Here is a 57,671-nt window from a genome sequence, read left to right as displayed (position 1 = left end):
ATGTTTACGAATACCCAGAAAGTAACACGTTTTGTTTTTACACCTGAAAGACTTGCAGCTTTTTCGCTTCCACCAATAGCGTATACATGTCTACCGATAATCGTTTTCTTCATTACGAATGAGTAAGCTACAACAAGTACAAATAGAATAATTAATACAGTAGGAATACCTTCATACTGCGCTAAAATGAATGTAAATACATTTATAATCGCAATCATAGCAACGATTTTAGCTAAAAAGATACCTTTTGATGATACTTCAAAATCGTATTTTAGTTGGTTGTTTCGATTGCGCAGTTCTAGTAATACATAAATGATTGAAAAGACAACACCAATGATGATTGTGAACCATTGTAGTCCGCTGTCGCCACTAAATATGTCAGGAATAAATCCGGAGCTCATTGATTGGAAAGCCTTTGGATATGGTGCGATAGATTGACCTTCTAGTACTAGCATCGTTAACCCTCTGAATAGGAGCATCCCGGCGAGTGTTACGATAAAGGCTGGAATTTTCACATATGCAATCCAGAACCCTTGCCATGCCCCAATTAGTGCACCTAATAACAAGGAAAGTAGAATTGCTAGATACGTAGGAACGTTCATATTAATGATTAAGATACCTGAAATGGCACCTACGAACGCTGCAACAGATCCAACCGATAAGTCAATATGACCCGTGATAATAACAAGGACCATGCCAATCGCCAGGACTAAAATATAGCTGTTTTGCAAAATAATATTGGTAATATTTAAGGGTCTTAAAAGAATACCATCCGTTAGTACTTGGAAAAGTAGCATAATAAATACGAGGGCAATGAACATGCCGTATTGTCGCATATTATTTCGTATGAGATTAACAAACGGATTTCCACCTGAAGGCTGAGGATTTATATTAGTTGGTGTATTTGGCGTACTCACTTTACTTCCTCCTTACTCTTGGTCATGAATTTCATTACATTTTCTTGATTCGCCTCTGCTTTGTCCAGCTCCCCAGTAATTCTACCTTCACTCATCACATAGATTCGGTCACACATACCTAGTAATTCTGGTAGCTCCGATGAAATCATAAGGATCCCTTTTCCTTCAGATGCTAACTGGTTTATGATTGTGTAGATTTCGTATTTAGCTCCAACATCAATTCCCCTTGTCGGTTCATCAAGGATTAAGATGTCAGGATCCGTGAATATCCACTTACTTAGGACGACTTTTTGCTGATTACCACCGCTTAGGTTATTCGTTAACTGCCTGATGCTTGGGGTCTTTATGTTAATTTTTTTACGGAATTCCTCTGACTCAATGATTTCCTTTTGTTCATTGATTACTAGATTATTAGATATCTTTTTAAGATTTGCCAGTGTAATATTAGATTTTATATCATCGATTAATACTAAACCGTAATTTTTGCGGTCTTCAGTAACATATGCCAGTCCCTGTTTGATTGCACTTGATACGTCACTTACTTTAAGTTCTGAACCATTTTTATGGAGGCTGCCATTCGTATGCTTACCGTATGACTTACCAAAAATGCTCATTGCAAGCTCTGTCCGACCCGCTCCCATTAGTCCAGCAATACCAACTATTTCACCTTTTTTAATAGATAGATTTACATTATCAATTACTTTTCGATCGCTATGTAGAGGGTGATAGACCTCCCAGTCCTTCACTTCAAAAATGACTTCACCAATATTTGGAGTTCTTGTAGGATATCGATTGGTTAACTCCCTGCCAACCATTCCTTTAATAATTCGGTCCTCTGAAACTTTACCGTCTTGTACTTCAATTGTTTCAATAGATTGCCCATCTCGTAAAATGGTAATCGAATCCGCAACCTTTGAAATCTCGTTTAATTTATGTGAAATGATAATTGATGATATTCCTTGTGCTTTAAACTCTAGTAATAACTTCAGGAGATTTTCACTGTCAGCCTCATTCAATGCAGCAGTTGGCTCATCAAGAATAAGAAGCTTAACTTCTTTTGAAAGTGCTTTTGCAATTTCAACCAGCTGTTGTTTACCTACACCAAGGTTTGTGATGTGAGTGTTTGGATCTTCCTGCAAGCCTACCTTTTTTAATAATTCTCTTGTTTTGACGATTGTTTTGTTCCAGTTGATGATTCCGCGAGTAGCCTGTTCATTTCCTAAAAAGATATTTTCAGCAATAGACAAGTCAGGGATTAACGCAAGCTCTTGGTGAATAATAACGATTCCAAGCTCTTCACTTTGCTTGATATCTTTAAATTCACAAATCTGTCCTTTGTATAAAATATCCCCTGTATACGTTCCGTGCGGGTAAACACCACTTAACACCTTCATCAGGGTAGACTTTCCAGCTCCATTTTCACCACAAAGCGCATGAATCTCCCCTTCTTTCACCTGTAAATTTACGTTACTTAACGCTTTTACACCGGGGAATTCCTTCGTAATGTTTTTCATTTCTAATATATTAGTAGACATTGTTTCACCACGCCTTCGAATGTAATAGATGATTTAGTGATTGATTTTCACCAGCCACTAAATCATCTAAATGAATTGAGATTATTTTACTTCATCAGCAGTGTAGTATCCGCCGTTAACTAGAATTTCTTCATAGTTTGAAGCATCTACACTTACAGGCTCTAATAGATATGAAGGAACAACTTTTACACCATTATCATATGTTTCAGTGTCATTCACTTCAGCTTCTTTACCTTCTAATACAGCTTCCGCCATTTCTACTGCTTTTTTAGCAAGTTCACGAGTATCCTTGAATACTGTTTGAGTTTGTTCACCAGCGATGATTGATTTTACTGATGCTAATTCAGCATCTTGACCAGTGATAACAGGTAGTGGCTTATCAGCTGAACCGTATCCAACACCTTTTAATGAAGATAGAATACCAATACTGATACCATCATATGGTGAAAGAACAGCGTCAACATTTTCAGTTGTGTAGTTCGCACTTAACAAGTTATCCATTCTCGCTTGAGCAGTAGCTCCATCCCAACGTAATGTAGCAACCTGATCAAAGTCTGTTTGTCCGCTTCCTACAACCAATTTACCTGAATCTATGTAAGGTTGTAGAACTGACATTGCACCATCAAAGAAGAAATATGCATTGTTATCATCTGGTGACCCAGCGAATAATTCGATATTAAATGGACCCTTGCCATCCTTTAATCCAAGCTTTTCTTCAATATAAGAAGCTTGTAAAACTCCAACTTTAAAGTTATCAAATGTTGCGTAATAGCTTACATGCTCACTTTTTCTAATTAAACGGTCGTAAGCGATCACAGGAATATCCTGACTAGCAGCTTTATCTAATACATTTGTTAATGCTTCACCATCGATAGAAGCGATTACTAAAACATCAACACCCTTTGTGATCATGTTCTCGATTTGTGACACTTGGTTTTCAACTACGTCCTCTGCATATTGTAAATCTACTTTATAACCAAGCTTTTCAAACTCTGCCTTCATGTTGTTGCCATCGTCTACCCATCTTTCAGATGATTTTGTAGGCATCGCAATCCCCACAAACCCCTTGTCTCCATCTCCAGATGAACCGCTTGAACATGCCGCCAGTGTTAGCGCAAGCAGTAAAACAACAAAAACACCTAAAAACTTTCTCATTGAACTTCCCCTTTCTTTCTTCTCATTTATACCTAATACCCAGTGTGAAGGGTATGTAAGGCCATCCCATACGAAATCGCTTTCATAAGTAAAGAAAAAATTAGTAGTCTTCGAGTTTTTCTAGGTGTCGTATATTCATATTAGTGTTGTACGTACAAATAAGTGATTTACCCTGCAAAAAAGAGGAATCAAAACTCATTATTGTACGTACAACCATTATAATTCACTTGCTATTTATTGGCAATAATAAAATTTTATGAAAAATGTAAATTTTCTATTTATCCTGCTCCTAGCGCAATTTCCAAGCTATATCCATCATTTTTAATTCATTTCGTAACTGTAATAGATTCGTATCTTTATTGATTAACACGTATTCTATTCCTACCATTTCAGCCCAATCTATTAATTGTTCAGTCGTAACTTGTGTTGAGAAACATGTATGGTGAGCTCCACCTGCGTGGATCCATGCTTCAGCCGCTTCACTAACAGACGGAAGTGACTTCCAGAGTACACGTGCAACTGGAAGGTTCGGCATGTCTTTGCTCGGCGTAACTGCCTCTACTTCGTTAATCAACAGTCGGAAACGATTGCCCATATCAATGATAGATGCGTTTACAGCATTACCACTTACTCCATCAAATACAAGACGAGCCGGGTCCTCTTTTCCACCGATTGAAAGTGGGTGAACTTCTAGCTTTGGTTTATTGCTTGCCACAGTTGGACAGATTTCAAGCATATGTGCACCAAGAACAAGCTCATTGCCCGGTTCGAAATGATACGTGTAATCCTCCATAAAGGACGTTTCTTTACCATTGGAAATAATCTTCATCAATCTCACTAATGCAGCCGTTTTCCAGTCTCCTTCGCCACCGAAGCCATAACCTTGAGCCATTAATCGTTGAACTGCAAGACCTGGAAGCTGTTTCATGCCATGTAGATCTTCAAAGGTAGTAGTGAATGCTTCATAGCCACCTTCAGTTAAAAATGCTTTTAATCCTAGTTCAATTCGAGCCTGCTCACGTATAGAATCTCTCACATGACCAGCTGTTCTACTTTCTGGCGTAATATCGTAAAGATCTTCATATTCATCTAAAAGTGCATCCACATCTGCTTCAGGAATTTCATTCATTTTAGCGACTAGATCACCGATTCCATAGCCATCAACAGTCCAGCCAAATTTAATTTGCGCTTCTACCTTATCGCCTTCAGTCACAGCCACATTGCGCATGTTGTCACCAAAACGAGCAATCTTTAACTGTTTACTTGCAACAAAAGCAACCGCTGTAGTCATCCATTTTTCTATACGTTCACGAACTTCAGAGCTTTCCCAATACCCGACAACCACTTTACGCGGGATATTCATTCTCGCTCCAATAAAACCAAATTCACGGTCACCATGTGCAGATTGATTTAGATTCATAAAATCCATATCAATACTATCCCATGGGATGTCACGGTTAAATTGAGTGTGTAAATGAAGTAGTGGTTTTTTCAATTCAGATAAGCCGGCGATCCACATTTTTGCAGGCGAAAAAGTATGCATCCATGTAATAAGTCCTGCACAGTTTTCATCTGAATTCGCTTGAATTACTAGATCCCTGATTTCACCTGATGTTTTTACAACAGGCTTAAAAACTACTTCAAAGGGTAATCCATCGTTTAGTCCGTTTGCGATTTGGATTGAATGTCCCTCTACTTCTTTTAAAGGTTCAGGTCCATATAAGTGCTGACTGCCTGTTACAAACCAAAATTGATATGTTTTCGTTTCCATGAGCTGTTCCCCCTATTAGTTTACAATTTCTACTTTGTTTGCCTGTTCTTTTATAGTTTTCAGACGCTTCATCACATCATTCCGACCACGACCAAAATAGTCATGCAGAATGCTGTATTCTCTATATAATTTCTCATAAACCGCAACATTTTCAGGAATAGGCTTAAACGTTTCATCCTTAATACGGGCCATTTTTTCAGCAGCCTCTACAATGGTTGAATACCCGCCGTTTTCTTTTCCTGCTGCTACAGCAGCGAACATTGCTGCACCTAGGGCAGGAGTTTGTTTAGAAGCTGCTACTTTGATTTCAAGATTAGTTACATCTGCGTAGATTTGCATCAGTAATTTATTTTTCTGTGGCAAGCCTCCACAAGCATAAAGTTCAGTAACCGGAACATCATTTTCATTGAATGCGTCGACAATTTTCCGAGTCCCAAATGCTGTTGCTTCAAGCAATGCACGGTAGATTTCTTCAGGCTTTGTTAATAATGTTAAACCAACTATCATTCCAGTTAAATCTGTATCAACGAGTGTAGAGCGGTTTCCATTCCACCAATCAAGTGCTAAAATTCCTGATTCACCTGGTTTACTTTTTGCTGCTTGTTCTTCAAGAAATTGATGAATGTTTACCCCTGACTTTTCAGCAGCTTCTTTTACATAAGAAGGAATTCCTTCGTCAACATACCATGCAAAAATATCTCCAACCGCTGATTGACCAGCTTCATAGCCGTAAAATCCTGGAATTATCCCGTCTTCAACAACTCCACACATACCTTCTACTTCTTTTTCCTCAGTTCCAAGTAGCATGTGGCAAATTGATGTTCCCATTGCCATAACCATTTTCCCTGAAGAAACAACTCCGACCGCTGGAACAGCCGCATGCGCATCTACATTACCAACTGCTACTGCAATACCTGGCAGCAATCCAGTTAACATAGCCATTTCGTTTGTTAAAAGTCCAGCTTGAGAACCGATCGGGTAAATGTCACCACGTAACTTTGTTTCTGTTAGGGTTTCAAGTTGTGGATCAAGTGATTTAAAGAAATCCTTTGAAGGATATCCATCCTGTTTATGCCAGATTGATTTATAACCAGCCGTACAGCTGTTACGCTTGATTTCTCCCGTCATTTTGAAAATGACCCAATCTGTTGCTTCAAGGAATAAATCAGTTTGATTGTAAATATGAGGTGCCTCATTTAAAATTTGCCAGATTTTCGCAATCATCCATTCAGATGAAATTTTGCCACCGTATCTTTTTAGAAACGCTTCTCCACGTTGCTCGGCGATCTCATTTAATTGATTCGCTTCATCCTGTGCCGCATGATGTTTCCAAAGCTTAACCCAGCTGTGAGGATCATTGGCGAGTTCTTCATGCAGACATAGTGGTGTCCCCTTTTCATCAACCGGAAGCATTGTACATGCTGTAAAATCAATTCCGATTCCAATTACTTGCTTTGGGCTTATACCTGATTGCTCTAATACAGCAGGAATTGAAGTAGATAACACTTCTATATAGTCAAGTGGATGCTGCAGGGCCCAATCATGCTCAAGTCGCAGACCTGAAACGGGGAGTTTTTCATCTATTACTGAATGTCGGTACGGTGTTACGTGATCCGCTACTTCTGTGCCATCTGTTAAATCAATGAGTACTGCTCGACCTGACTCAGTTCCATAATCAACGCCAATTGTGTATTTTTTCTCCAATTGATTCACCTCATTTTTGTCCGTAATAGGCATTTACACCATGTTTTCTAAGAAAATGTTTATCTAGTAATCTTTGTTCAATCGGATGTACTTGTTGATTCAAACTAAACGTAGTAGTAGCCATTTTTGCCACTTCCTCAAGAACGACTGCATTATGAACTGCATTATTAGGGTCTTTTCCCCATACAAACGGTGCATGGTTATTCACGAGAACACCCGGCATTTGAAGCGGCTCTATATGCTGATTTCGAAACGTTTCAACAATGACCTCACCTGTTTCCCATTCATAGTTTCCTAGAATCTCAGAATCAGTCATTCTTCTCGTACAAGGAATCTCCCCGTAAAAATAATCCGCATGTGTTGTACCTAATGCCGGAATCCCACGGCCAGCCTGTGCCCAGCTTGTTGCCCACGGAGAATGTGTATGGACTATGCCACCAATTTCCGGAAACTCTTTATACAACACGATGTGGGTTGGAGTATCAGTAGAAGGGTTTAAATCACCTTCAATTACATTTCCATTAAAATCTACGACTACCATATCTTCTGCTTTTAATTCCTCATAAGGAACTCCACTTGGTTTAATAACCACAAGGTTATGCTCACGGTCAACGCCACTCACATTCCCCCATGTAAACGTTACCAAATTATGTCGTGGTAATTGCATATTTGCTTCGTAGACCTTCTGCTTTAAACCTTCGAGCATACAATTTCCTCCTTTTGGTATTTATGTGTGATTCTGATGCTATTATATAATTGTACGTACAAGTTTACCACTACTTTTTTAGAATTCTATGGATTTTTAAGTAAAATATGAAGTTTTTATGGTTTAGGGAATGTGAATTGTTCGTACAACTGAGAGAGGGGTGACTGAGAATTAAAAAAAGCCTGATAACATATAAGTTACCAGACCATTTTTTTAGTTTAATGATCTTGTAGAATTTCGAATAACCAGTTCCGGTTTATACACTACCTCATCAGCTATTCTAAGTTCTTTTTGGTTTTCAATGGCATCAACAACCATCTTCGCTGCAAGCAGACCCATTTCCATTTTCGGATGAGTTATAGTTGTCAATTTCACTTCAGATGCTAACGCCAGTTGTGAATCATCAAACCCTACAATTGAAATATCCTCTGGGACTCTTAGCAACTTCTCTCTTATTACATCTAGTAACATCAGCGCAATTTGGTCGTTGTAACAAAAGACTGCCGTAGGTCGGGTAGAATCTGCTACTAATTCTCTAATAGATGATTGGAGATTCGCATTTTGATCTTCGGTCATAAATGTAATAATGGTGCCCGGCTGTATAGGAACATTGAACTCTCTGCATGCCCTCATGAACCCTTTCATCCGATTGACACCTTGTAAGTCATCGATCTTAAAAATACCACCGATTTTGGTATGACCTAGCTTTATAAGATGCTCTGCCGCTAGGAATCCGCCTTGTTCATCATCCACAGTTATACTAGCTGGCTCAAGCCCAGAATACGAAGCGTTAATCATCACATACGGAATCTTATTCTTTTCAATATTTAAATAGGTATTTAAATTTGGATTATAAATTGCACTCTTGGTTGGTTCGACAATAAGTCCATCAAGTTGCTGTCCCAACATATTTTCAAGACATTTACGCTCTCGATTAATATCATGATTCGTACTTGCCAACAGGAGATTATACCCCTTTTCACTTAGATACGATTCTATCCCGCGGATAATCGATGGAAAAATATAATCTGTAATCGAGGTCGTAATTATACCAATCGTTCGATCAATGTGATTAACTGTCTTCTCACTGCGCTCTTTACAAAAAGTACCCCGACCTTGCTGCCTGTACAACCAGCCCTCATTCACAAGCTCATTTAACGCCTGGCGAATGGTATGCCGACTAACCTCAAAGATTTCAACAAGCTCATTTTCAGATTGAATCTTCTCATCAGGTTGAATTTTACCTTCCGTGATCCACGTTTTTATTTGATTTTTTACATGTTTATATTTAGTCATGAAGGTGCCTCCATTGGTACGGAAAAAGTTTCATCTATTCTTACGTGTTTTAGTAGAAATAGTATTGCTTACATCTATCATACTACATATTATTTATAAATTGTACGTACAACGTTGAAAATATTTGTATGGTTGTATGGGGATGGGAGGAGGTGGAGGTGGATAGTAGAGGCTTTTAGAAGCTAATTCGGTTGTGAAACGGTAGTTTTAGGTCTGTTTTGGACGAAGTGGTTCTGTTCACCTCTGTAATTGATTCAAATACATAGATTTGGAGGTTGCCAGGGTGATGGATTTTTGATTTATGATTTTTAATTTGGATTTACGGTTTTTATTTTCGATTTATGGTTTTTAATTGTGATTTACGGTTTTTAATCTGGATTTACGATTTTTAATCCAAAAATACGATTTTTAGCAAAAACAATCGGTCTTGTCTGCAAAGTCATTTTTAAACAAATATATAATTTCGTTAGTTCCTAGGGTAGAATCTTCAATTTATGATTTTCGGTTTGGATTTTCGAGTTTTTGATTTTAAAATACGTTTTTTAGCAAAAAAAATGCCTAAACAATGTCCATTTTTAAGCAAATACATAGATTTGGAGGTTGCCAGGGTGATGGATTTTTGATTTATGATTTTTAATTTGGATTTACGGTTTTTATTTTCGATTTTTGGTTTTTAATTGTGATTTACGGTTTTTAATCTGGATTTACGATTTTTAATCCAAAAATACGATTTTTAGGAGAAACAGACCAAGCTTGAACTTATCTTTCTAAACAAATACATAGATTCACAGGTTCCCAAAGTGGTCAATAATTGGTTTGTGCATTTTAATTAAGATTTATGCACTTTAAATTCGACATGTGCACAATAATTGAGATTTATGCACTTTAATCGTTATTTGTGCAGTTTAATTTTAAAATATGCATTTTAGCAAAAAAACACCGTCCCTAACACCCACCCAAAAATCCACCATTTACAAATCCACCACAAACCCCTATAATACCAACATATGAATATCGGCATTCACTCATATAATCGCGGGGATATGGCTCGCAAGTTTCTACCGGTGTACCGTAAATATACCGACTATGAGTGAGCAATGGGGATGCACCTTTTTACAGGTGTTTATTCCTTTTCCTTCGCTTAGAAAACCTGAAGGTCATTGGCTCACTCATTTTTGAGGAGTGCAATGATGTTCAGGTTTTTTCATTTTAAAGGAGGAGAACAATGGAGCTTTTAAAACAAAAAATCATCAACGAAGGTACTGTGCTGTCAGAACACGTTTTAAAGGTTGATTCATTTATTAATCACCAGATTGATCCAACTCTTATGGTTGAGATAGGGAAAGAGTTTGCTGAGAGATTCAAAGATGACGAGATTACAAAGGTACTCACAATTGAATCCTCTGGTATTGCACCTGGATTGATGGCAGCGCTCGAACTGAATGTTCCTGTCATTTTTGCACGAAAAAGAAAGTCACTCACACTGGTGAATGACTTATTAACGGCAACTGTTCATTCTTTTACAAAAAATGAAACGAATGAAATCTCTGTTTCTAGCAAATATATTGGCCCCAACGACAAAGTACTCATTATTGACGACTTCTTAGCCAACGGCCAGGCTGCACTTGGGTTAGCAGAGCTTGTCTCAAAAGCTGGTGCTGAGGTTTCTGGAATCGGAATTGTGATTGAAAAGTCGTTCCAAGAAGGCGGACGTTTGCTTCGTGAAAAAGGATTCAAGGTTGAATCATTAGCACGAATTCAATCACTACAAAACCAGACAGTGACTTTTTTAGAAGAAGTGGGGGCGGCTAACTAATGAAACAGAACGCATTTAAAACGGCATCACTTGGAATTCAGCATGTACTTGCAATGTATGCGGGGGCTGTTATTGTTCCACTCATCGTTGGTGGTTCGCTTGGATTAACAGCAGAGCAGTTAACATATCTAGTTTCTATTGACATTTTAATGTGCGGTGTCGCTACAATTCTACAAGTTTGGAAAAATAAATTCTTTGGGATTGGGCTACCGGTTGTCCTTGGTTGTACGTTTACCGCAGTAGGACCAATGATTGCGATTGGCAGCCAATATGGAATATCCGCAGTCTACGGGTCTATTTTAGTATCTGGTGTTGTGGTTTTACTGATTTCAACTGCGTTTGGGAAGCTTGTAAAATTCTTTCCGCCGGTTGTTACCGGGTCAGTGGTTACAATCATCGGGATTACATTAATCCCAGTAGCAATGAACGACATGGCTGGCGGTCAAGGAAGTGCAGACTTCGGTTCGATTTCCAACCTTCTATTTGCGTTCGGAACCCTATTATTCATTTTAGCTTTATATCGTTTTGCAAAAGGGTTTGTACGTTCAATTGCAATTTTACTAGGTTTATTAGTGGGAACTGCAGTATCAGCTTTCATGGGTCATGTTGATTTCTCAGCAGTATCAGATGCATCATGGTTCCACATGGCTACGCCGTTCTACTTCGGAAAGCCAACCTTTGAAATCTCAGCGATCCTTACAATGACACTTGTTGCGATTGTAAGTTTAGTAGAATCATCCGGAGTTTATTTTGCCTTGGGAGACATTACTGGACGAAAAATTACTGAAAAAGATCTATCAAACGGGTATCGTGCGGAAGGTCTTGCGATTCTTTTAGGAGGATTGTTTAATGCTTTCCCGTACACAACGTATTCTCAGAACGTTGGACTTGTTCAATTATCAGGTGTAAAACGAAACAGTGTAATTTATGTAGCTGGGGCATTTCTTATTTTAATTGGGTTTGTACCTAAGATTGGTGCGTTTACAACGGTTATTCCAACACCAGTACTTGGTGGAGCGTCGCTAGCTATGTTCGGTATGGTTATCTCTTACGGAATCAAAATGCTAAGTAAAGTTGATTTTTCATCACAAGAAAACCTGCTTATCATGGCATGTGCGATTGGAATGGGGCTTGGTGTTACAACAGTTCCAACTCTATTTGCAAATCTGCCAAAAGGTCTTCAAATATTAACAAGCAACGGGATTGTGATTGGGAGTTTGACAGCCATCTTATTGAATATTGTGTTTAACATCGTTCCGCAACGCAAAAAAGAGACGCGGGTTTTTGTTGAGAAACAAGCGTCTTAATAAACCTATTTTCAAGGAGCTATTTTAAAAAAATAGCTCTTTTTTTATTCACATTTTTTCATTGAAAACACTTGTGCACAACCTATTATCCTATTACAATACAAGAATAGTAGTTTATACCTATAAACGAGGTCTTTTTTACTATACATATTCAAATGTAGGTTGGTGAGAAAAGAGACGATTAAACTATAATATAACAAATACTAACAACATTGATTATTAACACTTGGAGGAAAAAATGTGAAAATCCATACTACTATTTCAAATCGCTATCTATCAGTCTTTCTAGCTACTTTATTAATTTTAGCTTTATCTCCTCTCCATACAACGAACGCAATGACAGCCGACTTTACCCAACCTATTACCTTTGATTCAATTATTGAAGACCATGGTGCATATAATGGACAACCTTTATCTGATATTGAGCCAGATAGTAGCTTTATTGCTATAAAAAGCGTTGACGATTCTAACGGTCAATGGCAATGGTTTAATGGAACACAATGGCTAAATATATCTGATAGACTTTCACCTGACTCAATGCTTGTATTGACAAGTGATACACTAATCAGATTTTCTGCAATTCCGGATTGGAACGGAACTACGACAATTGACTATTCCCTTTATATTGAGGGTTCAGGGGACCCGGATAATGTAAATAGTTTTGAGCAGGAAATTAGGACTGCTAGTCTTACAGTTACACCTGTCGGAGATGCACCTTATCTGACAGAAGTTGGAGGTAATAATTATCTTGGGTTTAATGAATTTGGTGCCTATGCAACATATCCAAGCATGGATATCTACACAGATTCATTTACATTTGAAAGCTGGGTAAAGATTCCGTTTAGATTTAATGCATGGGAAAGAATTTTTGACACTTCTTACGGAATGGATAACTTTAACCTGCACTTAGCATTTGAAGGCGGAACCGGAAGAATGGTTTTTGAGGCGCTCCCTCAACAGGGCTATCGTACTAATACGTATCAGTCTAGAACTCAGGATTCTTTTCCTTTAAATCAATGGGTACACGTTGCTGTTGTCTACAACCATTCTTTGAAGCAATCATTTATCTATTGGAACGGCGTGCTAAAAGGGCAAGGTTTTATGGACTTAACCAATATGGCTAATGCAAGTCTTCAGAATGGTGGTATTTCTAGACCTATTAATTACCTAGGTAAGAGCACCTGGAACCAAGATGGTTACTTTAAAGGTGGATTGAGAGACGTTAGATTCTGGAACAAAGCAAAGTTGCAATCTGAAGTCATTAACCAGATGAATATACAAGTGGGGTCAACTGAAGCAAATCTTCTTGTTGAGTACCCTTTTAATGAAGGAAATGGCCAGTTGGCTTCTAGTTTAGGAACCATCACAGAACCCTCTTCATTACACAATACAGATTGGCTAACAGAAGATGGTTTTATATATGGGGTTACTGGGACCAAGGGCTCTACTAGAATAAAGGAATATACAATTCATGATGCAGATATGGGTGATGTAGAAAAAATTACTACAACGGCTGTATCATCTAATCAAACAGTTTTACCAGACAGTGCGATACAATTAGCTGGAACAGGTGAAAACCAAAAGATCATTATGAAGCCTATTGAGGAAGGCAGTACAACTATCACCGTTACATTAAATGATGGTAATCTAACTTATCAAAGCAGTTATATACTGAATGTCACTTCTTTACCTACTGGGGAACAACTACCTGAACCCCCATTGGAAGAGGAACCAGGTGAAGACCAACCTGGTGATGGCCAACCTGATGATGAGCAGCCTAGTGATGAGCAGCCTGAGCAGCCTAGTGATGAAGAACAAGGTGAACAACCAAATACTCCAGAAACACCGGTAGAAGAGCAGAATGAAAATCAGCAACCTACTGATCAACTGGAAGAAAAAAATGCAGATGATAAAATCCTCGTAGAAGATAACAAAGAAAGTGTAGACCAAAATAAAGTAGTTGAACAACAAGAAGAAGGTTCCAAGTCTGCTCCTCTCCCTAAAACCGGAACAGATATGTATAGTGTATTAGCTCTAGGCTTGTCTCTGATTTGTATAGCAATTGCAGCGTTTATAGCAGTTGCTAGAAAAAGAAATACAATTTAAGCTCTGATGAAAAACACTCAAGCATAGTTACTTGAGTGTTTTTCATACTACCCTATCTTCGCAGCATTTCCACACCAACCCAAACCTTCCACACAACAAAAGCTCCTGCAAAAGTAAGCATACTCAAGATAATTCCAAGTACACTTCCCCTACCATATAACGCCTCATAACCTGCCGAGACGAGGACAATCCCACCAATTACTATAGTAAAAATTCCTAATGGTTTCGAAAGTGCCTTTGTTTTTACACTAACCAGCCCTAACTGCAAAAGCCACAATCCTAAAAAGATACACGAAACAATTGATAAAACGAGACTTATCTCCATAATAGGATTAACAATAGTAAGGGCATCTGACACGTTCTTGTCTTCATTCACTAGATCATGGAGAATCGAAAAAGGCATGAGCATATATAAGGTGTATGTAATGAGATGAATGTAGCCAAACCGGGATACATTTGAGCTAGCAGTCTGATGAAAGGTCCGAATGCGCTCATCCAAAGCTTCTACCGTCCAAAACATCAAGATCATTCCAATCGCACCTGCAATCATTAATCCCCAATTCAAAACTGGATAAGTCGCAAGAGAATTTACAGTCAACTCATACACATCATCTCCCGAGACATCTTTCATCGCAAGCGTTTGTGTAGAAGCCATTACAATAACCAAGAGTACAGCGGAAAAAATGGCAAAAACTCCTCCGACACGTTGACGGTTATGTTTCATATAACCCTCCTCTATAATCTTTTATACTAGTAATGTATGTAAAAATAAAACTCGGTATATCAAAAACCTTAAATAATATAAAAGTTTGCGTCGCAACAGATTGATCCGTCGTCTTATTAGCGAAAGAGAAACTGAATGGTAACTTAGTTGAACCCATCCTTGTTTACATTCAAAATGGAAACTACTTATTTGGATACTAATTCTCAATAGAAAAACTCACTCTATAAGACAGATAAAACGCCTGATGTAATTCAAGCGTTTCCCACTACTAATTTTAATTAATTTTTAAATGGTATTTCCTCTTTGAATGCCTGTTGGTATGTTTCAATGATCTCATTTTTTTCTTCGTCACCAGTAAAAGGAATATCCCCGCCAACAGGTATTAAAGTGTGCCAATTTTCATCTTTTAGGTACCTTGTCGCAAATAAATACGTTTGTCCAGCTTCAATAAGTTTATCATCTTCCATCAGAAATAAGTAATCTCCATCATAGCCACCTTGCTGGTTAACTTTAACGGTTCCTTCCAACTCTCCCTTAATATTATCAAGCACCTCAACTTCAAATTGCGTTTCTGGATAACCACTAAGTGATTTTGTGTCAACTTGTTTGATTACTTTACCTAAAAATACATTATCCGCAAAGCCTACAACTTCTCTTGGGTTAGTTATATCGATAACTGTATTGGCCTCCATTGTTTTAATAATCGGATTTTCTGGTGGAGTATTTGAAAAATAACTAGTACCCAAAATACCTAAAGCAATTGAAGCCGCTACGACTGGTCCTATCATATAAGACCATTTACGTTTTGATGTTCCCATCTCTAATTTTGCTTGGGAAACACCCATTTTGCTTCTTTCACTAAGTTCCTTTGGTATCTCAATTCTATGCATTTCTTGTCTAATCTTGTTGCTCATACATATCAACTCCTTTCAGATTTTTACGAAGCTTATTTAAAGCTCTATATAAAACTGTCTTTGCCGAACCCAGAGGAATATCTAGTGTTTCTGATACCTCTTTTATTGTCATACCTTCGTAAAATCTTAATATAACCACACTTTTTTCATCTTCATTTAACCGTTCAATTAAATCCCTAATTGTCATCTCTAAGTCAATATCCTCATTGACATCTGATGATATAAACTCATCAAATTCTGGTTTCAATTGAACTACTTTTTTTTGCATTCGAAGCATATCGATTGCACAACTAATCGCAATTCTTATTAACCATGATTTAAAGTATTTAGGTTCTTTCAGATTTTTAATAGATTTAAATGAACGATATGCAGTTTCTTGTACTACATCAAGAGCATCACTTTGATTTTTCACATATACAAATGCCGTTCTATAAATATCTTGTTCGTATTGCTGAAATAACGTTAAAAATGCTTTATCATTTCCTTTTTGTGCTTTCTTAATTAAATTCAACAAAAAATCCACCTCCTTAACTTCTTACATCTATTAGACGGACGATAACATCATTTGGCTTTATATATTTTTAAAAAGTATATCATTCCTTTTCAATAGGATAACTGACTTTGGGTTTTCTGCATTATAAACATTATAAAACCAGTCCCGCTTAGTATTATAAAAATTGTAAGTCTATTGTCTCTATTAAGTAACATCATACCAAATCCACTCAATCTAAGCTGGTTATCCGTAATGCTCCAAAACTTCCAAATAACGTTAATAGACCTACTGAAATTTTTGATAGTAACAAGAACTGCTACAGATGACATGTTCATTACAACCAAAACCAAAAGAAGGTGGCAAAGCAATACCTGTACATTTTTCAGATGATAAACCGTTACAAACTTACATAAAAAAGCAGACCAACTTGCTATGCAAATTGGTCTGTTACTTGTTGTTCCATGTATAAAGTTCTTCTCCTTATCGAAGCCCTAAATAACTCTACTTAGAAAATGCTCTAAAAACCGCTCTGCTTCTACTTCTCTGCACACCTTAATTTTAGGTTTACCTTCAGGATGTGGAACCGTTCGTCCATCCTCAATTCCTTCAGTTGTTACCGTTATATTCACTTCTTCCGTTTTCACTAAACTCGGGTCAATGGCTACCCCAACCGCCAACGGGTCATGAAGTCCACAACCTCCTATACCTGGATACGACTTCTCATAGAAGCTAAGATAGTGCTGGACCATATCAGCAAAGAATACTCCTGCCTCGGTACTTGTTTGTCGCCATTTTTCTACTTCCGTTTTAGGTAATAGCGTTTGAAGCGTAACATCAAGCCCGACTAACGTAATCGGTAGTCCTGATGAAAGGACAATTTTAGCAGCCTCTGGATCAGTTAGGATATTTGCTTCACCGTATGGACTTTTGTTACCTGGTACATACACTGCTCCACCCATAATCACCACTTCCTTAACTAGTGAAACGATTTCTGGTTGTTTTTGTAATGCCAGAGCAAGGTTCGTTAGTGGTCCTACAGCAATTAACGTTATTTCGTTTGGAAACTGTGTTATTTTATCAATGATAAAATCAACAGCGTGCCCTGCCTCCACTGTCGTGGTTGGCTCGAAATCCAATACATTTCCTAATCCGTCCTCACCATGAACGTGTTTTGCAAAATTCGCTTTGTTTTCTCGTGTGAGTGGCTTCGATGCCCCACCGTATACCGGCACACTTTTTCCCAACTTTTCTAAAACTGCTAACGTATTTCGGGAAGCCTCCTCAACTGACACATTCCCAAAGCATGTTGTTAATCCAATCAAATCTAATTCCGGCGAGTGCACGGCATAAGCGATTGCCATTGCATCATCAATTCCAGTATCTACATCAAATATGACTTTTTTCATTATTTGTGGCTCCTTTTCATAAACAGTTCTACTTCTTCTAGGGCTGGCATGGAAACCTGTGCCCCTAATTTTGTTACAGTTAACGCACCAACTGCATTGGCAAACTGTGTTGCCTCTTTAAGACTTTTTCCGCCAACTATTGCCGTTGCAAGTGCGCCAGCAAAAGCATCCCCGGCAGCTGTAGTATCTGCCACTGATACGTTATACGGCTCAACTTGGAACACTTCTTCATTTCGATTAACAACTACACCCTTACTCCCCAATTTTGAGAAGACGGTTTCTACTCCTTTTTCAAGTAGAGTAAGGCTGCCCATTTTTGCTGATTCAACATCAGAAATTTTCGAGTCAGTAATAATCCCTAACTCACTCTCATTTGGAACAATGTATGTAACCTTTTTATATAACTCATCTGGCAGCTTTTGTGCCGGTGCAGGGTCGAGCATTAGTGGAACACCGTGTTTCTTAGCTATATCCGCAATTTCCAAGACGGTTTCTAAAGGTATCTCAAGCTGGACCATCACCAATTTTGCTTGTTGAATTACTTGCTCATGTTTTCTCACATACTCAGGGGTAACCTGGTTGTTTGCCCCAGGTGCTACAACAATACTGTTTTCTCCTTCAGGGTTGATGCTGATTAGTGCCACACCAGAGGCTATATCTTTGGTTCTCTCTATATAGGAAGTGTCCACCCCCACCTCTTGTAATCCAGCCAGTAGTTGATCCCCAAAAACATCGACTCCAACCTTTCCAAGCATTGCAACTGAGGCTCCAAGCTTCCCCGCTGCATACGCTTGATTTCCACCTTTGCCGCCATTACCGGTGAAAAAGTCCTGTCCAAGAACTGTCTCTCCCCATTCGGGTCGTCTCGTGACTCCCACTACCATATCCATATTTAAACTACCAATGACTAGAATATCTGAACTCATCAGTCTGCCCCCAGTTATTATCCTAAAATTATTACTTCAACTATAGCATTTTTGGTCTAATTTAGTAACTTGGCCCACTAGGCAATTTGATAGGGTTAATATAGAAACAAAAGCTATCATGCAATTATTGAGAATATACTGCAATTGCTACATACTATCATGCAATTATTGTAATTATCCTGCAATTGTTACTTACTATTATGCAATTATCAAATTTATTCCTCAAATTTGTTTGTTCTGATCTCACTTTTTCCCTGTTTCATACCACCCAACAGGTCTAAATCATACTACCAAACTATAATTCACTTTTTTTTGCTTTTACAGCTAGTCAATCAAAATAAAATTACACTCCTTACCTATAAGACACAACAAAAAACCCTCTTCAGCAGAAACATGCATCTACTAAAAAGGGTTTTATCAAACTTATTGTTTTTCCACTTTATGATCCCTACTAATATCCTTCAAGAAACTATATATGATTATTCCCATGATAATTGCCAATGGGAATGCTGCAACAATTGAAATAGTTTGTAGCATCGTTAAGGTTGTTTCGTTAAAGATAAGTGCGATTGGTAAGATGATAAAGATTAACGCCCAGAATACGCGAATATACTTCGGCGGCTCTTGTCCAACTTCTAGTTTTTTCAAAGAGTATTCTGACACGACTAATGTTATTGCATCAAATGTACTTGCGTAAAAAGCAATCATTGCTAGTGCTAATAATCCCATTGCGATTCCACTAATTGGCAGTTGGTTAAAAATCTGTACGATTACTTCAGATGGGGATGCGCCTGCAGAAAGCATACCAGCTGCATCTACGTTACCTTGAGTTTGGTGGAATAGACCAAAATTACCAAATACAATAAATGAAGTAAATGTCCCAAGCAATCCTGCAGTAAATCCACCAACAATCGTTTGTTTGATTGTACGTCCTTCTGAAATTTTACCAATAAAGAATGGAGTTGCTACAAACCATGCAATCCAATATGCCCAGTAGAAGATTGTCCAGTCTTGTGGGAATCCAGAACCGCCTTCACTAGATACACGTAGCGGATCCATCCAGGTTGACATACTAAAGAAATCATTGATTAACTTCCCAATACCAGTTACGCCGCTCTCTACAATAAATTTTGTTGGACCAAAGATGAGGAAGATTGCGATAAGGGTAAAAAAGATCCCAACACAAATTTTTGCAAGCTGTGAAATTCCTTTTAGCCCAAACGTAACGGCCGCTGTATAAACAAGTGCAATAATTAGTAAAATTAAAATAGTTAAGGTTGTGCTTTGTGGTATTCCCAATGTTGTTGATACTACTAATGATAGCAAAGGTGTAGCTAGTGAGAACGTTGTCGCAGTCCCAGCAAGCAATCCTACGATTGAAAAGATATCAATTGCTTTTCCTAAAAATCCATCTGCGCGATCGCCAATTGTAGACCGACATGCCTCAGATAAAGTTTGACGTTTGCGATTTTTAACAAAAATCATATATCCATACGCAACTGCAGGAAGGAGATAGAAACTCCATGGAATGGGCCCCCAGTGGAATAACGGATAAGATGCAGCAAAATCCGTTTTCTGAACAAGAGTTGGATTTTCAATTCCAAACGGTGTTGCACCGAAATAATAAGCCCATTCAATTAATGACCAATATAAAATATCAGCAGCCATTGTTGAGGTAAAAATCATTGCACCCCATGAAAAAGTATTAAAACGAGGCTTTTCTAACTTTCCAAGCTTTACATTCCCAAAGCGAGAAAATGCCAGCCAAATGGATAATAGAAACACTCCAAGGCCAAATACCATATAAAACGAACCAAATTCCCCTACAAAGATACTTCTTAAAAATTCAATTGCATTTCCACTCGCGGTAGGAAATATAAACAATACAAGAGCTAGTCCAATAATTAATAGAAGAGGACCAAGCGTTAAGAACCAATCAATTTCTTGCCCCTTTTTACTTTTTTGCAAATTCATACTTTGTTTCCCCCATTAGATCCAAACTTTTTCTATAATAGTTTTTTGCATACCGGTACATAGTCAGTGTGTACTCCCCAAATTTCACACCCAGGGCTTGTTTATATTGAGCCCACATAGCCCATAAAAATCCACCTAATGCTATATACATATAAATTCTTAGGCGCTCTTCGACAGTTGGGCCATTTCCTTCAAAATAATAACCCATTATTTTTTCTAATTGTTCATCGTTATAATTCGAGTAAAGAGCAAACATCGAAAGATCAATTACAGGGTCACACATTCCTGCATACTCCCAGTCGATTAACTTAAATTCACCATTCGGTAAGACTAGGAAATTATCAACATGTGCATCAATATGACAAAATGCAGATGGGAGATTCATCCTTTTTAAAATGGAAAGAAGCTCGCTCATTTTAGCTCGAACAAGTGGATAGTCCTCGAATAAAATCGCATCATTATCTTTACAGAGTTCTTCATAAAATAAAATATTCTTTTCAAAGTTAAAGCTGTGTGGAACAACAATGTTACTGTTGTGAAGCTTATGAATCATGTTCATGCACTTACGAATCTCAGTTTCATTATTTGTATCTACATTTCTAGCTTCTTTTTCAAATTCCGAAATTTTTATCCCACTCTTTGGATCAATGTAGATAATGTTCTCGGTGATATTCAACGGAATAACCGCCTGAAGACTTTGGTATTCCTCCACTCTATTAATTAAATTCTCAGTACCTTCTCCAGGTATCCGACATATATACTTTTTCTTATCTATCTCAAATAAAAACGAACGATTTGTCATCCCTATTTTGACAGGCTGAATATCTTTAATCTCATCTTCCTTCACTTTAAAAATAAAGGATAACAGTGACATTACTTCATTTTTCGATTGGTCACGATAGGTTGAGTCAAAATCCCTTAGCTCTTCTAAGCTTTCAAACTCATATACTGTACCAGGCTCCTGACGGTTGATGTACATTTCCAGTTTATCAAGATTGTCCTTTAAAACATGCTCCCAATAAAAATCTTCCGTACCAGGTTGGTAATAGGCTTGTTCCAAAAGAGGGATCATTGAATCCGAGAAGTCTTTTGTGAAAAAGACAGGGCCATACATATGCCAGGCATTTGAGCCGCCAACTTCAATGTTTTTAATTCGCTCTTTTTTATCAGTCAATAAACACCACTCAGCTGTCTCACCTTCTGATTTAACAGCACTGTACCAGCTCTCGAATTCAAACTCATTGTACAAATTCTTGGTTATATAATTATCGCTCGATAAAATATATGTGTTTTTTAATAAATGTCGAACATGATAAAGTGTAGCTAAGTTATTCTTTGTATCATATTCTTCATTGTAGACAAGCTTTACGCCATATTTATCAATTAGATATTCGAACTTTTCTTTTAAATATCCAACGACAATCGTGATATCGGTAATGTTAGCTTCTAGTAACTGTTTAATCTGACGCTCAATCATTCGCTCACCAAACACTTCTAACAGTCCCTTTGGAGTTTCATACGTAAGTGGTACAAATCGAGAGCCAAACCCTGCCGCCATAACTATTGCATTATCAACTCGGTAGTTTTCAAGGAGTTTATGCCCGGTCTCTGTTAGTGTATATCCGTTTATATCCTTTAGTAGATAGCCTTCCTCTTGCAGCGAGTGGAATAATTTATTTGTTTTTCCTAATGATATATTGCATAAGTTCGCGATATCTCGTTGTGTCAGTTTTTCCGTTCGATTACATTCTCTAAGTATTTTTAACTCTTCTACGTTCATTTTCGACACCTTTCGATGTGTTTTTATTTTAATTTACACTATTACTTGTTCATTTTCAATACCTTTTTAATGGTAAATGAACAAACATAGTGTATATGTATCGCCGCAAGTATACAGCCACTATCCAGTGTTAATATAGATAGGTTGCCTTTTTGCACAGAATTTATCACCAGTTATTTTTTGTGAATGGTAGATATCGGAAGGATTTTAAGGCCGAATTTAACTATACGTGTTCTCCATATTTTATTAATAAATAATGGCATAAAAAAAGACTCAGCATTTCGCCAAGTCTTAGTGGAGGTTTAAGTATTTCATGCAGAACTTACTTCATTGCATTTCTTTCTTCAATTAAATACACCTTAATTTTATGATATCTAATTCGTTTTTCATTAATATATTCGCTATATTTATCTTGAGTTCGCTTCTTAAGTACGGTAATCATGAACTGATGATAAAGTCTTTTTAAACCCATACATATCACATCCTTCAATACAAGATTACATCTCAGACATTACTAATGTATGAACAAAAAATTACATTTATCGTAATAATATTGAAGCATGTCAAAAGATTGGAGAATTAACAAAGTGACACAGAGAAGCAGGATACATTACCTAAGAAGAAATATTATGTAATATACAGGTGTTAGGTCTTAAATAAACAACCACAAATTATAAAAGTACGAAGCAACAATTTCCATAAACTTATAAGAGATAAGAGATATACTTAAAATTCCAAGTAAACAGAGCAAACATTTTCTAAACAGAACCAATTATGTACCTCCTTAGAAATCATATTGCTTATTTACTTCAGTCTACCTTCACTAAGTAAACCCCTTATATATGTAGTGTTAATAGTTTATAAAGTCTGTGTAAAGAACACAGCTTATTTAATTCCCACATCTCCCGTTATCGCCAGCCTCAAGGCACCATATACACCAGAATCACTACCAACTTTACTCCTGTGAACTGGTATCTCTTCCACTCCAGAATCTGAATAGTTCCTAAAACTGCTCAACAGCGGTGCTTCATATAAATCAAATACTTCATTTAATCCACCACTGATAATCGTAACAATACTATTGCTCAAATATTGGGTACTTCTCTTTTAAAAGAAGTAGAGATGCAAAATACCTTTATGGATTGGATTTATAAAAAAAATACCCGCTCCCATTATATAAGGGACAGGCATATACTGTTCTAGCTTAAAGCTGTACATCAACAGTCGAGTAAACTCTAAAAAAACTAATTTACTTTTTCACGATATTCGGTACATTCACACCGATAAGAAGGACTAATATGAGACCCGTTGCAGTTTTGTCTGGAGTGTCAACGATAAAGAAATTATATACTGTTAAAAGTAAAGCCAATGCTAGACCAATTCTAGCAATCCAGTTTTTGTTCATTTCCTATATCTCCTCTATTTTCTTAAAATATAGGTAAATTGTACTATACAAGTAAAAAGTTAGGTATATATTTTTTACCAGTTTACCAACTTTCTATATTCTACCGCTCATATAACTCTAAAGGCAGACCATCCGGGTCATTGAAAAATGTGAATTTCTTACCTGTTACCTCATCAACGCGTATTTGTTCTACTTTAATATTTTTCGCTAGCAACTCACCAACTGCCTCTTCAATGTTATCAACTTCAAAGGCTAGATGTCGAAGTCCTGCGGCTTCAGGGTAACTTGGTCTTTTAGGAGGTTTAGTGAAAGAAAATAACTCTATCTGGTAGTTGTCCCCTACTGCAAGGTCCAGTTTATATGAATCTCGTTCAGCCCGGTACGTTTCGCTGATAACCGGTAACCCCAGTTTATCAACATAAAACTCCTTAGACTTTTGATATTCTGAACAGATAATCGCAATGTGATGAATTCGATTTATTTTCATGTCAATTCCACCTTTCTCTGTGTATGATAGTCATACTCTATTTTAGAATATCCTTAATTGGTTTTGGCAAAAGGACTCCGAAGTAAATAGGTAATAAAAAAACCTATTAGTAATGAACAATATACTAATAGGTTCCTATAACATTTCTACGCTCTTACTCTTCTTTTCAAGCCAACTAGGAGCAATACACCAGCAAGTCCAAGAACAGAGCCAATTAATAACCAATTAAAGTGGCTAGTAGCTGTTTTAGGTAAAGAACCTCCACCTTTAGTGCCTTTATCTTTCTCGACTTCAGTTGTTGGTGCAGTCTTTTTTTCTATAACCTTTACTAAACGTGTAACTTCTGTTTTATTACCAGCACTATCTGTTACTTGGTAGACAAGCTTATATTCACCAGGAGTATCGCTATCTACCTCACCTGTTATAGTAACCTTATCTGTTAGGTCACCATCTACAACATCGGTTGCTGTCACGCCTGGATCTGTAAACTGGCTTCCTTGCTCAATTGTAAGTGGGTTATCCCCTTTTAATGTAATAACTGGTGCATCTTGGTCAACTACTCGAACAATTCGAGAGGCTTGACCTTTATTTCCAGCATTGTCTGTTACTGAATAAACAAGTGTATACTCACCAGGAGTGTTTGTATCTACAGTACCTGTAACTGCCACTTTATCTGTTAAATCACCGTCAACATCATCAGTAGCCTTTGCTCCTGGATCTACGAATTCACTCCCATGGCCAATTATTATCGGGTTATCTCCTATAAGGGTAACCACTGGTGCTTGAACATCCACAACAGTTTGGGTGGCGGATAATTCTAGTACACTATCAACTAACTCATCATCAATCTCTAATATCCCTTTAACTGAGAACTCATAGGTTTGTCCGACAGTTAAACCTGTTACCTCATATGTTGTTACGTCCGAACCTACTTCACCAATAGGTTCGCCATCTTGAAAAATACGATATCCAGTCGCTTCTCCAAAAACAGCCGGCCAACTTAACTGAACAGTGCCCGTTGCAGGTGTTGTTGCAGTTAGTTCTGGTAATGGAACATTTACTGCTGTTGCAAAATCAGTAGTACCCGTTTTTAAATCAAGCGAAAAACTTCCTTTTTCCCAAGCGTTTCCGTTAATTAACGATAAAATCGCAGTTACTCCATCCTCTGGAGACTCTGTGTTCTCCCCGAGATTATCAAGAAGAGGATGTAATGTTGTTTGCATAGGAATTTCAAGAGACACTGCAAGCTTGTTAAAGAAACTTGCATTTAAATTGTAATAGCCAAATATAGTAGAAGTTGAATCACCTGTTCTCCACACAGGACTATCAGCAGGTACATTCATAGGGTCAACCACTATTGGCTCTTCTTCAACTGCCAATGGAGGTATTCCACCGAAATCACTGCCATTTACATAATCGAAATCAAAAAATTTTATTCCGTTCTCTGAACTTGTTTCACTTACAAAAACATGTGTAAATCCATCAACACTTTGACCATCTTGATCAAGTACATCAATCGAAACAAGCACCTGATTTGGATCCATTGGGTTGATTAAGATATTCTGAACAGTTGCGGATTCTGGAATTTTTGTTGGCAGACCAGTTTCTGTATCCATATCATAATACATGATTCCATCCAGACCATTAGTATACATCGGCACCCAGTATACTGAGGTATCGCCAGACGGAGTTTGTATGTACCCACCAACAGTAGTGTTAGGATCAACTTCAACTTCCAAATTATCTGAGTTACTCACTTCAGTTTCGGTAACTGAACCATCGAACGCCTGCAGGTAAAACGTCTCCTCACTTGTAAGCTCACCTCGAAAGGCAACTGTACAACCTGAAAGAAATACTACAAAAACAAGAAGCAAACTACTAATCCTAAATGCCCTTTTCGTCCTTTTCAACCTCATTCTCCTTTACAACCTTATTTTCCTTTTAATACCATTAATATATAAAACTACCAAAAAACCACTACTTAAGTTTACACAAATATCTAAATATTGTATATATTTAGTCGGATTTTACTAGTGAGTTTTTAGTGATTTTATCTTATTGATAATTTGAAAATTACTTCACCGGGAGGTTGTTAAAAAAGTGCTACTACAAGAACACCGAAATCTCTACTTTTCCCATCACTATTATCTTCCTCATAATATGACTTCTCGATTCTAGTAGAGTTTCGAAACGAGATGGGCGAATTATAAAAACAACTGGTACTACTTAAATCACCTGATGGCAATATGAAGGAAGTTACTTAAATGGTATTACGCTGCGGACAAAGGAGAATGCAGACAGTCTGGTTGAAGGTCAAGGGTAAGTGGCATTACCCGGATGGTCAGTAGCTTAGGCATTAGATATTACGCTCATAAGATGCTGAAGTGCTATCTATACTACAATACGGGTTAACCCGGATGGCTAGTTGGAGTTTTAGTGGGTCGAGGGGGCTGGTCCCTTGACCCTAATAGATTTAGACCTTGCCCCTTCAACTATAACAGGGTATTTTGCCAGCATACACGCTATGATACAAACGTTTGTAATCTTAATGCCCTAGCAAAACTGCGCTCATAGGCTAAACAAACATTTGATTGAATTAAGATTTCACGATTAGTACAGACGGTAGTGATCGATACAACCAACGTTCTAATTTACTTATTGATTATATCTACTGCGATACCCGCTTTCGGTCTTTTAAAATGCTAATAAGCAATTAGCTAATTTATTATGCAATTACTTGAATTAGTGTGCAATTATCCTCAACTAGTATGCAATTAATTTAATTATTACTCAATTAATCGATTTATTACGCAATAGGAGAGTTCATAATCTATTTGAAATGCTAAATTCGTGATTCAGCCAGCACCTTTGGCAACTTCACTGTAAAAATACTCCCCTCATTCAACGCAGACTCAACAAATACCTCACCCTCATGCTCCTTCATAATCTCTTTTACAATCGCTAAGCCGAGACCTGTTCCACCTATCTTTCGCCGATCCGAATTATCAACTCTGTAAAACTTCTCAAAGATATCCTTCACTGCTTCTGCTGGGATTCCGAGACCTTCATCTTTAATTTCGACATTCAAATAATTGTCTTCCTCAAAAAACCTAACATCAACACTTCCGCCCTCTGGTGAATATTTCACTGCATTGCTAATTAAGTTATTGAATACCTGCGCTAGTTTATCCCAATCACCAAATACAACAGTATTTACCTTATCATCACTCAACCGAAAGACATGAGTCGGATGATTAACCTCATACATCTCAATTATTTCACTCAACATCGGCAGAATATCCACATTCGATTTATGATACTCTTGCTTTCCAGCCTCCATTTTTTGAACATCTAAAAAGTCGTTCACTAATGCCGTTAAGCGTTTTGCTTCCTGGTAAATCGCAGTTAGATACTTTCTTTGTCGTTCTGCTGGAAATTCTTTATGTAGCATTAACTCTGCAAATCCAAGCACACTCGCCAGTGGTGTACGAAGTTCATGACTTACCGTACTGACAAGCTCCGATTTCATCGCATCCACTTCGTATTCCTTTGTAATATCGCGATGTACGATAACGGTTCCCATTTTTTCACCGTCTCTTGTTAGTGACTCGCAATATACCTGTATGAACCGCTGGAATGGACTCATTTGGTGGTATACAAAGGACGGAGTCTCACCTTTACTAAATAGGACTTGATCAAAAAACTCCTTCAACTCCGGGCCGTTTTTAACCGCTTCACTAAAATCCATGGTCCATTTTTCATACTCACTGTCAACAATTGCTCCGGACTGACACTCCAACATATCGCAAAGCTTTTGATTAACCTGTATGACTCTTCCAGAAACATCAACAAGTTGAATCCCTTCTTTAATTGTGTCTAGTATATTTTGGGTTAACAGACGTTCCGCTTCAGTCTGTTCGAAAAGCTTGATTTTATCTAGAGAAATGGCTATCTGTTTGCTTAAGTTGACATATTCGTTAATTTCCGAATCAAGAAAGGCTTTGTCGTACCTTGAGAACATCATAACTCCTGCAACTTCACCAGATGCTGTGAGGACTGGTAAAAATAGATCAAAGGTGAATGAATGATTGGTATGATATCCTTTTTCGGAAAAAAGGCTTTCTCTTTTTATCACATAGGGCTTCTTTGTATCTTGAAGTCTTGTAACCAGCCCTCCATCCAAATGCTCGAGAAACTGCTGAGTTCCTTGCTCTGAAACTCCAAAAGAGGCGGATTCGTTTCCTTTTTCCAATAACACAATTATTCCTTTATCCGCCTCCACAATTTCAGTCATGGTTTTAACGATACTATGAAGGACCTCACGTTTATCAAGTGAGTTAGACAAACCCTTGTTTAGTCCATTCCTGCGCATAAGGTCGGTCTCCCTACTGCGTGTTTCCTTAAGGGCCTGCTCTAAGTGTATCTGCTGAGTTTGCAGCTGCTCCTGCTGGGCAAGTAGTTCTTGATTTCGAGCACTCAGGTCATCTTCTTTCTCCTGAATACTTCTTGCCATTTTCTCAAATGCCATCGATAAAACACCTAGCTCATCCTGTCTGTTAGACAGATTAGGGAACATCACAGGCCGTCCTTCTGCAATTTCACTAGCAGCAAGAGTAAGCCTGCTTAATGGCATTCTAATTCTCCAAATGGTTACACGAATTAGTACTGCCATTCCGCCAATTAATAACAGAAGAACTCCGACAAAGATTAATTGTATAAGTAGAAACTTATTTTTCTGTTCCTCCTGTTCCCTCGAGTGCTGCTCCCGTAGACCGTCCATATAGTCTTTGACATTACTCTGGTAGGTTCGAATTTGTTCAGAAGCATTTTGAGAAACAGCAATCTTTGTAACCTCTTCATAGAGCCCATTATCATAAAACTCTTTAAACCTTGGTAAAACATCCTTAAAATAGTAGTTATAAAAGTCGCCAGTTCGTTCTACAAACAATTCATCCTCAGTTGTTTCAGCTATATCGTGTAAATTCGAAATCCTTTCATCAACAATCTCACGCTGTTTTTCGACGTTGGTGTAATAGGTTTCTAGTCCACCGTATGCTAAATACGCCCTCATTTCAGATATTGCCAGATTGAATGAATATTCCAGGTCAGAAGCGAGAACCATTTTCCGTTCAAATTTTTCATTTTCTCGTTCAAAACTTTGTTGTAGCTGATTTTCGTATACAATCAGCACTGAGATCAATAAAGTAAAGGCCAGCATAATCACGATAGTTAACATACCAAACTGTCTGGCTAAGCTTGTCTTTACATAGTTACGCAGACTCACGCAAAATCTCCTCGATTCTTGCTACAAGTGCTAATGGACTAAATGGCTTACTAATAAACGCATCAGCGCCTGCCTCTAACACCTTTTGCTGCTGAGACGCCTGGTTCTTCGCACTTAACATAATAATCTTTACCTCTTCATGTTGCAGCCGTAATCTTTTTATCAAATCCAAACCTGTATACCCTGGCATCATATAGTCAACAATCACAAGATCGTATGCATGTTTCTTAAACAACTCAATTGCCTCATCCCCATCACAAGCCTCATCAACCTTATACCCCTCATCCACTAACGTATCTACAACCAGCATCCGAAGAACCTCCTCATCCTCCACAACTAAAATACGCTCCATGCTTCTCTCCCCCTTACTGGGACAAGTCCCTCATCCACTATTTCCTTACTTTCAAAAATTGCTTCTGTATATATCTTCCCGCACTTTTACAAAAAATATAGACTGGCTACTAATAGCCAGTCTTAATCAATCTCTTATTTCCATGCATTCCTCAAAATATTATACGATTTCTTTAGTCTCTCATGGAAAACCGGTTGCTCCCAGTTTTCCCATGTATATTGCATCCACTCTCCACTAGCAGTCGGCACTCGCTGTGCTACCTCGTTTTTAGTTGAAACAATGACCGCAACCGAAATGGAGTCAATGTTTTGTTTACTCTCCAAGCCAGCATCATTCCAAAAATCGCCAATGATTTGCCTTTGACTCGGATCCTTCACGTTTAACATCAACCATGGTAACCGTAGTTCCAGAACACCATCTTTACTAATAAAATCCGCCAATGAGTTGTAGTTATCTGCATCCGGGTTACCATTGCCATACATTAGTTTTCCCGTTTCATAAGCAGAAAACGGCACTGTTAGAGTTTCATCCTGTTTCTGTATTGTCATTTGTTTACTTAACGTTAAACGAATCGGATGGTAAATACCGTTATTTTTTTCACTCGCATATGGCTGTTCTTCAATCAATCCAAGCACATGGCCGTAGTCAAAATGGAAGGTATCATAGTAGCTATCAATTAACACCCTTGAATTCTCTTTGCCATTTAACTCAACTAGAAAATCAATGCCTTCTTCCTGTATGCCCGAAACATCTGGGACAGTCGATTGCCCTTGACCGCCAATTGTATTTAACAATATTGAGGTCTTAAACTCATCTTCATTCCATTGGTCCTCATTAAAGTCAATTCTAAAATAAAGCGCCCTTGCATCGCTACCGATATATACATTCTTTATTGGGCCCTGGTCATTTGACTGAACGGGTTCAATTCCCCTTGCTTCCCATTCAGATATGTCACCATCAATTAAAAACTGTGTATCCTTCGTGTCAGGTTCGAAGCTGAGCAGACCAAAATGTTGCTCGTTTGTTTGAATATTATCCCAGAATGGCCGGCGATCTGGATTATCATAGTCCATCGTGTTCCAGGTACGCTTAAACCATTCATCCTGCCACGAGAATACAAGTCCACCAGCCATTTTTTCTTCAACAATGTTCTCATATAACTTAGTAATCAACTTACCTTGCTCCTGTTCAGAGTGAAAACCTTGGTTAAATCCATGCACGTTTTCATGGGTAAGACCCCTTGACGCTGGGATTCCAAACTCAGCAACAAGTATAGGCATATCGTGATGCTCCTTCATATCATGCAAATACCCTGCATAGTTATTGTTTTCACCACGATGGTCTTTGTACTCGACATACTTTTCCTCATAGTTCATGAAATCCGGGTAGTATGGATAAAAATGATACGAAGCAAAGAGCCCTGGATAAAATGCATCTGTTGCTTTAATCACATTCGGATTTACTGATACCATATCTTCCGTATCACTAGGTTCTGATGGATGCTCTAGTAAGTCGGTTGTTGGCCAGTTCGTAAAGCTGACCGGATGCTGCCACCCATAGGTTTCTGCTTCATATCCAGCTGTGAAATCCATCATCTCAGCAAGCCACGCTTCAAATGGTGAAGCATTTTCAGTTTTGATATATGTCCCACTGTAGTTCGGTTTATCAGGATTACTTTCATTTGTCCCAATAACACCCTCTGGATCCCACTCAACCCCTAGAACCCAGCCTAACAGATAAGGGGATAAATCGTGAACATACTTTCCACTGGCATGTCCAGGTCTCTCCTCTATCTCTGCATTACCATTAATAATATCCACCGTACGCTTAATTTCCGCTTTGAAATCATCCGTCACGGCTGGATCAAATGCATTTTTCTTTTCTAAAAATGTCTCCTCATTTACCCATACACCATGGAACAGGTAAATTGGATTTTCTGTACTACGGTTATGCTCATACAACGCCTGGTAAAATGCAGGCGGATGTATCGTGTAGACACGAATTGCATTTGCATTTAATTCACTAATTTGCTTAAACCAACGAGCATATTCTGACTTGTTAATACCGGTCTCACCTGGAAACGTTCCAGGCTTCGCAATCCCCATGTTCACACCTTTAATAAGAATATCTTCCCATTCGCCATTTTTATAAACTTGAAGATAACCAGTACCAGATTTCCCAATCACTTTCATACCGTCGACGGTTTCAATCTCCGGTTCAATCGCCACTTTTTTAGAAGCACCTTTTTCCTTTGATAAAATCTCCTTCATCATCGGTACATACGCCTTCCAATAAAACGTCTCCGTTCTACCTTTTTGGTCAAAGGAAAGCAGTTTTTGCCACCAGGCTATTCCTTTTACTTGGTAAAAAGCAGGTACTTTTTCCTGGTCAGCGAAATCCCCAGCAAAATAATAGCTGTCATATGATGATTCTTCATGATGGATAACTGCTGGAAACGTGAGTGGAATGTTCGCTTCAGACAATTTTCCCTCTCCACTTTTCTTCAACTTCAATTCAAAATTCGCCTGAACTTCCTCTACATCATTTGCTTCCACCACATCAAACCAATAGTTATACTGGATATCATCGTCCAGATCATAGTGGCCAACATCCGTTTGCTTAAATTGAACAGCCGAATCTGTTATGTCATTTTCGGTTAACACCACAACTTTGTCGGCCTCATTAACAAAAACAAGCCCCTTCCCTTTAAAAGCAAAGGCCTCTCCATACTGGTTTTCAAAATTTTGTTTTAACCAAACCGGGACTTCATCATTAGCCAAGTTACTAAAGTATCGCCCCATCCAACCTGTCCAACGCAGGTTCATCAACTCATAAAATTCTTCACGGACTCGCTGCTCGGTTGGAGAACCAAATGTATTAAATTCGGCGATTAAGGTTTGGTTATTTTCAATTAATGATGCACTCAGTAAACTAACATCCCTAGAGGTCATCCCACCATACAATAATTCAGACCGCGCCCCGTCTTGGTTGTTACTTACATATTCATCTTCATAAACACCATAACCATCTGCTACATATAAAACATCATACGGAGATAAATCCTCCGGGAGCTCCTTCACTCGAAAGTCTGGTGGCTGATCTGTAGGTATAAAACCGACATAATCCTCTTCCTCCCGATAGGTTGTTCCATTTTCCTTTTTGAACTTTAGATTATTTAAGAGCCAAGTAATTCCCTGATGCTCCCGGTAGGATTGGTCTGGAACTGTTTTATCTACAATTAACACATCTAATTTCTTTTCAGGTTGTAAAAACCATAACCATAATGGTGATGAAAATACTAAAAGTAAAATCACAACACCGGATAAAATAAACGCACTCTTTTTAGTCATTAGAAACACCTTTTCGCACCATTTCTCCCCAGCCTTTTTTACCTAATACAATTTCAATCATGCCTTCTACCCTCCACAAAACGGTGAGTGGGCGATACCAAATTGTCTCAGTGAGAGAAACGAAAAATAACAAAGCAAAGTGGCGTACCTTTGGATACCTCTCCATACTCCACTCCTCTAAAAGTACTGCCGCCATGGAATAAATGGAACCATAAATTAACGACAGCAGGAAAAAGATAATCGCGTATTCTACATAAATACGCTCCAAAAAAATAGAAACTACTAACAAAATATAACCAGTAAATTCAACTAACGGACCTAGAAATTCAATAAAGAAAAAATAAGGCATTGCAAACAATCCAATAGAACCATACTTTGGATTGAACATGATGGTCTTATGTTTCCAAAGGCTATCAAATAACCCCCGATGCCACCGCTTACGCTGACGGCGTAAAAACTTTATCGACTCAGGGGCCTCTGTCCAGCACACCGGATCGGGAACATAGATAATTTTCTTTTTCGCTTTTCGATCCTTTATCAGACGATGTAGCCGAACAATTAACTCCATATCCTCGCCAACTGTATGTGCATAGCCACCAGCATCAATTACCCATTTTTTCGAAAACACACCAAAAGCTCCAGAAACAATGAGTAATGAATTATTTCGACTAAGCCCAATCCGACCTGTTAAAAATGCCCGTAGGTACTCAATGACTTGCATGATAACAAGTGGCTTTCGAGAAATACCTACATCTGTAAGTTCACCATTATTAATCGTACAACCATTGGCAATTCGAACACTTCCGCCTGACGCAATCACCTCATCATTGGATTCAATGATTGGCTTTAGCACTTTTAAAAATGCATTTCGTTCAATAATCGAATCTCCGTCCAATGAGCAAAAGTAAGGATACTTTGAAACATTAATCCCTGCATTTAAGGCATCCGCTTTACCGCCATTTTCCTTATCAATCACGATTAAATTCGGGTAAATGGTTGACTGATAAACTGCCTTGATTGGTTTTGTATCCAGCTGTTTCCGAACAACCCGCTTACGTTCTACCAACTCAAATTTCGTAATAAGCTTTTCAAGTGTATCGTCTTTTGAACCATCATTGATAATGATAATTTCATATTCAGGATACTCAATGCTGATTAATGACCGAATACTCCCCATGATTCCAACCGATTCATTATAGGCAGGTACCAGGATTGAAACCGGCTTGGTATATTCAGACTTCAGCAATTCTTCGTATGGCTCGTAATCATCAAGTTGATAGCTTTTTCTAATCTGAAACAGGGAAAGAAGCAGCATGCCACCATATACAACGATTATCATGATCATATAGATTAAAATAAACCAGCTGCCTGCTGTTAATAAAAAAGACCAATTAATATGAATATGCACCCCGCTCCTTTTCTAGCCACTCAATCGCCATATCCTTTGCAAAAATATCTGTCGATTCATCAACAACGCTTTCTAACACTTCTTCCCCATCTTTAAATCTCAAAATGGCCTTGGCCGCTTCTGCTCTTACCACATATTCTTGATCTGAAAGTAGGTCGACGAGTTGTTCCTTATACATATCAAGACGTTGAACTCCAGTCACCTTTGCAGCCATCATCCGAATTGGCCAGATTTCCGAGTCAAAAAACTCCCCAAGCACCTCGGCATCAATTGGTATTCCTGAGTTTGCGTATGCTTTTAATGCTCGTACCCGTAATTCCGTATCCTGGCTAATCACAAGCTTCTGTAAGAGTGAATGATAGGCAGTTAACTGCTTTTCTCCAATCGCGTCCACCAGCATATATTGCAATCTTTTTGGAACATTACTAAAGCCTTCGACTAGCTCATCCACCTTCTCATCATCCAAGTGTAAAAGGATTGTTAACAATGAAAAGTCAGAGATATCGGTGCCAACTTCCTCTAAATAGTCAATAATCATAGGTTCATTGAATTGCGCAAACAGCTTCAGAATTTGAGCCTTTTCTCCGCTTGTTACACGTTTTTTCTGATAAAGTTCATGCAAGACTGGAGTTAGATGATTCATTTGAAAATCCTCAATTGAATAGAGGGCATTCATTCTAAGACTCCAACGCCTTTGTTTCAGCTGTCTTTGCACAAATGTAGTTAAGTATTCTTTTGTAAAGGTGTGAATACGTTCCTTTACTTCAACACCATCCAACACGTTTGTATATTCATTTAACAGCTCAAAAAGCGCTTTTATTTTTTCATCGGTGAGGTCTGTTTCAATCGAAGCTTTATCACCTGTCTGTAAATATTGGAATACCGCTAACCGGTTCTCTTCCTTTAAGTCCTCAATTCGTGCTCTCATCTTATTATTTTGAACTTTATTAACCATCAAGTATAAAAAAAGACTCATCAAGATAAACATCAATAATAAGAGCAATATAAAAAGTGCAGCTAAACTTGTTTCAACCATTTTATTTCACCCTTTTTATAAGGTGCCCAAGTCGCGACTCCAGTTCTAAAAGCTTGAAAGGTTTTGTGATATAGTCGTCCGCACCAAGCTGGATGGCACGTGAGATATCCTGTTCACTTTTACGAGAAGTTAACATGATAATCTTGTACCTCTCCTGATCATTGAGAGCACGAAGTTTTTGAAGAACCTCGATACCATCCATCCGGGGCATCATGCCATCTAAAATGATTAAATATGGTTCATCATTTTCCTTATGCCACTCAGATTCAAGAAATTCCATCCCATCCTTGAAGGATTTAATATTCACCGAAAAGCCCTCGGTTATTTTACTTTTACTAATTAAATCAGTAAGCATCGTTCTTATTATTGGATCATCATCAACAATGCCAACATGAATTCGTTTTTTATGAAGTTTGATAGTCTCAGATGGGACAATCTTGATAACGCCTCTCCCTTCACGCTTGGCTTCATAAAGGGTACTAAATAATACTCGAACATTCTTTGTGAGGTCCAGCTGACTTGCTTGTATTTCATGTACAGCAGCTGAAAATGTGCAATAAAATGGATTGGACTCGCTACCGTAAAATGGCTTTTTTGAAAAATCCTTTAAAATTCGCTCTATGGAGTTTTTCGTTTCTTCCACATTGTTATCAGGTAAAAACAGTAGAAATTCATCACCACTATATCGAATAATAACGTCATGATGAAACAAGCGATTACGCAAGATTTCAGCAAACGTTTTTAGTACCTGATCACCAACTGTAAACCCGTGAGAATCATTAATTTTTTTCAGATTATCCAGTGCTACTAACACAATGCCGCATGTCTCATTTTTTCTTCTTAAATTATGGACCACACGATCAAACATCTTTTGTAAATAGTTCCTGTTAAACACCCTTGTTAATTCATCAATAATTACTACTTCTTGTATAGTTTGTTTTCGCTCAATCTGTCGGTGTACGCGGACGATAAACTCCTCATGCTCAAACGGAATGGTAATAAAATCATCCACACCCAGCTGATAACTCTTTATTCTAAGACTGGGTGAAGAACCCTCGCTTATCATAATTGTCGGCACAAAACGATGCTTAACCATATCCTTTAGCCGTTCTAACACATCAAGGCCACTCTTATCTTGTATCCCATAATTAATAATTACACAATCCGGATTCAAATCGTAGAAAGACGAAATTGCTTTATCCGGGTCAGCCACGGCCAACACACCCCATCCTTGCTGCTCAAGCATCTCTTTTGCATACATAATGAAGTCAGCATTATCATCAATTAATAAGATAATCGAGCGTGGGGAATGCTCTTGCTCGGCAGCACCTGTTTTCACCTGATTGTTACTGAACCTACTAGAAGGAATTATACTCCGTTCCCTTGTACCCGAATATTCTTCATAATACAAAAGCGAGATAAGCGGAAGGAAAAACCTCTGCAACTTTTCTTGATTCCATTCTCTGTCGTCTTCCTCACGTAACTCATCTAATAAAGACTGCGCCATCTCACCCATTCGAAACAATTCTATCGTCTTTGAGGTGCCCGCAATCGAATGAAGAAAACGGTAAACATCTTTATGTTGAACACTTTCATTATGATTCAACCATGACTCGAGCTGTCTTCTAACATTCCTGACAAACGTTTGCTGATATTTACTCATATCTCTCTCCTAGATCGGTGTTGGGACATAGGGACAGCACTTTTGCCCCAATGAAGGTAAACTCTTCATATTATCCCTCATCCTACCTGAAACATTCGACAGATTCTAGAATGGAGATTTACCAATTACACAATTGTACCAACACTTACAAATTACGACATAATTTCGCCTAAATCATACCATAATGAAAATGATTTTCATACAGTAAATTCGGGACTTTTTTACTAATACCATCGATTAAAAAGGGAGGCATGTGGGCTTTAGCTGTACCTTAGGAAATAACGCGCAATACTTTAGCTATCCTTACCTTGAATAAACACTTTGTAACGTACAAAAAAGCCAGGGAAACCAACTGGTCCCTGGCTTTATTTACTCATACTACGCTTTACGTCTTACCCTTTGTCCAACTACCAACGCTCCACCAATCATTACTAGTAGAAAACCTACTGTTAACCAATTATATTGACGAGTGGCTGTTTTCGGCAGCTCAGATCCTGATGATGGTTTATCTTCCTTAAAAACATTCGGGCTAAAGACTGCAAAAGTACTAAAATGGTTTGTGGTTGCATGAATATAACCATCCTTGTGCACACCGCCTACTAACTCCCATTGTTGCTTAGATTCGTTCAGGTAATAGACTTTGTCGTTCTTATCACTAGTCGGGAAAGCAAGTTCAACAGCTTTCTCAAAATGACTTATTACTTTACTACCTTGTTTAATTGTAAAATCATAAATGGTACTCTTCGCTAAATCTGATGAAGGCAGCTTTTTTGTAACTCTTTCTAAAATGAATAGCACATCATCCTGACCAGTAAAGTTACGAGCAGGAATATCTAGTTGGACATCCTTCTTCACAATCTTGATTTTTGCATTTCTACTTCGTAGTATTTCCATTTGAGAAGCAGTAAATCTTACAAATTGTGCTGAGTCTAGTTCTTTCGTCAACTCGACAACCAGAGTTCCATTTTCATCCACTAACTCAACATCGTGATCTGCTACTGTTACTGTCCCACCGTTGTACACTGGAACCGCTGGAACTGTAGCTTTCAAGCGTGTGACTGTTAGCGTATATTTAGTCACTTGGCCATTTTGAGCAGTAACTTCAATTTCGACGGTATTTTTGCCAATATCTAACGAAATAGCTTCGCTTTCTTGTCCACTCACTATTTCTTTCCCATTAATCTTGATTGTTGCATATGGGCTTTGTGATGTTGGTGTAAATACAATCGCATCTGTGCGCTCTCTGACTACTACTGAATATTCAGTAATACCCGGTGCAAATAGCGGATACATTATTCCATCATTACTTGTTAAATCCTGTAGGGTAGCATCACTTGAAAGAACCTGTATAGTAACTGCTACTGGAGCAGAGTGCACTCCATCATTAATAGTAACAGTTAGTCTATGCTCAGCCTTTTCTTCTGCATCTAACAAGGAAGCATCCAGTACTGTAATTTCTCCTGTAGCTTCATTAATGGTGAAAGTCCCATCCTCATTGCCAGCAGAGATTTCAAAGGTTACCGAATCACCATCTGCATCTTCCACTCCAACGATACCAACCAAACTACTATTTTCCGCCTGTTCATCAACGGTAAACATAACATCCTCTGAAGTAGGCGCATTGTCATTTACATTTGACAATTCGATGTGAACTACTGCAGGTGCAGTATGAATTCCATCGCTAACCTCAACAGTCAATGTAAAGCTTGGTGTTACTTCATAATCAAGCTTTGTTTCGTCTAATACAGTTATTTTTCCTGTTTGAGAGTCAATTGCAAAAGCATTGCCCTCATTGCCAGATACAATGGTATAGATTAAAGAATCTCCATCCATATCAACTGTAGAAACGTTTGCAACCTCTGTTCCATTACCAGTATTTTCAGGGACTGTGACGTCTACATCCTCTGCAACTGGCACATTGTCATTCAGGTTATTAATCTGAATGATAACAATAGCTGTAGTCTTATGAACTCCATCATATACTTCCACTGTTAGGTTGAACGTTTGTTGTCCTTCATAGTCTAATAGATTTGTATCAGTAACAGTGATTGTTCCTGTTACATCACTAATACCAAATGCTCCAGACTCATTTCCTGAAATGATACGATACGTTAGAGTGTCTCCATCTGCATCGTTAGCAACTATTTGACCAACTTCTGTTCCATTTTCTTCATTTTCATCAACTGAAAATACTGTGCTATCTATAATTGGAACATTATCATTTACATTGGTTAACGTTATAGTAACGATCGTTTCTGCTACATTGGTACCATCACTAACTTGAATGGTTAATGAGAACTCGTTACTCTTTTCAAAATCAAGCTTACTTTCATCTGCTACTGACACTTCTCCACTAACAGGATTTATTACAAACGCTCCATCTTCGTTACCAGCTACAATACTATAGACAAAACTACTGCCAGCATCTGCATCCGTGGCAGTAACAGTTCCAACACTTGTACCTGTAGACGTATTCTCTTCAATTATCATTTCAAATCCCTGTGGTACAGGAGTATTATCATTAAGATCGTTTACATTGATGATAATAGTTGCAACATTTGTCTGTAACTGATATAGCTTATCGAAAAGTGAATTTGGTGTTACTAATAGATTTGTAATTACAGAGTCACTAGCTTGGACCTTCAACTCAAAGCTTGTGGTCTGTTCGTAGTCCAGTAGGCTCGAATTTGCTACTTTAACTTCACCTGTAACAGCGTCAATGCTGAATGCTCCCGCTTCATTTCCTGAAAGTATTTCATATCGTAAAACATCACCATCAGCATCACTTCCACGAACAGTTCCTACCAGGCTTCCGTTCGCTGCATTTTCATCTACTGAAAATACATCATCAATCACTATAGGCAGATTATCATTTACATTATTCAGATGAATCGTTACGATGGTTTCTGTTTCATTTATGCCGTCACTTACTTTTACAGTAAGGGTAAAGCTTTTCACTACTTCATAATCTAGTTTTGTAGAGTCTGCAACCGTGATTTCACCACTAGTGGAGTCAATAGCAAACGCTCCAGACTCATTTCCGCCAACAATGCTAAAGGTAAAGGTACTTTCAGTATCAGCATCTGTTGCAGTAACAGTTCCTATAGATGTACTGTTTGCCGCATTTTCATTGATGCTCTTTTCGAACCCATTTAGGTCAGGTGCGTTATCATTCAAATCATTAACATGGATTGTAATGACACCTACATTTGAACCTGGACCGTCTACTTGAGGCACCAATGTATCAAGGGCTCGTACACTCAACTCGTAAGTTGTTGTAGTCTCATAGTCTAGTAAGCTTCCATCTTTTATAACAATTTCTCCTGTTGAAGAATTGATAGAGAATACTCCATCTTCATTCCCAGAGATAATTTCATAAAATAAGCTATCTCCATCTGCATCACTTGCAGTTACTACACCTACAAGCGTACCCGTGTCTTCATTTTCATTTATAGAAAAAGTTGCATCTTCAACTACTGGTAGATTGTCGTTTAGATTAAAGAGTGCAATCTGAACGGTAGTTGTTGCTGTATTTGTTCCATCACTCACCTGAACAGTTAGGGTAAAACTTTTTACTTTTTCAAAATCAAGCTTAGTTGCATCTAAAACACTAATCTCTCCACTTATCGCGTTAATACTGAATGCACCTGATTCATTTCCCGCAATAATACTATAGGAAAAAGTTGTTCCAGCATCATTATCTGTAGCTGTAACTGAGCCAACAGAAGTACCCGATGCTAAATTTTCATCAATGACAGTAGAAAAGCCCTGTGGAATCGGGAGGTTATCATTTACGTCATTTATCAAAATTGTACTATTCACAGTTACGCGGTCTACCCCATCACTAACCTCTATCACCAAATTGTATGAATCAATAGATTCATAATCTAAAAGACCAGAGGTTTTCAATACACCCGTTTCTGAGTCTAAATCAAATACACCGGTTTCATTACCAGACACAATTCTGTAAGTAAGTGCATCACCATCCAGGTCACTTCCTTGGATACTTCCAAGTACCGTACCAGATGAAGCATTTTCATTCACAGTAAAACTAGTGTCTGTTGATTGAGGCAGTTGATTGCGTTTTACAGTAACTGTATACATAGATGTTGATCCATCTTGTGCAGTTACCACTACTGGAATGAAGTTCATACCAGCGCTTAAAGAAATTGGAGTTGTTGGAACCCCACTGGTAGTTGCAATTCCATTAACCGTTACTGTTGCATATGAATCCGCAACCGTTGGTGTCAACGTAATAGAAGCTGTGTTATTTGGTACAGACACACGATAGTCCTTCGTCATTGATCCGAACGCAGGAGTTAGCGTACCTTCGCTAATTACCAGATTGCTCAGACTTGAATTATTAGACACCATCCTACGTACTTTCACGGTGTACGTTTTGACAGTTCCATCCTCTGCTGTAACCACAACTGATATGTCATTGTTCCCAAATGAAAGGGCAATTGGCTGACTAACAGCTCCACTCACAACAACTTGGCCATTAACAGTAACAGTTGCCTTTGAATCTGCAACAATTGGCGTAACCTGGATGCTACCTACATTGCTTGCAACTGAAGAATTATATTCGGTAGTTCCCGAAGAAAATATAGGTGCCAAATCTCCATTACTTAGAGTTAAGTTAGAAAGATTTGCATTAGAAGAAATACTTACTAGCCCAAAGTCGTCACTCGTACCATGTAAATATGATACATTCCGTAATCCGTCATCTAACGTGACAATCGTAAAGTTCTCTTCTGAATCGACAGAAAAGGCTAATTCCCTTGGAGTCAAAGTAACTAAGCTTGACGAAACAGTCTTTGTTCCAGTTACCCAGGTTCCCCCATCCCTTACCATTACAAAATAGCCCAACTCTGAAGGTGGCCAGTCCTTTGATTCTTTGTACATCATTACATATGCTTTCGAATCCTGTATCTCGACCGATATCGGATAGCTTATATATTGCGTACCAGAATAAAGAACCTCTCTTTGCCATGAACCCGACTGATTTGTTTGAAAATGTGTTGTAAATACTTCATTATCCAAATCACTTGCCCATGTACTACCTTCTGAGAATGTAACGTAAAGCTTTCCTGAAGCATCCACGGCAAATGGTGAATAGAAATAATCCTTCTGTTCAGCAACTGCATCGATAATTTTTTTTGCAGCTGGGAAAGCAGGAGCATTTGCATCCTTGTAGGTATAATAGTAGTTGCCATAATAGTCATTTTGGTTATCCTCTTTAACATACGTAACATGTACAGTATTGTTCTTATCCACTTCTACCTGAGGCGCATGTACTTCATCAATAGCACTTGTCCCAAGCGCTAACGTCTGAATAGCCCAAGATCCAGAGGCATTTGTTGCATAATGAACCTCATACTTTCGCGGATCATTAGAATCATTAAAGACATACACGATATGCGCCTTTCCATTTGCATCCACCGCAATACTCGGATCATACATGTTCTTCCAACCATACGAATCCGAATACTCCTCAATCGTCTGGAAAGTCCAACTACCATTTTTATATACCCCATATTTAACACCACGAGTACTTGTTACTCCAGAACCCTTATAGTGCAAATACGCCATATGGACACTCTCTGTAGCATCAATCGCAATATCTGATGGTCCATTAAACCCTGTATCACCAGACGCAGATGTTTTTAAGGACGTGACTTCATTCCATGAAGATCCACTCCACTTTTTCAATGCGATTTCTGTAGCATTCCTTACATGTGATAGATATTGAGTACCATTGGGACTTTTCGCCAATCTACTATAAGCCCAGGTGTTTTGGGAAAACTGATGAATCATCCCCTCTGTAACAGAACTACTTTCAGCCCTTACCTGTTTTTGTGTACTTGCCGGCCCAATTAACACTACCTGCAAAACTAGTAAAAATGCTAATACAATTCGTAACTGTTTCATAAACACTCCTCCTTTTGATTCATTTTCATTTCATATTTATACCAAATTCCGCCATAAACACAGGACAAATTCCCCGATTTTTCTTCCTTATTATTCACTATAGGTGTAGATTTGACAATATTTTTTCAGAATAGTTTAACTATAAATTTACATTTATTTGCAAAATTATTATCCTACTATTATTCAGTTATACAAAAAGAGAATCTATTTTTTGTTCAATAGATTCTCTTTCATTTATTCTACTTTCATTCTTTTTTCCAAAAGACTCGTCAAGGTTTTCTCAGCTTGAAAAAAACCATACATACCTTCGCTTTCGGAGATCATCTTCTTGACCTTATCTATGTATTCATTAGCTTTTGGTTCATCATTTTCTAAGAAAGCAATCATTGCTTTGCCCCTGGTAAAAGAAAATGGCTCTATATTGGAAAGCTGATTTTGTAATACTACGATTTCTTTTAGTGAAGGATTTTCCTGTAAAAATAGTGAGAGCTGCTGCATATGGATCAGGAACCCTAATTGAAATTGGTTTTTCTTAGTAATTGGAATCTCCCTATACTCCTTCATCGTATCTACCGCAGCTTGAAAGCCATGCTTTTCGATTTCGTGATAATAGATCAACATTGCATACTGTAGATTCTCGAGGCTAGCTTCCTTTTGTTTTGCCGCCTTTATATATTCCTGATTCCAATCACTCGGCTTCTTTTTCCCTAGTAACTCTCTCATAATCAGTAACTCATCTATTACCTTATGTGCTTTATCTTTATTTAATAGAGAAAGCAATACATATCCGTCCGTCTTCATGCTTCCTTTTAGAGGAACAATTGTTGCGATAAAAATTCCTGCATTCATTATCGTAAAAAAAAGTAAAAATTCATAAGTAAATATTATATAGAACATAAAGCTTAGTAACGTAATAAGTATTGAGGTTAAAGGGCCTCCCGCTGCAAAGGTTGCCCACTTCTTTATGAGAATTTCCTTCTTAACTTCCGGTGGCAGCATTAACGCTACTCCACCAAAAAATGTCCAATTCTTATTCTCCGTTACTTTGATTCCGCTACTTGTTTTTTCCACTTGAATAGGGCCAACTGTAAAAAATCCAAATTTAAATCCAGCCCTTTTACCAAATACAACATGACCCATTTCATGCAAAGCAATCGCAAGCCAGGCTGCAAAAATAAGACTTACAGTCAACAGCGTTGTTTCTTGCGTTTTTTCAATCGCTACAAATAGAGTGGCAAGTAATATTCCAATTACCGAAACCCATTTAGGTGTAGTTAATGATCTCATTACTTTCTCCTCCTTCCTTTACATCTCAATCCAACTCCCAGCAGGTAAACTGTTACATTCTGCTCCCTTTCCAGACCCAAAACACTTTCAAACAAACGCTTGTTTAAAAAATCAATCGACTGCTGTACATGACCCACACAGCTAAACAAACATTTGTTTGAATTAATAGTTTATGATTAGTACAGATTATGTTGAAATGTAGTTTTAAGGTTATATAACCGAGTAGTTCATAGGTATTACTTTTCACAAAACCAAATGACAGTTTCATATAATTAGACTAAAATACATTTAATACCATTTTTGTTATAGAAATACATACATAAGGTAATAATAGATTCATAAAATCTATTAATTTACATATATCTAGTAAAGGGAACTTTTCACCCACGCAAATCGTCTTATTTATAAGGATGTAATAGCACCACCACTACATAAAAGGAGTGATAACCATGCAATTAGTACCTGCAAAGTTCCGTGAACCACTCTCAAATTTCAATCTAAGTTTCAATTTCTATGAAAAGGAAACTTTACGCACTTTTTTCGTGACCTTCCGACTCAAATGCTATTTTCTACTCTTACTTTCACCAATCGGATTAGGCGCATCCGCCTATATTGCGCACGAAGCATTTCAAGCCGCAGGGTTTGGAACTGCTGTTGGTCTATTATTTTTAAGTCTACTACTTCTATTACCTTGGACGCTAGTGCCCGTCTTATTTTTGTTCATTTCATTCCCTGAAAAAAAATGGCAGCGAATTTTATCTTGGGTGTATGTAGGAATACTTCTTATATCGTACATTTATTGGTTAACGATCTTTTAATACTTATTCAAAAAGCCATTAATTCAATTTAGTGGCTTTTCTTTTGAACCTGACCTATGTCTTGAATATAAATCAAGTAAGTAGCCTGTCACCCCCTTCTAAACCGCCACATATACTGAATACACTAATACAACAACCAAATTCATAAAGAATGGGGTGGGGTCATGTTTTCGCCTACAGAAATGCAGACGTTTGAGATGTTTTCACTTCCGCATATTGCTGTGTTTTTGTTTTTTGTTGGTGTTTCTATTTTGCTTATTTTCTCAAGGAGAGTGCTCAGGCAATATCAGTCAATCATCAAGTGGACACTATTCAGTATTTTGGTCTCAAGCGAAGTTTCACATCAAATTTGGTTAGTCGCTACAAACCAATGGGAAATTGGCGACCTTCCATTACACTTATGTTCAATTAGCACATTCATATGTATCTATTTGTTCCTAAAGCCTAGTAAAAAAGCCTTTTATCTAGTGTTCTTTACCGGGTTACTTCCTCCAATTCTTAGTATGGTTACTCCCGAACTGTTCCATCAATTTCCTCACTACCGCTTTCTAAAATACTTTCTTCATCATGCTGCAATCGCTTGGTCCGTCATTTATTTTGTTGTGTATGAGGGCTACCGTGTTCCGAAAAAGGCCGTTTGGACAGCATTCTTCCTGCTCAATTTGATCGCCGTTCCAATATTTTTCATCAATCTCCTTCTCAACACGAACTTCTTCTACTTAGCAAATCCAACCGAATCTAAAACAATTCTTTCCTTCTTTGGGTCAGGGTTTATGTATTATATTAATCTTGAAATTGCGGGGTTGATTGTGTTTTATCTTACCTATCTTCCGATGGGGAAGTTGGCGAAAAAAAATGAGACTTGACAGAGTTTCTTACATCTGACCTGTTAATAGTTGAGACAACCACTATATAACGACATTTTAAAGGGACATTTGCCTTGTCCCTTCATTTATTGTCGAAAAGTAAGAAAAGTAATACGTATAAATTAGTAGTAGAAAAATAATACTTGTAGTAGGTTGCTGTTACAATTCATAACTTGCAGTTACTTGTAGTATTTGATATAGTGGGAGGTAAGAGGTGATGGTAATGCCTATTACAGAAATAGAAAAAAGAGTATATGAGGAAAAAATTCAGCTTTTAAAAAAAATGGACCTAAAAGAATGGGCCTCCATTAGTTTTTCGGATAAGTTATTCCGCCTTATTTTTATTAAAGCAGTACATAATTTAGTCGAAGAAAGTGGTAATACAAAAAAGAAAGTCTGGAGCGAGTCTATACTTCTTGATGACAATAATGCGGCAAAAGGGGCATTGGAGGAAATTTTACTTGAAATGGTTTCTGTTGCGAGTGTTCCCAAAAAAGGAAGAACACTCAAGGTTAAATTCAAGGAACCCCATGATTTTAAAGGGTACAGTACTGGTCAACTAGCAGCTTTTTTCAGTGTAAGTACTACTACCATTAATAACTGGATAAATGAAGGTCGATTTTTACGTGAATTAGATGATGGAAGTATGATTAAGGTAGAACGTAAGGCCCTTAACGAAAAAATAAAAGTCCATCCTGAGTTTTGGTTCGATGCCCCTTCGGGAGTACGTTACCAAGTGAAAGAGGCAGTTGCAGCATATGAAGAGGATTTAGAGGAATGGGAAAAGTCAAAACAGGAAAATACGGTAAATGAACAAAAACAAATTTCAGCTTATATTGAGCATTTTAAGAATAAGTACGACGGGAAAGATTTCAATACTGTTTTTGGGGATAGAGATTGGGACAACTTAACAGCAGAAGAGGAAACAGACGCTGCAATGTGGTCTTTCTTTATCCAGAGGTTAACAAATGGCGAAGACACTGGGAATTAAAAGAACAAACTTCAAACAGTTCGAAAGTTTAGATTTTCGAGATATTATTGAAGAAGTTAATAATATTTTTGGTGTAGAGGTGCCAGGACATCATGGTCCAAATGTTTCTGTTCAAGCCAAACGTATTCGTTTTAAACTTTTCCTAACTATCCCTTCCTTAAAATGCGTAGAATATATCGACAACCAAACAAATGAGATTATTGAATATTTTTATGACTGGGATGACAGCTCTGGAACTTTAATGAAATTCCACGCCCATTATCATCCAGATGAGGCACCTGAAAAAGTAAAAGAGTTTGATCCATTTCATTTACATCTTAAGGTAAATGAATTTGATACAGAAGCCAAAAGACGAGAACGTGATAATGAGTATAAGTGTTTATACAATGTACTTTTATTCATTAAGAGGCATGCCTACGTATCCAAGCATCTCCAAAAAAAGATATAAATTAAGATTAAATTGGATGTTACATATCGACCTAAATATCAATGGATAAAGCCATTAAGCGTATAACTTAATGGCTTTTATGTTTAATACTATTTATATTTCCTCAATTGAACCTAGGTGTAACAATGATATGCCCCCCATGCCTCACCTACGATACTTTTTTCACTGAATCAGCATTAGGCTGACCTTTGAACTTCGGAAACCCTATTAAAATTGCAATAACTCCACAAACACCAACTAAGATCGGATAAAAAGAGTATGGTACAAGGCTGGCTGGAGAGATGGCAGCTAAACCTGCAGCTGCTAATATTTGCCCACCGTAAGGGATAATCCCCTGGAATGCACATGAGAATAAATCAAGTAAGCTTGCTGACTTACGTGGTTCGATATCGTACTGGTCCGCGATATTTTTAGCAAGAGGACCTGTAATCATAATTGAAATGGTGTTATTGGTTGTTGCCACATCGGTGATACTTACTAAGCTTGCGATTCCGAACTCTGCACCTTTTTTCGATTTAATTCTACTAGTTACAAAGTGTAAGAGATAATCAATTCCACCATTATGCTTAATAAGTCCTACTACACCGCCTATTAAAAGTGCAACAATCGCTAGGTCCTCCATGCTGATGAGGCCATTCCCGATTGATTGTAGGTATCCTGTGAACGTAAAGCCACCTGTTGAAAGCCCGACTATTCCCGCAAACACGATACCGCCAAGTAATACTAAAATAACGTTTAACCCTGCAATTGCTGCTGCGAGAACTGCTAGATATGGTAGTACCTTTACGATTTCAAATGAATGGTCTCCACTAATGCTTGCACTGTTACCTGAAGTAAGTATAAATAGGATAATTGCTGTAATAATTGCCCCAGGTAGCACAATTAAAAAGTTAACCTTGAACTTATCACTCATTTTCGTTTTTTGAGTTCGAACAGCAGCGATTGTTGTATCCGAAATCATTGATAGATTGTCACCAAACATTGCTCCACCAACTACCGTTGCCATTGTAAGAGCCATTGAGATATCAGTTTGTTCAGCAATTCCGATTCCGATTGGTGCTAACGCAACAACAGTCCCCATCGAGGTACCCATTGAAATCGAGATGAAGCATCCAATAACAAACAAACCAACTAGTAAAAGATTTTCTGGTAAAAATGAAAGACCAAGGTTAACAGTTGATTCAACTGCACCCATTTCACGTGCTACACCTGCAAATGCACCTGCCAACACAAAGATAATACACATTAAAATAATATTCGAGTCTCCTGCACTTTTACAAAAAATCTCTATTTTATTAGAAAAGCTTTCTTTACGATTCATAACTAACGCGATAACTGCCGCAACAAGAATTGCAACGTTTAAAGGCAATATCGAAAAGTCCTTTGCAATTACACCTACACCGATAAAAAGCAATACAAAAACAAATAGTGGTAAAAGGGCTAGTAAACTACCCTTATTTACGTTCTGCTCTGACATTCTACGCTCATCTCCTCTTTTACTGTTTACTTTTATACTTTCTTTTATCTAAAGAGCCACCTAGGACATTGTCATGCCGCCGGTTACATTTATTCCTTGCCCCGTCATATAATCGGAAAACCTTGAAGCCAAGAAAATCACCACATTTGCCACATCTTCAGGTTTTGCTGTTCGGCCAAGTGGTACTTGTGATATATCCTCCATTTCAATTGCATGGGCGTCTAAACCTCTTAACTCCCCGCCAATTACACGCTCTCTTCGCTTCATATCTGTTTCAACTATTCCAGGGCAAACCGCATTTACATTGATTTGGTGTTTTGCTAATTCAATTCCCATTACCTTTGTAAAACCTAAAACGGCATGCTTAGACGCAACATAGCTTCCCATTAATCGATAGCCATTCTTACCTGCTTGTGAAGCGATGTTGATAATTTTTCCGCCTTGACCCTGTTCGATAAGATAGTGAGCGACGGCTTGGCTCCAGAGATACACGCTTTTTGCATTCACATCCATAACCCGCTCCCAGTCCGCTTCTTTTATGTCTACAACATAATCCATTGAGGATACTCCTGCGTTGTTGACCAGAATGTCTAATCGTCCAAAGTGTTTTATCGTTTTATCTACAAATTCCTGGACGAGATCACTCTGGGTGATGTCACCTTGTAAATATAGTAGATTTTTAGATTGTGATTCAGGCGGTGAGGCAAGATCGATGACAGCCACTTGTGCACCACATTCAAGCAAGGCATCAACGATCGCTTTACCAATCCCCTTGGCACCACCAGTGACAATTGCCACTTTTCCTGTCAAATCCATAACATACATATCACTACCTCCTTTCTCTTCACCAACTATTTCAATCGTTTTAATCAGAATTGAACGTGAGAAGTTTTCAAAATCTACGTTCCATGAACATAAAAATGCCTCTCTAGATAGAGAGGCATTAATCAACTATAGAAGCTGCGCCTCTCTTATCTTTCAAAACAAACGTTTTGCAGGATTTAGCACCTTTTCATGTGTCAACATGAACGGTTGCCGGGTTTCGTCGGGCCAGTCCCTCCACCACTCTTGATAAGAGAATATACAAAAATATTAAACTAATTTTATTGTTTTTAAGTTTAAATGATACTACCTAAAAATGTCAATGAAAATAATTCGCGTTAATAAGACAAGTACCTGTCGTCCCATCACAAAATTACAGTCTCTCGTCAAACCACCCAATCAAATGATTCAAACGCTCTTGACGGTGTTTCGGCTTACCTGAACGAGATAGGTCATGGTTTTCGTCAGGGAAGCGGACGAATTTAGTATCTACACCTAATCGCTTAAGCGCAATATACCACTGCTCAGCTTGCTCCATTGGACAACGTAGATCCTGTTCACTGTGCAGAATAAGTGTTGGCGTTTTAACATTGCGTGCATATGTTAACGGCGAAACCTTCAATAACTTCTCCACATCATCCCATAAATCCGCATGTCCATGCTGCCACTCTGTGAAAAAGAACCCAATGTCACTTGTTCCATAGAAGCTGTGCCAGTTACAAATACTACGTTGTGTAACAGCTGCTTTGAAACGGTCTGTACGAGTTACGATCACGTTCGTCATATATCCACCATAGCTTCCGCCAGTAACAAAAAGGTTATCTTGGTCAATGAAGCTATATCTAGTTAACGCATAGTCAACTCCAGCCATGATATCTTCGTAATCCATGCCGCCGTAATCACCGATCACCGCATTTACAAAATCATGACCATAGCCATGGCTTCCTCTTGGATTTGTGTAAAGCACTACATACCCCTTTGATGCCATTAATTGCATTTCATGGTGTAACCCATTTCCATATGCAGTTGCTGGACCACCGTGAATTTCAAGGATCATCGGATATGTTTTTCCGTCTTCAAAACCATATGGCTTTAGTATCCAACCCTCGATATCCTTGCCATCTGTGCTCTTGTAAAAGAAGTTTTCAGGCGTGCTTAAATGCACCTCACTATATAACTCTTTGTTCCAATCAGTTAGCTTCGTTACATTTTTCACATTGTTCAGGTCTTGCGTTACAACATCTCCAGTTGAGTGTGGATTTCCTAGAACAAGAACAGCTAGGTCTTCACTTACAATGTCGTAAGAAGTAACGTTCGCTACTGATGGAGAAAGTGCAGCTGATACTTCGCCTTCAAGATTCACCTTAAACAACTGGCAGTCCCCGCCAACTGTTGCCGAGAAGTAAATGCCAGTGCTCGTAGAATCCCAGATTAAACGTGACTCTGCAGTATCATACTTCGCATCAACACCTACTAGATTCCCAACTGTATAATCAAACTGCTCTGTTAGGTTCTTCAACTCACCTGTTTCAACTGAGAATAGAAGCACATTTGTATTCCCTTGGCTTCTTTCCCCACGTGTATGCCCCGCTACTGCAAGCCACTTTCCATCCGGTGATACAGAAGGTGCCATTAAGTAACCATTTCCTTGATAAAATAACGTCTCTACCTTTGAAGCAATATCGTATTTCCAGATTGCTGGCAGATAGCCCCATTCTTTATCTTCAGCCTTTGTTGCAATATAGAATAAGCTTTTTCCATCAGGAGTAAAACGCACCTGACCGAAATCATATTCTCCGTCAGTTACCTTTGTATATGACTTTGTTTCAACATCAAATAAATAAACATGCTTGCGATCCTCACCGTAAATACCAACTCCATCACCTTTGTAACGAAGTCTAGTAATTACTTTTACATCGCTTTTTTCTTCCTTTTTCTCTTCATCTTTATCAGTGGAAAGCTTTAATTCTCCGCTCACTGTAACAGCTAACTGCTTTCCGTCCGGAGACCAAACGAATTCGCCAACACCCTGTTTCACATCTGTCAGCTGAACCGCTTCCCCACCATCAGTATGTAATAGCCAAACCTGATTTTTACCAGTACGGTTTGAACGGAATGCAAGCGCGCTACCATCCGGAGACCACTTTGGAGCAGCATCCTTCACTAAACTATCCTTTGAAAAATGGTACGTAAACTGTCTACCTTCACCGTTTAAGTCTGTTACATAAATATGAGAATAATAGCCATCCTTCTCTGTATCCACCTGCGTTAACACATACGCAACTCTGTCCTTACTCGGAGAAACCTGAGGATCTCCCACATATTTGAACTTATTCAAGTCTTCTGCAGTAATCGGTCGTTTTGTCATGTTCCATACCTCCATATGTAAAAAATCTATGAATCTATCATAACATTTCGAGTAACGAAATAAAACGAATTTTTTCAATAATTCTGTCAGTGGAGTTTCCACACAGATAATTTCTGCTATTACTCAATTAACGTTCCGCTTTTTTCCAAACCCCACTTCTTCATTAAGTGATTTACCTAATGAAAAAGGAACACAAACAAACCTATTTGCAATAATCAAATAGGTTTGTTTATGTTTATTTCTACTCAACTGATCTCCATCTCATAATAAGGCTCTTCCTGATTTGTATCTTCAAACCACTTCATTCCCTTATAGGTAAAACCAATCTTTTCTAAAATCTTTAAAGACCCTGCATTCTTCAAATCAGCAGAGGCATATATCTTCCCTACATTTGGCACCTTTTTAGCATAATCAATGCAGGCTGCAGCAGCTTCTGATGCGTAGCCCTTACCCCAACTAGCTTTTGCAAAATGGTATAGTAACTCAACCGTTTCAAGAGAAGTTCGCACATTAAAGCCTGCTGCTCCAATGACTCTACCGGACTCTTTTTCTACAACCCCATATACCGAAAGGCCTTTTGCAGCATGGCAATCCCCATATGATTTCAGTACTTTTGGTAAGATCTCGTGTGGAGTGGCACCATTACAATGCTCCATTACTTCCTCATCTCCCCAAAAAGCTTGGGCATCTTGGGCATCTGTTTCTTCAAAAACCTTTAGCAACAATCGATCGGTTTCCGCAATTATCTCCATATCTATTCCTACTTTCTATTTATTTATCTTTAAAATTCGCTATAAAAATGGAAGATTCCTTCTATCCTAGTAGTCTTCTATGACTAATTTATTCTATTTCTGTATGGTAAAATACAAAGTTATTGTATACTCGATAGAAAGTGTGTATTGATCGGAGGTATTAAAAATGGAACGAAAATGGAGTATTCGCCTAATTCGATTCGCAGCAATTTTTGGCGTAATTGGTACGTTTTTAGGCTCGCATATGTCTGGAAATATGGATTATGCGTTACGACCGATTCACGCTCATATTTTACTAGTAGGGTGGTTGTCTGTATTTGCCTGGGGTATATTTTATCGAGTCTACACAATTAAACTCAAAAAACTTGTGGCCATCCACAGCATTACTGGAATGGTTGGAGCCTTTGGATTAACGGTAGGCATGTAGATGTACAACCTGAACCCTTTTGGTTTACATGAAACCTTTGTTTTAGTATTTTTCATCTTGGGTGGAAGCTTATTGCTGCTCGCTTTTTTCTTATTCGTACCGATTACTTTTTTAATTGAAAAAGAATAGTAGTTTAAAAACGTAGCAGAGATGATTCTACTACGTTTTTTCGAGCTCCCATGGTTTGTTACTTATCCGATATTTTTTCTATAGCAGATTTAATCTTCCCGGCAGTTTGATCCGAACCTTCCGTGTAAAAAAGCAAAACGTTAGAACTCACATATTCTTCATAAGGCTCGAGACTAGCAGCAGCCGTTGCTTGTTCAAACTCTTCTTTACCTTGTTCACGTTCCTTTGAAGAAGGGAAAACATAGATGGATAATGTGCCCTTATCTAATGTGAAAACTTGTGGTTTCACCGCAACTAAACCCAGTTGAAACACATTATTCTCGTTTATTGTTGTTTCTTCTAAGGCGATTCCCTCGCCATCAAAAGACGCAAGAACCTTATCTATTGTTAAACATTTTCTACATGGCTAGACTCTTCTAGTAATATTTCTTTTTTAGTATCACTCATGCAACCACCTAAAAGTAAAACTATTACCAAACTAAGTAACCATCTCATAAATCTCCTCCTAATCGGACACAGGTTATTTTCTACCGTACTTCTTTATACATTTGACGCTTTTAGTTATAAAAAGTTCCATTTCAAGCTATATTTTATCTATTATCTATAAAATATTAGCCATCAAATATGAATACCTATCTTTAATGCTGACTAATCCTGCATAATTGCTTATTAATTTTTATAATTGCATACTAACCCTGAATAATTGCTTATTAATTTCTATAATTGCATACTAAATGAATTAATTGCTGATTCACTTAATTTTCTAATTCTATACGTGCTGTTCTACCCTACCAAAAAATAAGACCTCAACACGAAAAAAGCTGCCCCCAAGATCATAATTGAACCTATAGCTATAATAATTACCCCACCCTTAGCATTCTTAAGTTCAAATTGTTCTGCACCATCAATAACGTACCCTAGACCCATTAAGAAAAATGCTATATATCGCAATATAGGAATGTCATAAAATACAATCGATATGAATAGGAAAAAGTAGCCGATATAGGATAGCATATGTAGAAACAGGTAAAATGGGTTTACCCTTAGTTCCTTTTTGAATTCTTCTTTTTGTTCATTTGTAAAATTCTTATATTCTTTTCTAGCTAAAAAGATTACATACACGAGTATTAAGAAAACTGCAGATATTTTAAACCAGAGCATCTTTTTCCCTCACCCTACTAAAAATGTAATATTTTTCTAATAGTAATGATTCGACAGGAAAAGAATTTGTTCCTTTTTTGTAAAAAGATTTTAAGGATACTCTTACTATACAACCGACATTAAACTAGCAACCCAAACGTATTCTTATATAATAGGGTTATAAACACTGAAACCCAGACCAATAGAAACTGGTCCCCAAAACACATTACTCATCAACGATTTAACACACCATGACCACTTGGCATTAGGAGGTATTCACATGTCAACTGAAACTGAATTTATTACGAAAACGTATTATCAAACATTACTGCCAGAAGGTGATACTAGGCACCCGATAGCGATTCTTGGCGATGCGTTTATGGCTGAACAGGAAAAGGAGCCATATGACCTGTCATTTATTCGTTTTGCACAGGGAGAGGTTTATTTCCATCATCAAGACTATGAAGCTGCCATTTATAAATGGGAAAGCATTGCAAATGAATTAGCGCCTTGGGCGAAAAAGAATATAGCGGATGCGTATTACGAGCTAGGATTACTCTCCAATGCGGAGGAAGTCTATGGATCTATTCTTTCGAAAAATAAAGTACTGAACAGTGAGGTATCGTTAAATCTATTCTCACTTTATCTTGAAGATAAAAAGCTGGAATCTGCATACCGTGTTATTCAGGAAGCAGTATCCGAGAACCCTGACTATCCTGGCCTAACTGATATTGCAAAACGTTTTTACGAGGAGCAAGAAGATTGGCTGAACGCAATGGAGCTAGCACTCAGCGAGACGCTGCGAAAAGACACTTTAGAATGGTTTGATGTTCTAATTTCGTACAGTGAAGCTGGCCACAGCAGTTCATTCGCACCTGACACATTCATTCCTGTGTTGCGAAAACTTTATAAGTTAGATCAAGCAAGGTTCAAACAGCTTATCCTGTTCACTTGGAAAAGCTATCAGGAAACAAGCCATTATTTAGAATGGTTACATGCAGTAAATCAGATTTTAAAAGATTTAGAGATTGATCCGTACGATTCTTGGCACGCGATTTCAAATCTATTTAAGGAAGCATACTTAGAACTTACAAATGGAAAATATCTATTACGTGATATTGGCCAACTTACACCAAAACTATTAATTCATTGGTTCAATCTAACGCCTCCAGCGAACGGTTTGGCACCGGCAGCCGCAATACTGGCATGGAATGATATCTTTCCATCGACGATAAAATCTGTGGTTACGAAAGAAGCTGAAATCGTACTGGATAAAGCACAGTATCATCCGGTTACCTTAGAAGAATGTAAGTCTTTTATGAGAACAATCATTGACTGGGCAAAACAGAATAATATCGAAACAAGCAGCAAGTTAATTTGGGGCTACAACCAGCTTTTTAATGAGGATGCATTGAATCTCCTTGTACTTGGTAAAGGTAAAGCACCTTTTATTAACTCAATCCTAAACGAGGAAATCATTGTCCCTTCGCTTTCAAATTTTATGAGCATCCAACATGGAACTGAGAATCAATTGAATGAAATAACAGATACTGGTCGTACACAAATAGAAAGATTTAATGAAGTTATAGCACCGGATTCTATTATTGAAGCAACAGTCTTCTCACCATTCTTGCAAAAGTCAGGGCTTCAAATTAAGACGACTGGATATAAAGAATACATCATGGAGAAGAAGGTTACCTTTGGCTACTTACCTGTGATGGATGGAGTTTTATTTGTAAGTGAAGCAGAAATTCTATCTGAGAGTGATTTCGATTATTTAGCTAGAATTAAACAGGCTACTGCTAACATCCCTGTTCATTTTGTTCTACCTAATACGTATGATGAAGAAAGAATTAAAGAATACTTTCCAGAAGCAACTATCTTCACTACACATTCAGAAATCACGGTAATTTCAAAAGAGTTTACGCGCATAAATCGATTAGAGAAAATCCTTTTCCTACTTAGAAAGATGATTAGCAGCTTGCTCAAAAAACGGGTAGAAGCTGAAAATAAACTTATAGATTCTATTTCTCATAATGAGGAATACATCAATAGATTAACTGGTTTGGTAAACAATCTTAGCGATAAAGAAAAGGACCAAAGCAAGGAAATTATTGACTCTTTCGCAAGTGTAAAAACGGAGGTTAACAAGGTACTTTCAGAGAGGATTCCTGAGGTACTGAAAAATTGTTCGAAATTCATTAAAGAAGACAGTAACTTTAACCAACTTCACATTGAGCTAAACGAAAAAATGAACAGTGAAATACAGAGCTTTTTTAATGAAGAAATTCTACCAAATCTCTCCTCATCACTAAAGGAGTGGATTGAAAATTCGAATCAAAAGCTTACCGAAACGCAAACTTATTTAAATGAAATGACATCGTCACTTACCGAGGGCTATCCTGAAAAAGAACTTAATCTGCAAAGCGACTTTAAAGTAGTTGAGGACTGGCGCCGAGACATCAGTCGTATGACATACAAAGTTGAAATTGAAAAAGTAAACATTATGCTCCGCCACAATCCAGCACAAGTGTTGTTGAAGAGTGCAGGCAAGGTATTAGGCCTGCTGCCTCAAAAGCAGCAAACATATCTATACAATCAGTACGTGAGATATGTTGAAAATGCGCAATACACTGAAGTAACGGAATCAATCCAAGCAAAGTTCTGGCAGCAATTTGACTTCTTTAAAAAATCGTTAGA

At 37.9% G+C, this 57,671-nt stretch carries 41 protein-coding genes, 1 pseudogene and 2 riboswitches (2 of these 44 cut by a window edge); of the genes and pseudogenes, 9 read left to right on the top strand and 33 right to left on the bottom strand.

All coding sequences use genetic code 11. The annotated features are described in order from the left end of the window. From mmsB to AB3M96_RS05785, 7 genes are all read right to left on the bottom strand, one after another. Positions 1-917, bottom strand: partial view of a multiple monosaccharide ABC transporter permease gene (gene mmsB, locus AB3M96_RS05815; protein ID WP_412966638.1) — the 5' portion only. The gene continues 298 nt to the left of window position 1, outside the view; 917 of the gene's 1,215 nt are visible here — the first part of the coding sequence; it begins with the start codon at positions 915-917; its stop codon lies off the left edge, out of view. Continuing rightward, on the bottom strand, positions 914-2,452 hold the full coding sequence (mmsA, locus tag AB3M96_RS05810; RefSeq protein WP_412966637.1) for a multiple monosaccharide ABC transporter ATP-binding protein: 1,539 nt from the start codon (positions 2,450-2,452) through the stop codon (positions 914-916). Before mmsA ends, mmsB begins: the two co-directional genes overlap by 4 nt. Positions 2,453-2,533: 81 nt before the next feature. Beyond that, positions 2,534-3,607, bottom strand: a complete 1,074-nt coding sequence (chvE, locus tag AB3M96_RS05805; protein ID WP_412966636.1) for a multiple monosaccharide ABC transporter substrate-binding protein — start codon at positions 3,605-3,607, stop codon at positions 2,534-2,536. Positions 3,608-3,896: 289 nt separating this feature from the next. Then, positions 3,897-5,378, bottom strand: coding sequence for an L-arabinose isomerase (gene araA, locus AB3M96_RS05800; protein ID WP_412966635.1), 1,482 nt, complete (start codon positions 5,376-5,378; stop codon positions 3,897-3,899). Positions 5,379-5,393: 15 nt separating this feature from the next. Continuing rightward, positions 5,394-7,082 carry a ribulokinase gene (locus tag AB3M96_RS05795; protein ID WP_412966634.1) on the bottom strand — a complete coding sequence of 563 codons (1,689 nt, stop codon included), beginning with the start codon at positions 7,080-7,082 and terminating at the stop codon, positions 5,394-5,396. A 10-nt stretch (positions 7,083-7,092) separates the two neighbouring features. Beyond that, positions 7,093-7,788, bottom strand: coding sequence for an L-ribulose-5-phosphate 4-epimerase (araD, locus tag AB3M96_RS05790; protein WP_412966633.1), 696 nt, complete (start codon positions 7,786-7,788; stop codon positions 7,093-7,095). A gap of 213 nt (positions 7,789-8,001) precedes the next feature. Then, complete coding sequence (locus tag AB3M96_RS05785) at positions 8,002-9,084, bottom strand: GntR family transcriptional regulator (protein WP_412966632.1); 1,083 nt, start codon at positions 9,082-9,084, stop codon at positions 8,002-8,004. A 1,005-nt stretch (positions 9,085-10,089) separates the two neighbouring features. Further along, a riboswitch (purine riboswitch) is annotated at positions 10,090-10,191 on the top strand. Between the two features lie 118 nt (positions 10,192-10,309). Between AB3M96_RS05785 and AB3M96_RS05780 the strand changes: the two genes are divergently transcribed. From AB3M96_RS05780 to AB3M96_RS05770, 3 genes are all read left to right on the top strand, one after another. Continuing rightward, positions 10,310-10,900 carry a xanthine phosphoribosyltransferase gene (locus AB3M96_RS05780; RefSeq protein WP_412966631.1) on the top strand — a complete coding sequence of 197 codons (591 nt, stop codon included), beginning with the start codon at positions 10,310-10,312 and terminating at the stop codon, positions 10,898-10,900. Then, a complete protein-coding gene (locus AB3M96_RS05775; protein WP_412966630.1) occupies positions 10,900-12,207 on the top strand; it encodes a nucleobase:cation symporter-2 family protein in 1,308 nt (435 codons plus the stop codon). The genes AB3M96_RS05780 and AB3M96_RS05775 overlap by 1 nt, the downstream gene beginning before the upstream one ends. A 240-nt stretch (positions 12,208-12,447) precedes the next feature. After that, positions 12,448-14,313, top strand: a complete 1,866-nt coding sequence (locus AB3M96_RS05770) for a LamG domain-containing protein (RefSeq protein ID WP_412966629.1) — start codon at positions 12,448-12,450, stop codon at positions 14,311-14,313. Between the two features lie 52 nt (positions 14,314-14,365). Here the strand turns inward: AB3M96_RS05770 and AB3M96_RS05765 are convergent, their stop codons facing one another. The 20 genes from AB3M96_RS05765 to AB3M96_RS05670 all read right to left on the bottom strand — a co-directional run bounded on the left by AB3M96_RS05765 (position 14,366) and on the right by AB3M96_RS05670 (position 44,733). Beyond that, the gene (locus AB3M96_RS05765; RefSeq protein ID WP_412966628.1) at positions 14,366-15,037 is read right to left on the bottom strand and encodes a hypothetical protein; all 672 of its coding nucleotides are present in this window, start codon (positions 15,035-15,037) and stop codon (positions 14,366-14,368) included. A 278-nt stretch (positions 15,038-15,315) separates the two neighbouring features. Then, on the bottom strand, positions 15,316-15,951 hold the full coding sequence (locus tag AB3M96_RS05760; RefSeq protein ID WP_412966627.1) for a hypothetical protein: 636 nt from the start codon (positions 15,949-15,951) through the stop codon (positions 15,316-15,318). Further along, entirely contained in the window at positions 15,935-16,465 is a 531-nt protein-coding gene (locus AB3M96_RS05755) for a sigma-70 family RNA polymerase sigma factor (RefSeq protein ID WP_412966626.1), read from the bottom strand. The genes AB3M96_RS05760 and AB3M96_RS05755 overlap by 17 nt, the downstream gene beginning before the upstream one ends. Positions 16,466-16,935: 470 nt before the next feature. After that, entirely contained in the window at positions 16,936-17,850 is a 915-nt protein-coding gene (locus AB3M96_RS05750) for a nucleoside hydrolase (RefSeq protein ID WP_412966625.1), read from the bottom strand. Next, the gene (gene rbsK / locus AB3M96_RS05745; RefSeq protein WP_412966624.1) at positions 17,850-18,776 is read right to left on the bottom strand and encodes a ribokinase; all 927 of its coding nucleotides are present in this window, start codon (positions 18,774-18,776) and stop codon (positions 17,850-17,852) included. The genes AB3M96_RS05750 and rbsK overlap by 1 nt, the downstream gene beginning before the upstream one ends. 423 nt (positions 18,777-19,199) lie before the next feature. Next, complete coding sequence (locus tag AB3M96_RS05740; protein ID WP_412966623.1) at positions 19,200-20,750, bottom strand: BCCT family transporter; 1,551 nt, start codon at positions 20,748-20,750, stop codon at positions 19,200-19,202. Then, positions 20,731-22,530: a sugar phosphate nucleotidyltransferase gene (locus tag AB3M96_RS05735; RefSeq protein ID WP_412966622.1), complete on the bottom strand. Its 1,800-nt coding sequence runs from the start codon at positions 22,528-22,530 to the stop codon at positions 20,731-20,733. The genes AB3M96_RS05740 and AB3M96_RS05735 overlap by 20 nt, the downstream gene beginning before the upstream one ends. 322 nt (positions 22,531-22,852) lie before the next feature. Continuing rightward, positions 22,853-23,002 carry a hypothetical protein gene (locus AB3M96_RS05730; RefSeq protein WP_412966621.1) on the bottom strand — a complete coding sequence of 50 codons (150 nt, stop codon included), beginning with the start codon at positions 23,000-23,002 and terminating at the stop codon, positions 22,853-22,855. Positions 23,003-23,415: 413 nt separating this feature from the next. Next, positions 23,416-23,619, bottom strand: a complete 204-nt coding sequence (locus AB3M96_RS05725) for a hypothetical protein (protein WP_412966620.1) — start codon at positions 23,617-23,619, stop codon at positions 23,416-23,418. 160 nt (positions 23,620-23,779) lie between these two features. Continuing rightward, positions 23,780-23,935 carry a hypothetical protein gene (locus AB3M96_RS05720; protein ID WP_412966619.1) on the bottom strand — a complete coding sequence of 52 codons (156 nt, stop codon included), beginning with the start codon at positions 23,933-23,935 and terminating at the stop codon, positions 23,780-23,782. Positions 23,936-24,035: 100 nt separating this feature from the next. After that, complete coding sequence (gene gloA2 / locus AB3M96_RS05715; protein WP_412966618.1) at positions 24,036-24,422, bottom strand: SMU1112c/YaeR family gloxylase I-like metalloprotein; 387 nt, start codon at positions 24,420-24,422, stop codon at positions 24,036-24,038. 146 nt (positions 24,423-24,568) lie between these two features. Beyond that, positions 24,569-26,332 (bottom strand): immunoglobulin-like domain-containing protein, encoded by a 1,764-nt coding sequence (locus tag AB3M96_RS05710; RefSeq protein ID WP_412966617.1) that lies wholly within the window; start codon positions 26,330-26,332, stop codon positions 24,569-24,571. A gap of 932 nt (positions 26,333-27,264) precedes the next feature. Then, positions 27,265-29,706 (bottom strand): ATP-binding protein, encoded by a 2,442-nt coding sequence (locus tag AB3M96_RS05705; RefSeq protein WP_412966616.1) that lies wholly within the window; start codon positions 29,704-29,706, stop codon positions 27,265-27,267. Beyond that, complete coding sequence (locus tag AB3M96_RS05700) at positions 29,693-30,058, bottom strand: response regulator transcription factor (protein WP_412966615.1); 366 nt, start codon at positions 30,056-30,058, stop codon at positions 29,693-29,695. Before AB3M96_RS05700 ends, AB3M96_RS05705 begins: the two co-directional genes overlap by 14 nt. A 134-nt stretch (positions 30,059-30,192) precedes the next feature. Next, positions 30,193-33,408, bottom strand: a complete 3,216-nt coding sequence (locus AB3M96_RS05695) for a hypothetical protein (protein ID WP_412966614.1) — start codon at positions 33,406-33,408, stop codon at positions 30,193-30,195. Next, positions 33,401-34,753, bottom strand: coding sequence for a glycosyltransferase family 2 protein (locus tag AB3M96_RS05690; protein ID WP_412966709.1), 1,353 nt, complete (start codon positions 34,751-34,753; stop codon positions 33,401-33,403). The genes AB3M96_RS05695 and AB3M96_RS05690 overlap by 8 nt, the downstream gene beginning before the upstream one ends. Before the next feature lie 46 nt (positions 34,754-34,799). Then, positions 34,800-35,852, bottom strand: coding sequence for a HEAT repeat domain-containing protein (locus tag AB3M96_RS05685; protein WP_412966613.1), 1,053 nt, complete (start codon positions 35,850-35,852; stop codon positions 34,800-34,802). Between the two features lies 1 nt (position 35,853). Then, positions 35,854-37,515, bottom strand: coding sequence for a response regulator (locus AB3M96_RS05680; protein WP_412966612.1), 1,662 nt, complete (start codon positions 37,513-37,515; stop codon positions 35,854-35,856). A gap of 378 nt (positions 37,516-37,893) precedes the next feature. Beyond that, complete coding sequence (locus AB3M96_RS05675) at positions 37,894-43,446, bottom strand: cadherin domain-containing protein (RefSeq protein ID WP_412966611.1); 5,553 nt, start codon at positions 43,444-43,446, stop codon at positions 37,894-37,896. A 234-nt stretch (positions 43,447-43,680) separates the two neighbouring features. Next, positions 43,681-44,733 (bottom strand): M50 family metallopeptidase, encoded by a 1,053-nt coding sequence (locus AB3M96_RS05670; RefSeq protein WP_412966610.1) that lies wholly within the window; start codon positions 44,731-44,733, stop codon positions 43,681-43,683. Positions 44,734-45,182: 449 nt separating this feature from the next. On the opposite strand from AB3M96_RS05670, the gene AB3M96_RS05665 reads away from it, so the two are divergent. From AB3M96_RS05665 to AB3M96_RS05650, 4 genes are all read left to right on the top strand, one after another. After that, entirely contained in the window at positions 45,183-45,551 is a 369-nt protein-coding gene (locus AB3M96_RS05665; protein ID WP_412966609.1) for a hypothetical protein, read from the top strand. 164 nt (positions 45,552-45,715) lie between these two features. Further along, positions 45,716-46,417, top strand: a complete 702-nt coding sequence (locus tag AB3M96_RS05660) for a YwaF family protein (RefSeq protein WP_412966608.1) — start codon at positions 45,716-45,718, stop codon at positions 46,415-46,417. 217 nt (positions 46,418-46,634) lie between these two features. Then, positions 46,635-47,408, top strand: a complete 774-nt coding sequence (locus AB3M96_RS05655) for a hypothetical protein (protein WP_412966607.1) — start codon at positions 46,635-46,637, stop codon at positions 47,406-47,408. Next, entirely contained in the window at positions 47,386-47,856 is a 471-nt protein-coding gene (locus AB3M96_RS05650; RefSeq protein ID WP_412966606.1) for a hypothetical protein, read from the top strand. Before AB3M96_RS05655 ends, AB3M96_RS05650 begins: the two co-directional genes overlap by 23 nt. 148 nt (positions 47,857-48,004) lie before the next feature. Here the strand turns inward: AB3M96_RS05650 and AB3M96_RS05645 are convergent, their stop codons facing one another. The 4 genes from AB3M96_RS05645 to AB3M96_RS05630 all read right to left on the bottom strand — a co-directional run bounded on the left by AB3M96_RS05645 (position 48,005) and on the right by AB3M96_RS05630 (position 53,275). Beyond that, positions 48,005-49,333: a Na+/H+ antiporter NhaC family protein gene (locus AB3M96_RS05645; RefSeq protein WP_412966605.1), complete on the bottom strand. Its 1,329-nt coding sequence runs from the start codon at positions 49,331-49,333 to the stop codon at positions 48,005-48,007. A 60-nt stretch (positions 49,334-49,393) separates the two neighbouring features. Then, entirely contained in the window at positions 49,394-50,284 is an 891-nt protein-coding gene (locus tag AB3M96_RS05640) for an SDR family NAD(P)-dependent oxidoreductase (RefSeq protein ID WP_412966604.1), read from the bottom strand. 17 nt (positions 50,285-50,301) lie between these two features. Further along, positions 50,302-50,411: riboswitch (SAM riboswitch) on the bottom strand. A gap of 117 nt (positions 50,412-50,528) precedes the next feature. Continuing rightward, positions 50,529-52,523 (bottom strand): S9 family peptidase, encoded by a 1,995-nt coding sequence (locus AB3M96_RS05635; protein ID WP_412966603.1) that lies wholly within the window; start codon positions 52,521-52,523, stop codon positions 50,529-50,531. 245 nt (positions 52,524-52,768) lie between these two features. Continuing rightward, entirely contained in the window at positions 52,769-53,275 is a 507-nt protein-coding gene (locus tag AB3M96_RS05630; protein ID WP_412966602.1) for a GNAT family N-acetyltransferase, read from the bottom strand. Positions 53,276-53,441: 166 nt separating this feature from the next. On the opposite strand from AB3M96_RS05630, the pseudogene AB3M96_RS05625 reads away from it, so the two are divergent. Beyond that, positions 53,442-53,831, top strand: a pseudogene (locus AB3M96_RS05625) (hypothetical protein). A 58-nt stretch (positions 53,832-53,889) separates the two neighbouring features. On the opposite strand, the gene AB3M96_RS05620 reads toward AB3M96_RS05625, so the two are convergent. Further along, a complete protein-coding gene (locus AB3M96_RS05620) occupies positions 53,890-54,144 on the bottom strand; it encodes a hypothetical protein (RefSeq protein WP_412966601.1) in 255 nt (84 codons plus the stop codon). Between the two features lie 470 nt (positions 54,145-54,614). After that, positions 54,615-54,992 (bottom strand): hypothetical protein, encoded by a 378-nt coding sequence (locus AB3M96_RS05615; protein ID WP_412966600.1) that lies wholly within the window; start codon positions 54,990-54,992, stop codon positions 54,615-54,617. A 259-nt stretch (positions 54,993-55,251) separates the two neighbouring features. On the opposite strand from AB3M96_RS05615, the gene AB3M96_RS05610 reads away from it, so the two are divergent. Beyond that, positions 55,252-57,671, top strand: the 5' portion of a protein-coding gene (locus tag AB3M96_RS05610; RefSeq protein WP_412966599.1) for a tetratricopeptide repeat protein. The gene runs 226 nt beyond the window's last position; the window shows 2,420 of its 2,646 coding nt (coding positions 1-2,420); the start codon lies at positions 55,252-55,254; its stop codon lies beyond the right edge, outside the window.

The organism is Ferdinandcohnia jepli (assembly GCF_047246645.1).
GTDB lineage: Bacteria > Bacillota > Bacilli > Bacillales > Bacillaceae_L > Ferdinandcohnia.
Note: the sequence above shows the minus strand (reverse complement) of the source record. Positions and strands in the feature narration are given on the sequence as shown.

What these genes read in the sequence shown, in the direction of transcription:
- mmsA (WP_412966637.1), bottom strand. Translation starts at nt 2,452, where the DNA reads ATGTCTACTAATATATTAGAAATGAAAAACATTACGAAGGAATTCCCC.
- chvE (WP_412966636.1), bottom strand. Translation starts at nt 3,607, where the DNA reads ATGAGAAAGTTTTTAGGTGTTTTTGTTGTTTTACTGCTTGCGCTAACA.
- araA (WP_412966635.1), bottom strand. Translation starts at nt 5,378, where the DNA reads ATGGAAACGAAAACATATCAATTTTGGTTTGTAACAGGCAGTCAGCAC.
- araD (WP_412966633.1), bottom strand. Translation starts at nt 7,788, where the DNA reads ATGCTCGAAGGTTTAAAGCAGAAGGTCTACGAAGCAAATATGCAATTA.
- AB3M96_RS05785 (WP_412966632.1), bottom strand. Translation starts at nt 9,084, where the DNA reads ATGACTAAATATAAACATGTAAAAAATCAAATAAAAACGTGGATCACG.
- AB3M96_RS05780 (WP_412966631.1), top strand. Translation starts at nt 10,310, where the DNA reads ATGGAGCTTTTAAAACAAAAAATCATCAACGAAGGTACTGTGCTGTCA.
- AB3M96_RS05775 (WP_412966630.1), top strand. Translation starts at nt 10,900, where the DNA reads ATGAAACAGAACGCATTTAAAACGGCATCACTTGGAATTCAGCATGTA.
- AB3M96_RS05765 (WP_412966628.1), bottom strand. Translation starts at nt 15,037, where the DNA reads ATGAAACATAACCGTCAACGTGTCGGAGGAGTTTTTGCCATTTTTTCC.
- AB3M96_RS05760 (WP_412966627.1), bottom strand. Translation starts at nt 15,951, where the DNA reads ATGAGCAACAAGATTAGACAAGAAATGCATAGAATTGAGATACCAAAG.
- AB3M96_RS05750 (WP_412966625.1), bottom strand. Translation starts at nt 17,850, where the DNA reads ATGAAAAAAGTCATATTTGATGTAGATACTGGAATTGATGATGCAATG.
- rbsK (WP_412966624.1), bottom strand. Translation starts at nt 18,776, where the DNA reads ATGAGTTCAGATATTCTAGTCATTGGTAGTTTAAATATGGATATGGTA.
- AB3M96_RS05740 (WP_412966623.1), bottom strand. Translation starts at nt 20,750, where the DNA reads ATGAATTTGCAAAAAAGTAAAAAGGGGCAAGAAATTGATTGGTTCTTA.
- AB3M96_RS05735 (WP_412966622.1), bottom strand. Translation starts at nt 22,530, where the DNA reads ATGAACGTAGAAGAGTTAAAAATACTTAGAGAATGTAATCGAACGGAA.
- AB3M96_RS05730 (WP_412966621.1), bottom strand. Translation starts at nt 23,002, where the DNA reads ATGGGTTTAAAAAGACTTTATCATCAGTTCATGATTACCGTACTTAAG.
- AB3M96_RS05720 (WP_412966619.1), bottom strand. Translation starts at nt 23,935, where the DNA reads ATGAACAAAAACTGGATTGCTAGAATTGGTCTAGCATTGGCTTTACTT.
- gloA2 (WP_412966618.1), bottom strand. Translation starts at nt 24,422, where the DNA reads ATGAAAATAAATCGAATTCATCACATTGCGATTATCTGTTCAGAATAT.
- AB3M96_RS05700 (WP_412966615.1), bottom strand. Translation starts at nt 30,058, where the DNA reads ATGGAGCGTATTTTAGTTGTGGAGGATGAGGAGGTTCTTCGGATGCTG.
- AB3M96_RS05695 (WP_412966614.1), bottom strand. Translation starts at nt 33,408, where the DNA reads ATGACTAAAAAGAGTGCGTTTATTTTATCCGGTGTTGTGATTTTACTT.
- AB3M96_RS05690 (WP_412966709.1), bottom strand. Translation starts at nt 34,753, where the DNA reads ATGATCATGATAATCGTTGTATATGGTGGCATGCTGCTTCTTTCCCTG.
- AB3M96_RS05685 (WP_412966613.1), bottom strand. Translation starts at nt 35,852, where the DNA reads ATGGTTGAAACAAGTTTAGCTGCACTTTTTATATTGCTCTTATTATTG.
- AB3M96_RS05680 (WP_412966612.1), bottom strand. Translation starts at nt 37,515, where the DNA reads ATGAGTAAATATCAGCAAACGTTTGTCAGGAATGTTAGAAGACAGCTC.
- AB3M96_RS05675 (WP_412966611.1), bottom strand. Translation starts at nt 43,446, where the DNA reads ATGAAACAGTTACGAATTGTATTAGCATTTTTACTAGTTTTGCAGGTA.
- AB3M96_RS05670 (WP_412966610.1), bottom strand. Translation starts at nt 44,733, where the DNA reads ATGAGATCATTAACTACACCTAAATGGGTTTCGGTAATTGGAATATTA.
- AB3M96_RS05665 (WP_412966609.1), top strand. Translation starts at nt 45,183, where the DNA reads ATGCAATTAGTACCTGCAAAGTTCCGTGAACCACTCTCAAATTTCAAT.
- AB3M96_RS05660 (WP_412966608.1), top strand. Translation starts at nt 45,716, where the DNA reads ATGTTTTCGCCTACAGAAATGCAGACGTTTGAGATGTTTTCACTTCCG.
- AB3M96_RS05655 (WP_412966607.1), top strand. Translation starts at nt 46,635, where the DNA reads ATGGTAATGCCTATTACAGAAATAGAAAAAAGAGTATATGAGGAAAAA.
- AB3M96_RS05650 (WP_412966606.1), top strand. Translation starts at nt 47,386, where the DNA reads ATGGCGAAGACACTGGGAATTAAAAGAACAAACTTCAAACAGTTCGAA.
- AB3M96_RS05645 (WP_412966605.1), bottom strand. Translation starts at nt 49,333, where the DNA reads ATGTCAGAGCAGAACGTAAATAAGGGTAGTTTACTAGCCCTTTTACCA.
- AB3M96_RS05635 (WP_412966603.1), bottom strand. Translation starts at nt 52,523, where the DNA reads ATGACAAAACGACCGATTACTGCAGAAGACTTGAATAAGTTCAAATAT.
- AB3M96_RS05630 (WP_412966602.1), bottom strand. Translation starts at nt 53,275, where the DNA reads ATGGAGATAATTGCGGAAACCGATCGATTGTTGCTAAAGGTTTTTGAA.
- AB3M96_RS05615 (WP_412966600.1), bottom strand. Translation starts at nt 54,992, where the DNA reads ATGCTCTGGTTTAAAATATCTGCAGTTTTCTTAATACTCGTGTATGTA.